Here is a 57671-nt window from a genome sequence, read left to right as displayed (position 1 = left end):
CACCCTGCCGATTATACCCCGGTTTGTACCACAGAGCTAGGAACCGTGGCCAAGTACAAGGCTGAGTTCGATAAGCGCAACGTGAAGGTGATTGCCCTGAGTGTCGATGGCATCGCGTCACACAAAGATTGGGTAAAAGACATCAACGAGACGCAAAACACAACCGTCAACTTCCCGATTATTGCAGATGAAGACCGAAAGGTTTCCATGCTCTATGACATGATCCACCCGAATGCAAACGACCAACTGACCGTGCGGTCGGTGTTTGTGATAGGGCCAGATAAGAAGGTCAAATTGATCATAGTATACCCTGCTTCTACGGGTCGCAATTTTGACGAGCTGCTGCGCGTTATTGACTCGCTTCAGTTGACGGCGTACCATAAAGTGGCGACGCCAGCCAACTGGAAAAACGGTGATGACTGCGTGATTTCGCCGTCCGTTACCAATGAGGAAATACCCGCTTTGTTCCCGAAAGGGCATACCGAGATAAAGCCATACCTCCGGATGACGCCTCAGCCAAATTAAGAAAACACTTTCCATTTTATTAAAAAAGGGGCCTGAAAAGCCCCTTTTTTAGACTGGTTATATACTGGCCAGCCTCCAGCCAACATGCTGCGGCAACCCGACAGCGGAAATCCTGCGTTTCGGGGCGTAACCGGCTGAACGGAGAGGGGTATGCTTAGCCAGGTCTTGCCATCCATCAGGAAGTAGCTCGCCCGAGCTGAAAAAAACAGATAGCGCAACAACTAGGCTAACCCCAACAATACCAGCGCTTAAGGCAAAGCGGATCATAGTCAGACCAAAAAAATATCCCGTGGAGTTTGACAAAGCTACTTTTCTGCGTATGTTTGCACTCCCAATCACACGGTAACGTGGCCGAGTGGCTAGGCTCAGCTCTGCAAAAGCTGCTACAGCGGTTCGAATCCGCTCGTTACCTCAAATCCCCGCTAAGTTCGCTTGGCGGGGATTTTTGTTTTAAAAATCATACCTCTCAGCCGGATCTCTTGCACAAGGCAGCCAACGGAATCTTCGCTCAGCCGTTGCATTTTCGAATTTGCCTGTAATCCTTTAGCACCTGAATCCGTACTCAAATCTACAATCAGGGTATGGAAACCGCTTGCCCAACTCTTACACTGTGAGACTTCGAATAGCCGCCATATGTTGCTTAAACAGATTAAAGAAAGCTTACCGAGCTGAAAACTCATGAAGATTATAGATTTGCGTGTGATGCGCGGACCCAATTACTGGTCTGTGAAGCATCCCAAGATTATCGTCATCAAGCTGGCGCTGGAAGACCTCAATTCAAAACTCACCTCTGATTTCCCGCAGTTCCTGCCCAGGCTAAAGAAAAAAATGCCCGGCCTTGTGCTACATCGCTCCACAGAGGGTATAGAGGGCGGCTTCTTCAACACCATAGAGCAGGGCACCACTTTCGCGCATGTGGTGCAGCATGTGGCCCTCGAGCTGCAAACGATGGCGGGTATGGAAAGCGGCTACGGACGCTGTTACCCTGCGCACGAGGAAGGGCACATGATCGTGGTTTTCTCATACCAGGAGGAGCGGGCCGGGGAATACGCCGCATACGCCGCCGTCCGAATCACAGAGGCGCTGGCCCGCGGGGAGTCCTATAAGCTTAGCGACGACATCAGTCGCCTACACGATATCCGGGAGGACGAGTACTTTGGCCCAAGCACCTATGCCATCATCTCGGAGGCTGTCAGTCGTGGCATACCCTATATCCGCCTTAACCGCCACTCGCTTATTCAGCTGGGGTATGGCAAATACCAGAAACGCATACAGGCCACCATGACGTGCCGCACCGCATGCTTCGCCGTGGAGATTGCCTGCGACAAAAACGCCACGAAGGACATGCTGCAGGATGCCGGTATACCGGTACCCAAAGGCACCACCGTGTATACCACTGAGGAGCTCCGGAAAGCGGCAGACTGGCTGGGTTTCCCGCTGGTGACCAAGCCACTGGACGGGAACCACGGCAAAGGGGCGACCATCAACATCAAATCCCTGAAAGACGCGCAAAAGGGTATGGCCGACGCGCAGAAATACTCTTCCGGCGTTATTGTGGAGCAGTTTATTGAGGGATTTGACTTCCGGATACTGGTGATCCACGGCAAGTTTGTGGCTGCCGCCAAGCGCACGCCCGCCATGGTAACAGGAGACGGCATATCCACTATTGGCCAGCTGATAGAGCGCGAAAACAGTGACCCAAGACGCGGTATCGGGCACGAGAAGGCCCTCACCAGGATCAAGATAGACAAACACACGGCCCGTATCCTCAAAAGTCTGGACCTGACCACCAGTTCTGTGCTGGAAGAAGGGAGGGAGCTATACCTGAAAAGCACGGCTAACATCAGCACCGGGGGCACAGCCACAGATGTGACGGATCTCGTGGACCCCTACAACATCCTGATGGCGGAGCGCATCGCGGGTTTGATCGGTCTGGATATCTGCGGCATCGACGTGATGACCACCGACATTGCCATCCCCCTGAACGAAACCCGAGGCGCTGTGCTGGAGGTAAACGCGGCACCGGGCTTCAGGATGCACATCTCGCCCACATTTGGCCTGCCGCGCAACGTGGCCGAGCCTGTGCTGGACATGCTGTTTCCGCGCAACCTGCCTGCCCGTATCCCTATTATTGCCGTGACTGGCACCAACGGAAAAACCACCACCACGCGCCTGCTGGCCCATATGGTGAAAGCCCAGGGCTATCAGGTAGGCTATACCACCACCGATGGCATTTACATACAAGACAAGATGCTGGAGAAGGGAGATACCACTGGCTCCTATAGCGCAGAGTTCGTGCTGAAAGACCCTACCGTGAATTTCGCGGTGCTGGAGTGCGCACGCGGCGGCTTATTGCGGTCTGGCCTGGGCTTTCAGCAATGCGATATCGGTATCGTGACCAATGTCAGCTCGGATCACCTGGGACTGCGCGACATCCATACCCTGGAGGAGTTGGCGAAGGTGAAGGCGGTGATTCCGAAAAGCGTGAGCAAAGAAGGGTATGCCGTGCTCAACGCTGACGATGACCTGGTGTATGCCATGGCCGAAGACCTGACCTGCAAGGTTGCGTTTTTCAGTATGGATGAGAACAACGCCCGCATCGTGAAGCACATTGCGGCGGGAGGGCTGGCCGCCGTGTTCGAGAACGGCTATATTTCCATTTTCAAGAACAGTTACAAGATCAGGATCGACCGCGTGGCCGACGTGCCGCTCACGTTTGGCGGGAAGGCAAAATTCAACATCGAGAATATTCTGGCGGCGGCGCTTGCGGGCTATATCTCACATTTCGATATCGATGCCATCAAAACCGCACTGCGTACCTTTATCCCGTCGCCGGTGAAAACACCGGGTCGCATGAACCTGTTCAAGTTCCCTGATTTTGAGGTGCTGGTAGACTACGCCCATAATGTGGGTGGCCTGAAGGCCGTTGGCGACTACATTAATAGCCTTGATGCGACCAGAAAAGTTGGTATTGTAGCGGGAGTGGGAGACCGGCGCGAGCAGGATTTTTACGAGCTTGGCCAGGTGGCGGGGCAGGTGTTTGACGAAGTGATCGTGCGCCTCGATGCTGACCTGCGGGGCAAAACCGCAGCAGAGATCACGGGTCCGCTTATAAAGGGTATAGAAGAGGCTGCCCCGGGCAAACCGGTCAAACTGATCCCTGAGGAGATGCGCGCCATTGCCTATGCCCTCGAAAACGCCGGACCCGGAACCATCGTGGCTATCTTCACGGAAGATGTGCAGGAATCTGTAAAAATGGTAGAAAGTTTCAAGGTGATCCAGGATCGGCGGATGCTGCTGGACGAAGCGGCGGCAGGTATATAAATCTCTCGGCAGCAATTGATGCGCGCATACAGCCTTGCCTTTCAAATATCAGAATTCCCCTCGTGGGGGTAGAAGCCCTCTTGGGAGCTAATCTTGTAGGGAAAAATTTAGAAGCTTTCGAACACCTAAAATCATCCATGCTACTTCCTTTTTTGTCATCCTGAAAGGATCTTGTGGGCAAGCCGCAATTGCTTAACCACCCGGGGGTAGGGGCCCTCTATTTCCAACAAGATTCTTTACAGAATGACAATGGATTTTGATGCTTTAAATGCGTCCTGTTTTTCCCCACAAGATTAGCTTGGGAGGGGTAGGGGTGGGTTATTCTGTACGAAAATACATTAATACGCTAAATCCATTCGTTAATGGTATAAGCACTCAACACACAGCTTATAAAAGCAAAAAGGCCCTACGTACGCGCAGGGCCTTTTTGTTAAGGTATGGGGGTATGAATTACTTCAGTACAAAAGTGGTTTTACCAATCATAAACCCATCTGTGTACAATTCTACAACATGCTGGCCTTTTTTATACTCCGCGTTTTTGTTGTATGTAAAGCTTAGTTGCTGCTGCGAGTTGTCGAAAACAAAGTCGCGCTTGGCGGTATAGTACATGTCATCGCCGTCTATCTTAAAGGAACCGGAGCCAGTGGCCAGGTTATACAGCGCAGCACCGTCAGGCTCGATCAGGCGCATGTACACCGTTTTCGGCTCTTTTGCAGCCACGTCGTTTTTCGCCAGCTTAAACTCTACGCGAATTTTCTCCACGCGCTTGGCACGGAACTCATTGTCAGAGTCCTCTTTCTCCTTGCCGCGCTGGTTGATGATGTTCACGTTCAGGCCTTGCGCCTCAAGTCGGGAGGCAAGCTTCACCTTCTCGGTCAGGTTCTGATTGCTGGATTTAACGGTGGTCAGGCTATCGGCCAGTTGCGTCTGGGTGTTTTTGAGAGTGGTGTTCTCCGTAAAAAGCACTTCGTTGTCGGCTTTCAGCTTCACGATTTCCTCATCCTTTTGCTTCAGTTGCTGCTCAAACACAGAGGCCCTGTCGCGGAAGCGGCGCTGGTCTGTCAGGCTGTAGCTGCTTTTCCGGAAACCGCGCAACTCATTCAGGTCAGAGGCAATGGCGGCTATCTTGCTTTCCAGCGAATCATTCTCCAGGCCCATGGCCTGCAGTTCCTGGCTTTGCCGCTCGAAGTCCGACTTCAGCGCTTCGTATACCTTGATTTGATTTTCAAGTTCGGTGTTCTTTTCGAGGATAATCGCGGCTTGCTCTTCCGTTTTCTCCTTTTTCTGATAGTTCATGTAAATCAGAATGCCGTTTATGCTGATCAAAACGATTAGCAGGCCACCAATTAAAAGCTTTTTGTTGCTTCGGTTTTCAGGCGTGTTAGCTGACATAGGTATGGTTTAGTTGTTTAATCCGTTAATTTTAGGGTATAGCCGCACCAATCCGGCAATACGGCCGTGCGCGCAAGTATCAAATATAAAGCTTTTGCAGAAGGAAACTAAAAGGATGGGAGAACAATTTGATGCCGCTTACTGGGAGGCGCGCTACCTGAGCGGCCAGACGGGATGGGATGCCGGAGACGTTACACCGCCTCTCAAACACTATTTTGACCAGCTCCGGGAAAAGCAGCTGCGCATCCTCATCCCGGGGTGCGGCAACGCTTATGAGGCCGAATACCTTTACAGACAAGGCTTTGGGCAGGTATACGTGGCCGATGTAGCAGAGGCCCCGCTGCGGCAATTTTCCGCGCGCGTACCTGATTTCCCGAAGGAGCAGTTGCTGCAACAGGATTTTTTTTCGCTGGAGGGAGGGTATGACCTGCTCGTGGAGCAAACTTTCTTCTGCGCCCTCGACCCGACGTTGCGGCCACGATATGCCCGGCAGTGCGCCAACCTGCTGCAGCCGGGCGGTAAGTTAGTTGGTCTGCTGTTCAACACGACGTTTGCCCAGGCCGGTCCGCCCTTTGGCGGCACTCGCGAGGAGTATATAGGCTATTTCGAACCTTTTTTTGATTTTATCCATTTCGAAACTGCTACCAATTCATTGCCCGCCCGGCAGGGAAGGGAGCTCTTCATGCTTCTCCAGAAAAAGTAGTGCTGCGTTTATACCTAATGAACCGGCATCGGGAGCGCGTTCTTTTTGAAACGTTATACCCTTTCTTTCTGAATTCTTAATTCGTGATTGAAGTCGTACCTTTACGCTACCTTATAGAAACTGATAACAAAAAAGCTCATGTTTGATATTCCGAAACTGAAACATACCGATAGCGGCAATTTCTTTCTGATGGCCGGTCCGTGCGCCATAGAGGGGGAGGAGATGGCCATGCAAATTGCGGCCCGCCTGAAAGAACTGACTGACAAACTGCAGGTGCCTTTGATTTTCAAGGGATCATACCGCAAGGCGAACCGCTCGCGCCTCGACTCCTTCACCGGCATCGGCGACGAAAAGGCGCTAAAAATCCTGCAGAAGGTAGGCCAGGAATTTGACGTGCCCACCGTCACGGATATCCACGAGACGGCTGAGGCTGCCATGGCGGCCGCGTATGTGGACGTGCTGCAGATACCAGCCTTTCTGTGCCGCCAAACCGACCTTCTGATTGCGGCGGCGGAGACAGGCAAGGTAGTGAACATCAAGAAAGGGCAGTTTCTGTCGGGGGCGGCCATGCGCTTTGCCGTGGAGAAGATCCACGATTCCGGAAATCAGAAAGTGATCCTCACCGACCGGGGCAATTCCTTCGGCTATTCCGATCTGGTGGTTGACTTCCGGAACCTGCCGGAAATGCAAAGCATCGGCGCTCCGGTGGTAATGGACGTGACGCACTCGTTGCAGCAGCCCAACCAAAGCTCTGGCGTAACAGGAGGCAAACCGGCGCTGATCGAAACGATCGCCAAAGCAGCCATCGCTGTGGGCGCAGACGGCCTGTTCATCGAAACGCACCCGAAGCCCAGTGTTGCCAAGTCAGACGGCGCCAACATGCTGCCCTTAGATCAGCTGGAGGAACTGCTCACCAAACTGATCCGCATCCGGCAGGCCATTCGCTAAACGGATCGTTAAAAAACTAACAGCTCGGGCGAGGTATGATTTTCATGCCTCACCCGAGCTGTTCTGATTAAAAACTCAGTGTAAAATGTTCCTTGGGCTGCGAGGATCGGAAGAAAACCAGCCCGACAAAAAACAGGTCTACTGTCTGCATCACCTGCGGGTGCTGTTTAATCTCTTTCCAGGCCCGCTTCATCTCTGCCGACCAGTAAATATCGTCCAATACGAACACACTGTGCTCGTGGTGCCTGGTCAGGCAGCTTTTGAAGTAACGCATGGTAGGCGCGTAGCGATGATTGCCATCGAAGAAAACAAAATCCAATCTGGCTGTTTGCTGCAGTTGCTTTTCCAGGGTATCGTCCAGGTTGCCTTCTATTAAGGTGATGTGCTTCAGGCCAAGGGCCTTAAAGTTTTGCCGGGCCACTCCCGCAATGTTGGGGCAGCCCTCGAAGGTATACGTTGCGGCCTGCCGCCGCGCCTCTCCCAGGTATGCAGTTGTAATGCCCAGCGAAGTGCCCAGTTCAAAGATCGTTTCCGGCTGAAAGTGGTTAACCAGCCGGAAGAGCAACTGTCCGTATTTCATGGGTTTGGCCGAGGTCCGGGCAATGTCCTTAATTCGGCGCTTCCGAAAGTTAATGTTTTTAGAGCCAGCCCCTAAATCGGTCACCTGCAACGTGCGCTTCTCTTTCAGGAGTCTGTTTCGCAGCGTCTCTACCCGGCTGTACGCAGGAAAATAGCCGGTGTGCCGCAGCACATGGTGGTATAGGCTAAAGATAAAAGGAGAATGAACGCCGTGCAGTTTAAACGCCCGCGCCCGGTAAAGCAGGTAGTCAGCGGCTAGTCGGAAAGGGGACACAGGTATGCGGTTAGGCTTATGAGCGCAGGACGAGGCATAAGTCCCCGGTTGGGGCAAGTCCTGCAGGGTTTAGTTGAGTTTGTAAGGCACCACCAGGGTAAACTCAGGGATCGTCACGTAAAATTGGCGGCCATCGATAATGCGCTCCATCAGGTAGGTGCCACGCATCTTGCCGATGCCTGTTTTGAGGTTGCACCCCGACACATACTCGTGCATTTCGCCGGGCTCCAGCACGGGTTGCTGGCCCACCACGCCTTCGCCCTCCACTTCGCGCACAACGCCTGTCGCATCGTGTATATGCCAGTGGCGGCGCAGCAGCTTCACGGTAAACTCGCTGTGGTTGTCGATCCTGATCTTATAAGCAAAAACGAAATGCTGCTGCACTGGGCTGGAATAGTCGGGAAGGTAATTGGCCGTAACTGTTACTTTTACACCTTCAGTTGTTTTTGTATCCATGTTCCAGAGTTTTTTGTATACTTAGCAACCAAAGAAGCGGCTGCTTGTTCCTTCAATGGCACTGTATGCTTATCTAAACCCGCAAGCTCAAATCAGCATGAATGTAAAGATAGAAGAAAGCTGGCAAAATGTACTGCAAGATGAATTTGAAAAACCTTATTTCAAAAATCTTGTGTCTTTTGTTAAAGACGAATACACCTCTCAAAAAGTTTATCCCCCGGGGAGCCAAATCTTCAGCGCTTTCGAGAAATGCCCTTTCGAGGAGGTGAAAGTGGTGATTCTTGGCCAGGACCCATACCATGGGCCAAACCAGGCGAACGGCCTGGCTTTCTCGGTGAGCGAAAAAGTGCGTATCCCTCCCTCGCTGCTCAATATCTTCAAGGAGATCAAAAACGACCTTGACAAAGACATGCCTGCCACCGGCAACCTGGAGCGCTGGGCAGAGCAAGGGGTGCTGCTCCTGAACGCCACGCTCACCGTACGGGCCGCGACGGCTGGCTCGCACCAAAAGAAGGGCTGGGAGGAGTTTACCGATGTGGTGGTGCAGAAAGTAAACGACCTGAAAGAGCATGTGGTGTTTATGCTGTGGGGAGCATATGCCCAGAAGAAAGGCGCATTTATAGACGAAAGCAAGCACCTGGTGCTGCGTGCGGCTCATCCATCACCTTTCGCCGCAGACCGAGGCTTCTTCGGCAACCACCATTTTAGCAAGGCGAATAAATACCTGCAGGAGCACGGCATGCAGCCCATAGACTGGTAGCCTTTTTTCTAAAATGTAAGTCCGACGTGAATTCAAGGACAATTGGATGTATACTTTCCGGTAGTTCATAAATTACCCAACTGACCATGTTAAAAATATACCATAATCCGCGCTGCAGCAAAAGCCGCCAGACACTGGACCTGATCAAAGAGGCCGCGCAAGAGGTGGAGGTGATCGAGTATCTGAAAAACCCGCCCACCGCTGCCGATCTGAAGGATGTTTTGAATAAGCTGGGTATACCGGCTGAGCAACTGCTCCGGAAAGGCGAGCCACTGTACAAGGATAACCACAAGGGCAAAAGCCGCTCCGATGACGAGTGGGTTCAGATTATGGTCGAAAATCCAGTGCTTATCGAGCGGCCCATCGTCATGACGGAAACGAAAGCCATACTGGGCCGTCCACCAGAAAATGTCATGAGCCTTCTCAAGCCACGGACCTAACTCCGACTATTCACTTTATAGAACAAGAAACAGCGTGATGATCAAAATTATGGCTGGGTATATATAGCGCTGGTAGATTTTGGCAATCTTGCTCTCGGTATCGTATTTTTTCCGTTTAACAAACTGTAGGATGGAAGTCCCGATCAGTGAGGTAATCATGATGTAGGTGAAGATGAAGATTTTATCGGAGATTGTGGCGTGCTCCATCTCTGGTTTGTAGGCGGAAAAGTACAGGGCGATTGATGCGAGTAGCGAAGTGACCTGTATGGCCTCCAGCGTTTCGACCCTGCTTAAGGGGATGAACACCGAAAAATAGGTTACCACCAGAATAACCAGAAGCGGGGTAAGCACTTTCAGGAAAAAGTCGACCCTGGCCCTGGACATGACATAGGTATAACTGAACTTGTAAAAGGGCTGGTTTCGTTGCTGGTCATTAAAAGAGTTATAGTAACTGATGATGTCGTGGGCATACCCCACATACTGATTGCGGTAGTGCCAGCCATCTGTCTCAAATAAGGAGTCGTTTAGGGCGGTGGTGGACGGCTGGATAAAAAAAGGATTTGTGGCATTGGCCGGCTGAAGCTGGATGGGGAACTTTTGCTTGTCGAACGGATAGTTTTTCAGGTCCGGCTCAAACAGGAACTTACCCGATACCCGAAACATATAGTTGTAGAGCGGTTTTTTGCCCGGTATTTTTCTAAAGCTAATCGGTTTGATATCCAGCAGGTATTCGTGGCTTGTCTCGCTTCTGGCAGCGTTCGTAAAGTCTATCCGCGCAATGTCAACAGGAATTATGGAGGTGATTTCCAGATAAAACGTAGCGTAGAAGCTGCCTTCAGGGTCATTTACCTGGTTTAACTGCACCATATCCATATGCGTGAAAAAAACGGGCACCTGTCGCAGCGTATCGTTTATCCAGATGAACTGATCGGGTGCCAGTATATGCCGGGTGAGCAAAGCGGGCTTCCAGGCCAGGAGTACGTCTCCGGCAATGGCCCTGTCTGCGTTAAAAAACCAGTCGTCGAACCAGCCCCGGTAAATCAGGCCTCCCCCCACGTATTTCTGCAGGCCGCTGATGATTAATTCTTTGGTAGCGTTCTCCGAAGTGTCAGCAGTTTCGCCGATAGCCGCGGCGGCGGCCAGCAACCCAATGCTGTCTGCGATGCGGGCACTGAAGCTCAACTGGAACTCCAGGGTTTCTCCGGGGGTCACGTCCTGTATAAAAGATGGGATTTGCTCCTGCAGCCGCAGGTTATACGTGCCAGGTATACCGATCACGTTCAGGTCGTAAAGCTCCCCGAGATTGTTCCCCTCTGATTGTCCGATCACCTGGCCGAGGTCGCCGAGCGCGGTGAAAATGGGAATCTGAACGCCGGCTTGTCTGAGCAACGGGATAAAGGTCGAGGTAATTCCGCTCCGGAACGACAGCAGCAAAAAGTCTGCCTTGGTGGCTATGAGTGTTGCCGCCAGCGAGTCAACTCCCCCTTGGTCAAAGAGGTGCCCTTCCGGGAGCCATTTTTCCATCACCACATGTGCCGTAGTGTCTTTGAGTTGCTGGTCACAAAGCTTCTGCAAAAGCGCCGCGGAGTATAAATCGCCTGTCATACCTATAAAGGCGGTGCGTCTGAACCTGTCTTCCAGGAATTTCTCAAAGCGCGCTGCAACGTCGTTAATCCCCTTTTCGGCCGTGAACATGTTCGGGTACTCCTCGAAAAGGGGTGTCAGGGCATACCCCCCGATAAACGGAATGCGGGCTGGCCCCACCAACTCTGCCACCGCTTTCGACCTGGTTGAGCTCCAACTCCCCACATAGCCGATCAGGGTAGGGTCCTCGATGGTTTCGGCCACTACCTTCTTCGCAATTTCAGGGTCGCCTCCGTCGTCGAGGTACTTCACACGCACTTCCTTCCCCAGAATTCCACCCTGTTGGTTTAGAATGGTAACTCTTTTCTGAATGATGTTTTGCATCACCTCCAGGTCATTCCCCTTGAGCTCGTTGTAATTGATGAGCACGCCCACAGTATAGTAGCCTTCCAGAAAGCCCCTTTGGTATAGATGCCTGTAAAGGATGGCACCCACTATCAGGAGCCCTATCAGCACTACAAAAACCTGTTTATATACCGTCTTTCGAAGCATTAGGGTAGGCTTAGTACTTTCGTGTCAATCGTTCTGGAATGCAGGTGAACATGCATTGGCCAGCAGTACACACGCTGTTAATGTACTATTACGCAATCAAAATGCTAATCGATATATAGATTGTTTACTTTAAACACTGGTTGTCAAAGGGATATGCTGTGGGGTATGGCATTGAGGCAGACTACTCAGTGTCTTTGGCGGGTTGCCACGGGAACTTGCCTTCCAACTCAACCTGCAGCGAGATGCTCAGGAATGTTCTGATCAGCACGATCAGGGCCAGTGTCAGTACCCGATCAAGCGTGGGCTCTGTCACGACGGTGGCGATGATATCGGCTGCCACCAAAATCTCCAGCCCCAGCAAAATGGCCTTCCCTAGATCCAGCCGCAACTGTTTGTATGACCTTTCCTTTGATTGAATTCCAGGGAAAACGAACTTGAAAAGCGCTATGGCGGCCCCGATAGAGATGATGAGCACCCCGACTGCCTCTATACCCCGGGCAGTGTATTCTATGTATAACCTGATGTGCTCCATAAGACTTTCGGGTAGGGGTATGCTTTAGAGGCGGCGTGGAAGCCGCGAAGTTACCTTAGCCTAACGCACTTGTGCTAAAGTGGTTGTTTTGGGATGCAAGTGCACCTGGGAAGGGGCATAAAAAAAGCAGCCAGTCGTGGAGGCTGGCTGCTTGTGCTAGATGGAGGTCCGATCTATTCGATTGACTTGAAGATTCGGCTCCAGCGTATTCTGTCGAGGAAGGTGCCTTCCGGGTTCGTAGACATCCAGATCATCACGGCCTTGCCCACGATATGGTCTTCCGGCACAAAGCCCCAAAACCGGGAATCCAGCGAGTTATGGCGGTTGTCGCCCATCATAAAGTAGTAGTTCTGCTTGAAGGTATACTGGTTCACCTCCTTGCCATCAATAAAGAGTTTTCCGTCGCGCACGGCTGCATCGTCGTTGTGCTCATATCCCAGAATCACCTTTTCGTAAAGAGGCAGCGTTTTGGGCGTGATGGCCACCGTGGCGCCTTCTTTCGGGATGTATAGCGCGCCGAAGTTGTCCTTGTTCCAGTCATACATGCTGGGCACATGCGGGAAAACCTGTGGGTCGCCTTTGCCGGGGAGATCTTTCATCAGGATCACATCCTTCATAAAGTCCAGCTTAGCCATCTCAGCCGCCAGTTCCGGGGAGGCATCCACGGCATACCCGTTGTCATAGGTATAAAGATCGTTCAGGTTGATGTTGCGGTCCTGGAAAAATTTCTGAGACAGTTGCGTTTTAGGCACTAGCAGGTACTTATACTGCATGCCCGCAGGGTTTTCGATGGCCTTCCCGTTGATGTATACCTGCATGTCTTTCACCGCAAGCGAGTCACCGGGCAGGCCGATGGCCCGCTTGATGTAGTTGGTGCGCAGGTCAGCGGGGTGCTGCGACTCAGGCGGGTAGTTAAACACGACCACGTCGAAGCGCTTCACCTCAGAGAAGCCCGGCAGGCGGTGCGGCATCAACTGTATGGCGTCTGAGTAGGAGGGGATGTTGGTACCCCAGATGGTTTGGTGCGTGAGCGGAACCTGCAAGGGCGTCATGGGGGTGCGGGGGCCGTAGTGCAGCTTGCTCACAAACAGGAAGTCGCCCACCAGCAGTGATTTTTCCATGGACGGGGTGGGGATGGTGTAGGCCTCAAAGGTAGCCCAACGGATCAGGCTGGCCGCCACCACGGCAAACAGGATGGCATCACCCCACTCCCGGGCAAAGCTTTTCTTTTTCTTTGGGGATTTTTCCTGAGGGGCTTTCTCCCAAAATTTTACGTTCATCAGCAAGAGCTATGGGTTTACAGGTTCAGCATGTCTTTCATGCCATACACGCCTTTGCGGTCTACGAGCCAGGCGGCGGCCATCACGGCACCTTCGGCAAAACCAGCACGGCTGTGGGCCACGTGGCCAAGTTCAATCTGGTCGATCTCAGAGCTGTACGTCACGATATGGGTGCCCACCACATCCGGCGCACGCTCCGAGACGATGTTTAATTTAGTTTTTTCTTCCGGATTGTCAGACACCCAGCCCTCCAAATTCGGGTAGCTGGCCAATATCCCCTCTGCCGCCGTAATACCGGTTCCGCTGGGCTTGTCCACTTTCTGCAGGTGATGCACTTCCTTTACATGAACGGAATATTCCGGGTAGGCTTGCATTTTGGTGGCGATATACTCGTTGAAATGGAAGAACAGGTTGACGCCCACGCTGTAGTTGGATGCGTAGAAAAACGCGCCGTTCTGCTTCAGGCACAGCGAAACCGCCTCCTCAAACCGGTCCAGCCAGCCCGTGGACCCCGATACAACGGGTATGCCATGCACCAGGCAATAGCTCACGTTGCCAAAAGCCGACTCAGGGTGCGTAAATTCAATCGCCACATCCGTGTTTTCGGCAGTGAAGTTGCGCAACTCCTCGGCGTTTTCGTGGTCTACTCGGCCAACAATTTCGTGGCCTTTCGCCAGGGCGGTCTGCTCAATGGTTTTACCCATTTTACCGTAGCCAATCAATAAAATTCTCATTTAGATCGGGTATAAAGTGTTAAGGTCAGGGCTGGCGTGATGCCAGTGGGAGTGCCTGCAACCGGTATAAGGTTCGGCTGCATCCGCAAGGCCAGGTCGTCGCTCACGTCAAACTCCTTCAGGTGCGCGTGCACGTAGGCTTCTGCAATCTGCAGGCCATATGCCCCAATCGAAAGCAGGATGGTCAAGTCGCGGTTGCGGCGGTAACCATCTCGGCGGTATTCAAGATTGCGGACAGCAAAAGAGCCCGGCTCCGTGCCGTTCTGTACACCCAGGGTGGAGTGATTGGCATATTCATCCACGGTGGTCGAGTCACCGTCTATGCGCTTAATAAGGGCCACACGGTAACTCTGGTATTGGTTGTTGTTGTAGATAAGATAATATCCCAGCACCGCACCCATGGCGTAGACAAGTGGCATCTTCCAATAGGATTTGTTGTAAAACTGGCCGGCACCAGGTATGGCTGCGGCCCAAAGCGCGGCTTTGGTGGGGCGGTCCAGGTCTTTTAAGCTGCTCACCTTAAAGTTGGCCAGGAAGAAGCCCTCTTTTTTTGTCAGCGTGTCAGGCACTTCTACAAGCACAGAGTCGGGCCCTTCGGTAATCACCTGCCCATATCCGGTGGCAGGTGCGAGGTACAACAGTATACCCAGCAGCAAAAACAAAAAGCCAGCCTGTAGCCTCATCGTGCAGTGTTAGTAATTTAAAATCTCCAGAATCCGGTTAAGCTCTTCCACTGTCAGGAACGGGATCTTGATTTCCCCTTTTCCCTCGTTATTGGCCTTAACCAGTATTTTAGTGCCGAACTGGGAGGAAAGCTTCGTTTCCACGCCTTTCAGCTCTTCGTCGTATTTGTTGAAGCTCAGCTTCTGCTGGGCATCCGGTTTCTTGTTAGCATTTTGGAGGTTGCGGACCAGTTCCTCCACTTTGCGCACGGATAACTCTTTGGCCACCACCTCTTTGTATACGTCCAGCTGCTGCTCTACTGTGTTGATGTTGATGAGGGCGCGGGCATGGCCCATGCTGATGAGGTTGTCGCGGAGGCCGATCTGAATATCCGGTGGCAGCTTGAGTAGGCGCAGGTAGTTGGTAACCGTGGTGCGCTTCTTGCCGACGCGCTCGCCGAGTTCTTCCTGCTTCAGGCTGCACTCCGAGAGGAGGCGCTGGTAGGAGAGGGCGATCTCGATGGCATTCAGGTTTTCCCGCTGGATGTTCTCGATCAGGGCCATCTCCAGCATCTGCTGGTCGTCGGCCTTGCGGATGTAGGCCGGTATTTCTTTGAGCCCCGCGATTTTAGAGGCCTGGTACCGTCGCTCTCCCGAAATCAGCTGGTAAGTGTTCTGGTCGAGCTGCCGCACCGTGATCGGTTGGATGATACCCTGTACTTTGATGGACTCGGCCAGTTCCTCCAGTGCCCCCTGGTCAAAATGTGTCCGGGGCTGGTATGGGTTGGTCTGGATCTGGTCTATGGCGATGTCTGCGATGGTATTAACTTCGTTTAGCGTGGAAGATTCGGTTTTGCCGGTATACTTATTTCCCTCCAATAGGGAGCCGAGGCCCCTGCCGAGGCCTCCTTTGCGTTTGGCTGCTGAATTCTTGTTGTCAGACATGTACTCGTAAGGTGTTATTTTTCCAGCGCGACGCTGTTTTTCTCTGCAATTTCACGGGCCAAGTTCAGGTAACTCAGGGCTCCCTTGCTCTCTGCGTCGTGCAGGAGGGCAGGTATGCCAAAGCTCGGCGATTCGCTCAGCTTGACGTTGCGCGGGATGATCGTTTCGAACACCATCTGCTGAAAGTGCGTTTTCACCTCTTCCACCACCTGGTTGCTCAGGCGCAGGCGCACGTCATACATCGTCAGGAGTATGCCCTCAATCGCCAGGTCCATGTTCAGGCGCGACTGTATGATCTTGATCGTGTTCAGCAACTTGCCAAGCCCCTCCAGCGCAAAGTACTCGCACTGCACCGGGATCACCACCGAGTCGGCGGCGGTCAGGGAGTTCACCGTGATCAAACCCAGTGAGGGTGAGCAGTCTATGATGATGAAGTCATAGCGCTCCTTGAGGGGGCGAAGCGCCTCACGCATCTTTTCCTCCCTGTTCGGCACGGTGATCATCTCCACCTCAGCCCCGACCAGGTCGATGTGGGAGGGGATGAGATCCAGGTACGCGATGTTGGGCGACTGCAGGATAATGTCCTCCACCTTCACGTCATCCACCATGCACTCATATATGCTGCTGGTGATGGTGTCGGGGTCAAACCCAAGGCCCGAGGTGGCGTTTGCCTGCGGGTCCGCGTCAACAAGTAACGTTTTATATTCAAATGCTGCCAAACTCGCTGCCAGGTTAATGGCCGTGGTGGTTTTGCCAACGCCACCCTTTTGGTTTGCAACCGCAATTATTTTTCCCATTCAAGCCTTATAGGTCAATCGTCTGACCTATCTCCATTAGTATAAGTTCTTTATCGGCCAGTTTGGCCACTTCCTTCGCCTCCTCCAGGTCTATCTCGATGTAGGGGAAGGTGTCATAGTGCATCCCGATGAACGTGTCTGTCTGCACAAAATCGGCAGCCAGCACGGCATCGTGTATGTCCATGGTAAAGTTATCACCAATCGGCAGCAACGCAAAATCCAGGTCATACTGCTCCGGAATCAGCTTCATGTCGTAGGTGAGGGCCGTGTCGCCGGCAAAGTAAAACGTTTTGTGCTCGGTTTCCACTACAAAGCCCGCCGCCACCCCGCCGCTCGTTCCGTCGGGCAGGGTGCTGGAGTGGATGGCGGTCACCATCTTCACGGTGCCGAAGGGTAGGGTTACTTTGCCGCCGATGTTCATCGGGTGCGTCTTCTCGATTCCCTTGCTGCCATACCAGCTGGCAATTTCATGGATGGCCACTATCGTGGCGTTGTTGGCGCGCGCTATCTGCTCGGCATCAAGCACGTGGTCCTGGTGGCCGTGCGAGAGCAGGATGAAGTCTGCCTTTATGGCCGAAACGTCTATCTGGGAGGCAAGCTCATTTCCCGAAATGAAGGGATCGAACAACACGCGATGCCCGTCAATTTCAAATAAGAAGCAAGACTGTCCGTAGTACGTTATATTCATAATGTTGCTATTTTAGTGTTTTGGCGGCCCGCGCAAGATGCCCGGTCCTTGCACAAAGATACATTTTTTTGCCCACAAAGACGGATGCAAGTTAGTACACACAGCATATTTTTATACATACTCGTGGGCCTTTTTGCCTCCTGCACTGAGGCTGGCGAAAGTAAAACGGATAAAAAAGTGTTTCGGTATAATCAGGCGGAGGCGCTCACGTCGCTGGATCCGGCCTTTGCCCGCAACCAGGCCAACATCTGGGCCACTACCCAGCTTTACAACGGCCTGGTGGAGCTGGATCAGGAGCTGAAAACAGGCCCTGCCATCGCCAAAAGCTGGGAAGTGTCGCCCGACGGTATGGCCTATACCTTTCATCTGCGCGACGATGTGTATTTCCATGACAGTGAGGCCTTTCCGGGGGGCAAGGGCCGGAGGGTCAGGGCGCAGGATTTTGCCTACAGCTTCCACCGCATCGTGGACCCCGCCACGGCCAGCACCGGCGCCTGGGTGTTCAACGACAAAGTGCTGGCGGATGCCACGGGCGCCATCTCCGACACGGCCTTTCTGGCTTTGAACGACAGTACCTTCCGGGTATACCTGCAAGCCCCGTTTATCGCCTTCCTTGAGATCCTGACCATGCCCTATGCCTACGTGGTGCCCCGCGAGGCTGTCATGCGGTATGGCAAGGACTTCAGGGCGAACCCGGTGGGCACCGGCCCTTTCCGGTTCAATCTCTGGGACGAGGGAAACGCCATCGTGATGCTCCGAAACCCTAGCTACTGGAAAGTGGACGCGGCGGGCAAGCGGCTCCCATACCTGGATGCAGTGCAGGTTTCATTCATCACCGATAAGAAGTCTGAGTTCCTGACCTTTATGCAAGGGAAGCTGGACTTTCTGTCGGGTATAAAAGAAGGCTCCCGCGACCTGATTCTCAACAACGACGGTACCGTGCAGGAGGATTTCAAAGACAAGTTCACGGTGCAAAAGGTACCCTACCTGAACACCGAGTACATTGGGTTTCAGCTGGATTCCGCGAAGCTGAAGGAGGCAAACCCCGCTCTGCGCGACAAACGTGTGCGGCAAGCCCTGAACTATGCCATCAACAAGAAAGAGATGATCGCCTATTTCCGCAACAACATCGGGATTGCCGGCCATTCAGGGATGGTGCCTCCCTCGCTGCCTTCTTACAACGACAGCCTCGTGCGAGGGTATGCCTATAACCCCGGCAAGGCCATCGCTCTGTTGCAAGCGGCTGGGTACAGTGCGCAACATCCCTTGCAGATGCGGCTGAGCACAGTTCAGGAGCACAAGGAACTGGCGGAGTACATGCAGAAGAAATGGGCGGAGGTAGGGGCGCAGGTGCAAATCGACATCAACCAGGCCCCGGCGCACCAGGAGACCGTGGACAACGGCCGCGCACCTTTCTTCATGAAATCGTGGCTGGGCGACTACCCGGATGCGGAGAACTACCTTGCGCTCTTTTACAGCAAGAATTTCTCTCCTGCCGGGCCTAACAAGACGCATTTCAGCAATGCGGCCTTCGACCAGCTGTATGAGCAGGCCAAGCTAGAGCGGGATGTGAAAAAACGCTGGAGCCTGTACCAGCAGATGGATCAGATCGTGGTGGAGGAGTGCCCGGTTATCGTGTTGTTTTATGATGAAGTGGTCCGGCTCACGCAACCGAACATCGTGGGTCTGGAGCCAAACCCTATGAACACCCTGAACCTGGAGCGGGTCCGCAAACTGTAGCCCGGTTATACATCAGGCTTTCTGTCATTTAATAGGTCGGGTTGCTTTTGTCTTTTGCGTGCCGCTGCAGCAGTTCGTCGAGCCACGCGATGAACTGAATAAGGCGCTCGGGCCCGCCTTCCTCATGCTTCACCCGTTTCGTCTGCTTGCCTTGCGCATAGAAAGTGAGGTATGTGGAAGAGATGTCGGACCAGTCGGATAAATAGCTTTTTTGGAGGGTTGTATACGCCAGGTCATTCAGTTTCTGCGTGAACTGTTGCACCTCCTGCGGCGTAAGCTGCAGCTGCAGGGTATCCTGAGCCAGCGCGTTCCGGAAAGGCACGTACGCCACCTGTCCGTTCTGATAGATGGTAGCGTTATAAGCCGGGCAGAGACCCAGGCAAGGTGTTTTCTGGAAGAGCAGCACTGGCTCGGCAGGCTTTTGCCCGGTTGTGGCCTGTTGCCGGGCGGCGCTTTTGGAGCATCCCGCCGCCATCAGGGCGAGCAGCAGCAATAAAAGCCAGCTGTGGCTGCGCCCTCGGTTTATACTGTGTCGGGTCTTGCTCATGGCGTTTCGGTTTGTAAGGGTATAAAGTGGCCTTCACGGAACGTGTATGCCTTCGGCTGGCAATCGGGACAGGTCGAGAAATTCACGGTAGAGTCGGGGGCATCCAGCACAAAAAGACGGCTATTGGGGCTGTAACTGGCACTGCCGTGCCCTTGCAGCTTGTCCAGCACTTTTCCGCTCTGGCGGTCGATCACATAATGCGTCTGGCAATTCGCTCCGCACTCTACCGAAACAATGGTATACTTTCCGGCAAAGTTCACGCCCTCCTGCAAGGCTTCTGTCAGGACAATGCGGTGCGTGCGCGCATCCGGGTGACTCTTCACGTCCAGAGGAGCCATGCGGCCGCTGTACATATCGTGCACGTCGTGCTCTCCGCTGGTATGGTATTGCTCCATCGTGATGCGGTAACGTTGGTATAGGTCCGCATTTCCCTCGCCCGTTACGGGCATTTTCACATCTTTCCGGGCCAGTTGCTTTTCCAGTTTTGGGTGGGTGCTGGCTTTGTTCTCCTCTTCTTCGGAGCGCGGCTGGCAGCTGAGCATGGCAGCGCTGAGCGCTGCAAGCGCCATAAAGTTTTGCAGTGTTCGTGGGTATGACATAGCCTTACATACGCATGGGCGGCGGCTGCAGCCAAAAAAAAGGCCTCTCCGGGTAGGGAGAGGCCTTTGGGTATGAGAAGCACTGTGTTATTTTTTAGCCTTGCGCTTCTGCTGCTCTTTGTCAGATGCCTGACGCATGGCCTCCTGCATCCGCTCTGTGAAAGAGGGGCCGCCTGATTTCTTTTTCTCCTTGATCTTGTGCTTGTTCTCTTCCAGTCTCGCCCGGATCTTGCCCTCATCCACAAACTTGCGGATGGCGGCCTGCTGGCCAAAGGTCACGATGTTCGACATGAAGTAGTAGAACGAAAGACCTGCAGGGTATGAGTTCAGCACGAACATGAAGATAAGCGGCATCAGGTAGCTGTAGAACTTCATCGGGCCCTGCATGGTGTTCACCTGGTTGTTCGACCAGGTATACAGGATCGTGGAGCCCGTCATCAGGAGCGTGAACATACTCACGTGGTCACCATAAAACGGTATGGTAAACGGCAGCTTCGCGAAGATATCGTAAGTGGAGAGGTCTGTAGCCCACAGGAAAGCTTCCTGGCGCAGCTCGATGGAGTTCGGAAAGAAGTTGAACATCGCAAACAGGATCGGGATCTGCAGCAGCATCGGGATACAGCCGCTGACGGGGTTCACGCCCATCTCCGAGTAAAGCTTCATCGTCTCCATCTGCGATTTCTGCATGTCGCCCTCGTTGCGCTCTTTAATCGCGTCGATCTCCGGCTTCAGCACCTTCATCTTTGCCATCGACACATACGACTTGTAAGTCAGCGGGAAGAGGATGGTTTTGATGTAGAGCACCAGCAGGATGATGATGATGCCGTAGCTGCTGAAGTAATTCTCCAAAAAGTCGAAGGCCGGGATGATGAGCCACTTGTTTACGTAGGAGAAAATGCCCCAGCCCAGGTCCAGGTTGTGGTCAAAATCATACCCGATGTGCTTGAGTATCTTGTAGTCGTTGGGGCCGAAGTAGAACATGAACTCGCCCTTGCCCGACAGCACGTCCTGCGTCGGGATCAGAATCTGAGAAGCCAGCGTCTTCACCACCGACGAGTCAGCCGGGTCAACAGTCGACTCCAATTTCGCGCCGGCGAACTGATTGGTGGCAATGATTCCGGCCGTAAAGAAGTTCTGCTTGTTAGCCACCCATTTGATGGGCTGCTCGATGGTTTCGGTCTCCGTCCCCTCCGAGATAGAAAGCTTTTCGAAAGACTCGTCTGACGTATAATAGTTGATGGTTGACTTCTGGCGGTTCTGATTGATGTCGCGCTCGAGCTGCTTGAGTTGGTCGCTCCAGGTAAAGGTCATGGTGTTGCCGCTGATCTGGCTGTCCAGTCCCTTAAAGTCCAGGTTATACCCCAACATAAAGCTCTCGTCGAAGAGGGTATAGGCCTGCTCGATGTATTGGCCGTTGCCCAACTGGGCCCTGAAGGTGATCGTCTTGCCGGTCACATCATCTTTGCCCTTTACGCTTTTCGCGTCAGAGGGCGTGAAGTACAGATCAGAGAGGTTTACCGTTTTCCCGTCGTTGGTGCGGAACGCCACATCCGTCTTGCTGCTTTCGCTGTCGAAGAGCACCAGCGGCTCGTCCAGGTAGGTTTTGTAGTTCTTGAGGAGCACTTCCTCCACCTGACCGCCTTTGGAGCTGAAGGTCACCCGGATGTTCTCGTTTTCCAGTATGGTGGTGGTTGCCTCTCCGTTTGCGGCAGCGCCAAAAGCGCCCAGAGCGTTGGCTCTGTTGGCCTGAGCCAGCGAGTCGTCGGCCACCACTGTGTCTGTTGCTTGCAGCGGTGCTACCTTGGCCGTTTCCTGCAGTGCCGTTTGCTTCACGGGCTCATCCTTCGCCGAAAAGAAGAAGGAGTAAGCCAGCAGCAGTATGGCAATCAATCCAAAGCCAATTGCTTGATTTCTATCCATTTACTCGTAGTTGAATTGTGATTGTGTGTATTGTGCTTAATTAGATTTAGCGTAGTTAATGGCCGCTTTCACAAACTTAACAAAAAGCGGGTGGGGGGCCAGGGCCGTGCTTTTTAGCTCCGGATGGTACTGTGCCGCCACAAACCACGGGTGGTTTTGCAGCTCGATCACCTCCACCAGGCCCGTGTCGGGGTTGATGCCAGAGGCAAGCATTCCGGCCTGCTCAAAGTCAGCTAAGAACTTGTTATTGAACTCGTAACGATGGCGATGGCGCTCCGAAATCTTGGGCTTGCCATATACAGAATAAGCCTTGGAGCCCTTTTTTAGTTCACAAGTATAGGAACCTAATCGCATAGTTCCACCCATTTGGGTCACTTGTTTCTGATCTTCCATCATGTCGATGATGGGGTATGGCGTGTTCGGGTCCATTTCGGTGGAGGCGGCTCCCTCCAGTTGCAGTACATTGCGCGCAAACTCCACGGCGGCGCACTGCATGCCCAGGCAGATGCCCAGGAACGGGATATTGTTTTCGCGCACGAACTTGATCGCTTCCAGCTTTCCTTTAAAGCCGCGCTCGCCAAAGCCGGGGGCCACCAGCACGCCGTCCATCTGCTGCAGCAGCGAGGCCACGTTCTCTGTGGCGATGTTCTCCGACTGGAAAGTTTTGATATTCACCTTGCACTCGTTGGCGGAGCCCGCGTGCACAAAAGACTCAATGATGGATTTGTAGGCATCCGGCAGCTCCACGTATTTTCCCACCAGGGCGATATTCACCTCGGCGGTCGGGTTCTTCAGGCGGCCCAGAAACTCTTTCCAGCTGTCCAGGTTTGGCTCCATCTTGTGCGGCAGCTTCAGCTTGCTGATCACGCGCTCGTCCAGCTTCTCCTTGCGCATCAGCAGCGGCACGTCATAGATGGTCTCCGCGTCTAGCGACTCGATCACCGAGTTGGTCTTCACGTTACAGAACAGGGCGATCTTTCGGCGCATCTCCGCCGGAATAGAGTGCTCAGAGCGGCATACCAGGATGTCGGGCTGCACGCCTGCCTCAGACAGGGCACGCACCGAGTGCTGGGTTGGCTTGGTTTTCAGCTCACCGGCGGCACGCAGGTAGGGTACCAGGGTCAGGTGGATCACGCAGGTCTCGTGCACGCCGAGTTCCCAGCGCAGCTGGCGCAGGGCCTCAATAAACGGCAACGACTCGATATCGCCCACGCAGCCACCCAGCTCCGTGATCACGATGTCAAACTCGCCCGTATCGCCCAGCAGCAGCATGCGGCGCTTGATCTCATCCGTGATATGCGGAATCACCTGCACCGTCTTGCCCAAATAGGCACCGGCACGCTCCTGAGTGATGACGTGGTTGTAGATGCGGCCCGTGGTGACGTTGTTTGCCTGTGATGTGGGTGTGTTGAGGAAACGCTCGTAATGGCCCAGGTCAAGGTCAGTCTCTGCGCCGTCCTCCGTCACGAAGCACTCTCCGTGCTCGTAGGGGTTCAGGGTACCCGGGTCGATATTGATGTAAGGGTCGAATTTCTGAATAGTTACAGAGAAGCCTCTTGCCTGTAGCAGTTTAGCAAGAGAGGCGGAAATGATGCCTTTACCAAGGGAGGAAGTTACGCCGCCTGTAACGAAAATGTATTTAGTAGCCATAAGTTTGGGTTAAGCCTTATGGGCCACAAAGGTACTTTAAATATTTGATTTTCCTGACAATACCGCAACATACTGCAGCATCTTTCTTCAGGTGTCTGCTAAAGCGGGGTATAAACGCACCCCATTCAGTCCTTTTTGGCCAGCCGGGCGCATCCGTTTTGCTGCAACTTATGGCGCCAGGCTCCTGGGTATAGCTTCCGCGCAAAGTTACCCGATATGGGTAGCAGAAATTGTGTACGCTGGGCTGCACTCAGAACTCAAGGGTGAACTGATAGCCCTCCTGCAGCCGGTCGTGCTGGTAAAGCAGGCTACTGACCGTGACCCCGAGCAACCGCACCGGGTAGGGGGGAAGCTGGGGCGCGCGCAGCAGATCACGGGCAATTACGTAGAGGGCATCGGCGCTGCTGAACTCGCTCAGAAAAGTCTTGCTGCGGGTGTTTTGGGCAAAGTCGAAGTACTTGATCTTGAGCGTGAGGGTTTTAGCAGTGGCCTTTAGCCGCTCCATGTCCTGGGCCACCTCCAGGCACAGCCTGTCCAGTTGCAGCAGCATGTCGTGCTCCTCGATCAGGTCCACGTCGAAGGTGCGCTCTGAGCCAATGGACTTCCGGATGCGGTGTGGCTGCACCTCCCTGAAGTCCTGGGCGCGGGAGATCCGGTAGTAATACAGACCCACTTTCCCGAAGTTGCGGACCAGCTCCTGCTCGGAGCGCGCGCGCAGGTCGGCCCCGGTCAGGATGCCCATTTGCTGCATTTTGGCGGCCGTCACTTTGCCGATGCCATGAAACTTCTCGATGGCCAGGCCCGCCACCAAAACCTCAGCTTTGTCGGGAGTGATGAGCGTGAAGCCGTCCGGCTTGTTGTAGTCAGAGGCTATTTTTGCCAGGAACTTGTTATAGGAAACGCCCGCCGAGGCCGTCAGGCCAGTCTCCTCGAAAATGCGCTTCCGGATCTCCTGCGCGATAATTGTGGCTGAGGGCATCCCGATCTTGTTTTCGGTCACATCCAGGTAGGCCTCATCCAGCGAGAGCGGCTCCACCAGGTCGGTATAGGATTGGAAAATCTCACGGATCTGGCGGGAAACAGCGCTGTATACCTCGAAGCGGGCTTTCACAAAGATCAGGTGTGGGCAGCGCTGTGCGGCGATTTTGGAGGAAAGAGCTGAGTGCACGCCATACCTGCGGGCCTCGTAGCTTGCCGCCGCCACCACGCCGCGCTGCCTGGAGCCGCCCACCGCCACGGGTTTGCCGCGCAGCTCCGGGTTGTCGCGCTGCTCCACCGACGCGAAGAAGGCGTCCATGTCGACGTGAATGATTTTTCGGATGGGCTGGCTCACGGAAAGGTGCATTACTGGGCAAAGGTACAAAACAGCGCCTGAAACTCAGTGATGCCCTGCCAGCGGAGCCGGTTTTGGTGGTCTATTGCAAAAGATGCATTTGTAGGGGGTATGGCCAGCGGAGTTCGCACATGCAACAGGACATTTTGCGCAAACCTCCCGTATACTAGCAACTCAAACAAGCAATAACACTATGATACAATTGAAACAAACACGACGCAGCGCTCCGCTACTGGCATTTTTGGCCGCCTCGGCCTTATGGGGCTGCAACAGTGCGCAGGAGTCTGCACAGCAGGAGGGACAAACCGCGTCCACCACCTTTAGCCCTGACGCCGACACCGTACGCACGGCCACCGACCCAAGCCTGGTCCTGCCAGCCCCGGACACTACCCATCGGGCTGCCAAACGCAGCCAAACCATCGGGTGGCCGGCAGACAAAGCCCCCGTGGCCCCAACAGGGTTTAAAGTGGAGCGCTTCGCCACCGACCTGAAGCACCCGCGCCGGATATACATCGCCCCGAACAAGGATGTTTTCGTCGCGGAAACGGACGACAAGGAGAAAAGCGCCAACCAGATCACGCTCCTCCGCGACTCGGACAACGACGGAAAGCCAGACACCCGCGAGGTGTTTTTATCGGGCCTGAACCAACCGTATGGCATCCTGGTGCTGGGCGATTACTTTTATGTGGCGGAGGTAGACAAGCTGGTGCGCTACCCCTACAAGGCCGGACAGACGAAGATGGATGCGAAAGCCGAGCAACTAATCAGCCTGCCCGCAGGCGGCTACAACCACCACTGGACGCGCAACATCATCGCCAACCCCGCGGGTACCAAAATCTACGTATCGGTGGGGTCAGCCAGCAACGTGGGTGAGTATGGCATGGACAAGGAAGTGCGCAGGGCAAACATCCTGGAGATCAACCCGGACGGAACAGGGGAGCGCGTATATGCCAGCGGGCTGCGCAACCCGGTGGGTATGGACTGGGCGCCCGGCTCTAACGTGCTCTGGACAGCGGTGAACGAGCGCGATGAGATAGGCGACGAACTGGTGCCCGACTATATGACAGGTGTGAAAGAGGGGGCCTTTTATGGCTGGCCTTATTCATACTACGGCCAGCACGTAGACCCGCGCCGCCAGGGCGAGCGTCCTGAGTTGGTGCAAAAAGCGATCGTGCCGGACGTGCCGCTTGGGGCGCACACGGCGTCTTTAGGACTGGCATTCTATCAGGGTAGTGCCTTTCCGGCTAAATACAAAAATGGCGCTTTTATTGGGCAGCACGGCTCCTGGAACCGCTCGAATTTTGCCGGGTATAAAGTGGTCTTCGTGCCCTTTCAGAACGGTCAGCCCAGCGGCAAGCCAGAGGATTTTCTGACGGGCTTTATTGCCGATGCCAGCAAGAATGAGGTATACGGCCGACCCGTAGGCATTGAAGTCATGCCCGATGGATCGATGCTGGTGGCTGATGACGAAGGAGGCATTATCTGGCGCGTAACTGCTAACTAGGGTAACGCGGAATTTTAAGAAATGCCCCTGTCAACATATGCTGTTGGCAGGGGCATTTTTTGTTCTTCAAAGGTATACCCTTTATACCTGAGGGTATAGAAGGCACACGGCACGCAGCGGGCTTGGGATGTGAGTATGGCGGAGAAAACTTGCGGAGATACAGCATGCTGCTACCAGGGTATCGCGATAAGTAGGAATAACATTTTCCGGTATGCGCTGTTAAAGCAGCATCCATGCAAAACCCTGACCGGGGCAAGCGCGTGTAACGAACAGGTGGCGAAGGCCACTAACAGAAGTAAATAACGAAAGTATATGAAAGTATTAATTGTATTAACATCACACGACAAACTGGGCGACACTGGGGAGAAGACAGGTTTTTGGGTTGAAGAATTTGCCGCGCCATACTATAAACTAGCGGATGCAGGCGTAGCGGTCACGTTGGCTTCCCCTAAAGGCGGACAGCCCCCGATCGACCCGAAAAGCACCCAGCCTGATTTTCAGACGGAGGCGACCAAGCGGTTTGACCAAGACAAGGAACTGCAAAGCAAGCTCAGCAAAACGCATAAGTTGAGCGAGGTGAAGGCCGCCGATTTTGACGCGGTGTTCTATCCGGGCGGCCATGGCCCGATGTGGGACCTCGCCGAGGATAAAGACTCTATCAACCTGCTGGAGACTTTCCATGCGCAGCACAAGCCGCTGGCTCTGGTGTGCCACGCTCCTGCAGCCCTGAAGCACGTGAAAGCCGCCAACGGCGATCCGCTCGTGAAGGGCAAGAAAGTAACCGGATTCACAAACACAGAGGAAGAGGCCGTGCAACTGACAGACGTGGTGCCCTTTCTGCTGGAAGACAAACTGAAGGAGCTGGGTGGTGTATACAGCAATGGAAGCGACTGGGGGAGCTATGTGCTGCAGGACGGCCTGCTGATCACTGGACAAAACCCTGCCTCGTCTGAGGCTGCCGCAGAGAAGCTGCTGGACGCTTTAAAATCCTAGGCACCTGGCCTATACCTGAACGAATCCCGCCAAAGCTGAAATGCCTGGCGGGATTTTATTTTTGCTTCCATGTTAAGCAACTCATACCTTCGTAACAGACTTATCAATTCGCAGCTATATGGCAACGTTACTTGATTTTATCGGCAACACCCCGCTGGTGGAGCTGACACATATAAATACCAAACCCGGCGTGAAGTTATACGCCAAGCTGGAGGGGAACAACCCCGGCGGCAGCGTGAAAGACCGTGCCGCCTACGGCATGATAAAGGGTGCCCTGGATCGGGGCGAGCTACAGCCGGGCACCAGGCTGATTGAGGCGACAAGCGGCAACACCGGTATCGCACTGGCCATGATCGCGCGCCTGTTTAACGCGGAGATTGAGCTGGTGATGCCCGACAATGCCACCCGGGAGCGGGTGCTGACCATGGAGGCCTATGGCGCCAAAGTCACGCTTACGCCGGCAGAGCACTCGATGGAGGGGGCCATAGACTACGTGAACGAGAAAGTGGCGCAGGGAGGGTACCTGCTGCTTAACCAGTTTGCCAACCCCGACAACTATTTGGCCCACTACCATACCACCGGCCCCGAAATCTGGCGCGACACCGACGGGAAAGTGACGCACTTTGTGTCTTCCATGGGCACCACGGGCACCATCATGGGCGTGTCACGGTATCTGAAGGAGCAGCGCCCGGAAGTGCAGATTGTGGGCACGCAACCAGTGGAGGGATCCCAGATACCGGGTATCAGGCGCTGGCCGCAAGAGTACCTGCCCAAAATTTTTGAAAAGGAGCGCGTGGACCGCACTCTGGACGTGTCGGCGGCCGATGCCACGGCCATGACGCGCAGGCTGGCCAAGGAAGAAGGCGTGTTTGCCGGTATGAGCAGCGGCGGGGCTGTGTTTGCCGCCACCCGCCTCATAGAGGAACTGGAGGAAGGCGTGGTGGTATGCATCATCTGCGACCGCGGCGACCGGTATCTTTCCTCCGATTTGTTTGCGTAAGCAGCGTCCCGTCCCCATCTTGTTATAAAAAGTTACGTTATAACAACGAATATAAGATCCCATACACCACTACCATGAAAACAAAGAAAATCAAACAAGTACATGAGGCCGTGAGCGCGCCCATCGATGATCTGGTGACGTACCGTGCCCTGCCCACCTCCGCGGTAGAGTATATTGACCCTTTCCTCTTCCTGAACCACCACGGGCCGCAAACCTATGACCCGAATAACAAAGGCCTGCCATTTGGCCCGCACCCACACCGGGGGTTTGAAACGCTCACCTTCATCCTGGAAGGCGATATCCTGCACCAGGACACGGGGGGAGGCAAAAGCGTGATCAATAAAGGCGGGGTGCAGTGGATGACGGCTGGCTCCGGACTGATCCATGCGGAGGTTTCCTCGGATACGTTTAAGCGCGAAGGCGGTCCGCTGGAAATTCTGCAGCTATGGCTCAACCTGCCCGCCAGGTATAAAATGGTGCCCCCAAGCTACGTGGGCCTCCAGCAGCACGAAATTCCATCGGCTACCGAAGACGAGGGCCGTGTGCAAATAAATGTGATTTCTGGGCGCTGGGGCGATACAGAAGGTCCCATCAAGTCGCTCGGCGGGATCATGATGAGCAGTGTAGACATGCAGGCCGCCAGCAGCTTTACCGTGCAGGTGCCAGCGGCACACAACGTCTTTTTCTATGTGGTACGGGGCAAGGTCACCGTAAACGGGCGGTCAGTAGACAAGCTGCATCTGGTTGAGTTTGAAAACGAGGGGGAGGACATCAACGTGGAGGCGACAGAAGCCGCTGTACTGCTTTTCGGCCATGCCCTGCCGTTCAACGAGCCCGTCGTGTCGCATGGCCCGTTTGTGATGAACACGGAGCAGGAGATTCGCGAAGCCTTCCGGGATTACCAGCTCGGGAAAATGGGAGACTGGAACGACTGATATTTTGAAACAGCATTTTGAAAGCCTTGTGGGTAGTGTATACCTGCGAGGCTTTTTTTATTGCTACTTTACCATTCAGCCAGCGCCACAAAAACAGGGCAAAATCCGGGTCTTGAGCAGGCTATATGTGTTATGTCTAAACAGCGAGGATAACATGGGCCGTGCTTCAGCAGCGGAGTGCAGCGCTGTTTTAGATAAGTATCGGCTCACTCTTGCGGCCCAGGGAAGGTATAAGTGGTTCATCGTTAGCTGGTATTTGCCTGATTGGGCAGATTTATACCCCTGTACATACTTCGCAATACATCAGCATTGGCCCGGTTTCTCATGTTTTAGACCATATCGGAAAAATGCAGCAAAGTGCTTTTTTACAAGGAGTGAGTACTCAACTATAATTTTCAGTATTTACAGTTATAACTTGCTTATATTAGAATTAAACTTTATACTTATTCGATCATTTCTAAACATATTGGTGGAGGAATGAATAATTGACAATAAGCTCCAAAAGATTGGGGCAAAAATGTGCTGAACCTTATAATAGCTAATCATCCTGAATCATGGCTGAAAATGTATATGATGCGATTGTTGTAGGCTCCGGAATTTCTGGCGGCTGGGCTGCAAAAGAACTCACCCAAAAAGGACTTAAAACTATACTACTGGAGCGTGGCCGGAACGTCGAGCATGTGAAGGACTATACCAACGCCAATAAAGATCCCTGGGAGTTTCCGCATGCGGGTGGTCGTACCCAGGAAATGATCAAAAACAACCCTGTTCTAAAGCGGGATTATGTGCTGAACGAGCGCAACCTCGATTTTTGGGCCAACGACAAAGACAATCCATATGTTGAGGTGAAGCGCTTCGACTGGTACCGTGGGTACCAGGTGGGCGGGCGCTCGCTGATGTGGGGCCGCCAGAGCTACCGCCTGAGCGACCTCGACTTTGAGGCCAACATGAAGGATGGCGTGGCCGTGGACTGGCCCATCCGCTACAACGAAATTGCGCCGTGGTACAGCTACGTGGAGAAATTTGCCGGTATAAGCGGCTCCAAAGAGAATATCCCGCACTTACCCGACGGCGATTTCATGCCTCCCATGGAGCTGAACTGCGTGGAAAAAGACGTGGCGGCCCGCCTCAAGAAACATTATAACAACAATCGCCACATGATTATCGGCCGCGTGGCCAACATCACGCAGCCACACCACGACCGCACCAACTGCCAGTACCGCAACAAATGCTGGCTCGGCTGCCCTTTTGGGGCCTATTTCAGCACACAATCGGCCACCATGCCCGCCGCCATGGCCACTGGCAACCTCACCCTTCGTCCTTTTTCTATCGTGACCAAGGTGATTTATGACAAAGACACCAAAAAGGCAAAAGGCGTGGAGGTGCTGGATGCCGAAACCAACCAGACGTATGAGTACTTCGCCAAGGTGATCTTCCTGAACGCCTCCTCTCTGAACTCGACCTGGATGCTGATGAACTCTGCCACCGATGTATGGGAAGGCGGACTGGGAAGCAGCAGCGGGGAACTGGGCCATAACCTGATGGACCACCACTTTAAGGTAGGTGCCTCCGGAACGGTAGAGGGGTATGAAGACAAATATTACTATGGTCGCCGCCCGAACGGCATCTACATCCCGCGTTTCCGCAACATCGGCGACGACAAGCGGGATTACATCCGTGGGTTTGGTTACCAGGGCAGTGCTGGCCGTGAGGGCTGGAGCCGCGAGATTGCCGAGATGAACATCGGCGGCGACTTTAAGGATGCCCTGACGGAGCCGGGTGCCTGGACGATGGGTATAAACGGCTTTGGCGAGACGCTGCCATACCATGAGAACAAAATAAGCCTGGACAAGAGCGTGAAAGACAAGTGGGGCCTGCCCGTGCTTGCCATCGATGCCGAGATAAAGGAAAATGAGCGCAAGATGCGCCAGGACATGAAGAACGACGCCAAGGAGATGCTGGAGATCGCCGGGTTGAAGAACGTGAACACTTACGATGCGGATTACGGCCTCGGCCAGGGAATCCATGAAATGGGAACCGCCCGCATGGGCCGCGACCCGAAAACATCGGTGCTGAACGGCAACAACCAGGTATGGGATGCGCAGAACGTGTACGTGACAGACGGCGCCTGCATGACTTCCGCCGGCTGCCAAAACCCGTCGCTCACGTACATGGCCCTTACGGCACGCGCCGTGGACCACGCCGTGGGAGAACTCAAGCGCCAAAACTTATAGCCATGCGCCTTGCCCGGCATCAGGTCGGGCAAGGCGTTGCTTTTACAGGGCAATGAAGGTGAAATAAATATCAGTGAGGCGTACCTAACCTAATGTAAGCTATGTCAGAGAAAAAAGCAGATAATTCAGCAGCAAGTAGCTCGCGCAGAAATTTTCTCAAAGCGGGCGCCGTTACAGCGGCCAGTTTCCTCATCGTACCCCGCCACGTGCTGGGAGGGGTGGGCTTTGTGGCTCCCAGTGATAAACTGGTGATTGCGGGCATTGGCGTGGGCGGCAAGGGGCAAAGCGACCTGGCCAGTTTCCACCAGAGCGGGAAGGCAGAAATTGCCTATCTCTGCGACGTGGATGACCGCAGGGCCGCCACGTCCATCAAAAATTTCCCAAAAGCCAAGTACTACAAAGATTACCGCGAAATGCTGGATAAGGAGGCGAAGCACATCGATGCTGTCTCCGTGTCCACCCCAGACCATAACCACGCCGTACAGGCTATGGCCGCCATGCAACTGGGCAAGCACGTGTACGTGCAAAAGCCGCTGACGCATGACCTTTACGAGGCCCGCGCCCTGACCAACGCAGCCAAGCGCTACAAAGTCGTGACGCAGATGGGAAACCAGGGTGCCTCCGGCGACGGTGTGCGGCAACTGCGCGAATGGTATGACGCCGGTATTATCGGCGAAGTGGACACTGTATACTGCTGGACAGACCGACCGGTTTGGCCGCAGGGAATTCCGTGGCCGGCAACACCGGCAGAAGTTCCGAAGGAGCTGAACTGGGACCTGTGGCTCGGCACCGCGCCGTACAAAGACTATGTGGAGAAGCTGGTGCCGTTTAACTGGCGCGGCTGGTGGGACTACGGTACCGGAGCCCTGGGGGATATGGGATGCCATCTGATCGAGGCGCCATTCAGTGTGTTGGGGCTTCAATATGCCGCTGACGTTCAGGCAAGTGTGGGCAGTGTGTACGTGGATGAGTTTAAGCGCGGCTACTTCCCGGACAGTTGCCCGCCCTCCAGCCATGTGGTGCTCAACTTCCCGAAATCAGCCCGCACGAAAGGGCCGGTGAAAATCCATTGGATGGACGGCGGCATACAGCCGGAGCGCCCTGAGGAGCTTGGCCCGAACGAGATCTTCGGCGATGGGGGCAATGGCATCCTGTTTGTCGGCACCAAAGGCAAAATGATGGCCAGCACTTATGCCGAGAACCCCAGGCTGTTGCCTACCTCCCGTACCACCGAAGTGACGGTGCCGCAAAAGTATGCACGCGTACCCGAAGGCGCCAAAGGGCATTACGCCCAGTGGGTGGAAGGCTGCCTGGCCGGTTACGGCAAAAAGCAACTTAGCGCACCATTTGAAATCTCTGGCCCTTTAACCGAGGCCTTGCTCATGGCGAACCTGGCCATCCGGGGGTATGATATCCGCAAACCGAAGGCCTCCGGTGAGGGGTATGATTATCCGGGCAGATCGGTAAAGCTGCTCTGGGATAACACCAACATGCGCATCACGAATTTTGATGAGGTAAACCAGTTCGTGAAGCGAGACTACCGAAATGGCTGGAGTCTTGGCGCTTAACAGTTTTAAATTACTGCAGCCATACCAGTTGCATACCAAGTATAACCTGAATTTTTTAAGCTGTCATTTTAAAGATATATGAACAGACGCGAAGCAGTAACGGCCGTTGCCTGGCTGATGGGAGGGACGCTTATCAGCGCCGATCTCCTGGTAGCCTGCACCACCAAGTCGAAAGACGTAAGCGACCTTTTTAAACCGGAGCAGCTGGCATTCCTCAACGAGGTGGCTGACACGATCCTGCCTACGACCAATACCCCGGGGGCCAAAGCGGCCAACGTGGGAGAGTTCATGGCGGTGATGGTGCGCGATTGCTATGCACCCGAAGACCAGAAGATCTTCCTGGAGGGTTTGTCGAAGCTGGACAAAGCCAGTGACGACAAGTTTAACAAGGACTTTATGAAACTGGATGCCAAGCAGCGCACCGAACTCCTCACTGCCCTAGACAAAGAGCAGAACGAGCACATGCGCACCAAGAAGCCCGCGGACCCGAACCATTATTTCCGGATGATGAAGGAACTGACGCTGTTGGGTTATTTCTCCTCGGAGATCGGGGCCACCCAGGCCTTGCGCTACGAGCCAGTGCCAGGCCGCTACGACGGCTGCATGCCCTACAAAAAAGGCGACAGAGCTTGGGCGACCTGAGGTATAACCCGCAGGTCTGCCATGCGACAGTTATGGTTGCTTCAGATTTGGGTTCAGGTTGCAAAAACCATTTAGCAAACACAAAATAAGACTAGATTTCTCATTCAATATTTTTTTGATGCATCAGAAATTAAGATTGGGCATGATTGGCGGTGGTCAGGGTGCCTTTATTGGCGGAGTACACCGGATAGCGGCCCAGCTAGACAATGCCTATGAGTTGGTATGCGGTGCCTTTAGCAGCAACGCGGAAAAATCGAAAGCCAGTGGCGAGATGTTGGGTATAGCCCCGGAGCGGGTGTATGCCTCTTATAAAGAGCTGTTCGAGAAAGAGCAGCAGTTGCCAGAAGCGCAGCGCGTGCAGGTCATCAGCATCGTCACGCCAAACCACGTGCATTTCGAGCCAGCCAAGATGGCGCTGGAAAGCGGCTTTCATGTGATTCTGGACAAACCCATGACCTTCTCGCTGGAAGAGGCCCTCCAATTGCGCGACGTGCAGGAGCGCAGCGGAATGCTTTTCTGCCTGACCCATACCTATACCGGGTACCCGATGGTGAAAGAGGCGCGCCAACTGGTGGCGTCCGGCAAACTGGGCCAGATCCGGAAAGTGTATGTGGAGTACCCGCAGGGCTGGCTGAGCACCTTCGAGGAGGGGGGCGAAAACAAGCAGGCTTCCTGGCGCACCGATCCTAAGCAAAGCGGCATCGCCGGTGCCATGGGCGATATCGGGACGCATGCCTTTAACCTTGCCGAGTACGTAAGTGGCCTGGCTGTAACCAAAATAAACGCCGACATTAATGTAGTGGTTGATGGCCGCCAGCTGGACGACGACGGTGCCGCGCTGCTCAAGTTCGACAACGGCGCCAGCGGCGTATTGGTGGCCACGCAGGTGGCCGCAGGAGAGGAGAATAACGTGCGTATCCGGGTATACGGCGAAAAAGGCGGCCTTGAATGGCAGCAGGAAGATGCCAACACCCTACAGGTGAAATGGCTTGACCGTCCGAATGAGATTTACCGCACAGGCGGTGGCAACTACCTCAGCTCTTACGCGCAGCACAACACGCGCACTCCCGGCGGACATCCGGAGGGCTATCTGGAAGCGTTCGCCAACCTATACCGCAACTTCGCCTTGTGCGTGCAGGCACGCCTGAAAGGTGAGGAGCCGCAGCCTGAGTGGCAGGACTACCCGGGTATAGAAGATGGCGTGCGCGGTATGGCTTTTATTGAAAATGTGATTGCCTCCGGCCAATCCAACCAAAAATGGACTGACTTTACAATCTAAGACTATGACAACGATACAAGGACCAGCGCTTTTTCTGGCGCAATTCCTGGGCGATCAGCCGCCCTTTGACACACTGGAGAACATATGCCGCTGGGCAAAGAGCCTCGGCTACGAAGGCGTGCAGATCCCGACCTGGGACAGCAAGTACTTTGATGTGCAGAAAGCCGCCGAAAGCAAGACGTATGCCGACGAGATCAAGGGCGTGGTAGAGGGCCAGGGGCTGAAGATCACCGAGCTTTCCAGCCACCTGCATGGGCAGCTGGTTGCCGTGAACCCGGCCTACGACACCCTTTTCGATGGCTTTGCGCCCGAGGCATACCACAACAACCCGAAAGCCCGCACCGATTGGGCGGTACAGCAGCTGAAGTACGCCGCCAAGGCTTCTCAAAATCTGGGCCTGCAGGCGCATGCCACTTTTAGCGGAGCTTTACTCTGGCATACCGTATACCCTTGGCCTCAGCGCCCTGCGGGACTGGTGGAAGCCGGTTTCAAAGAGCTCGGAAAACGCTGGACCCCGATACTGAATGCCTTTGACGAAGCAGGCGTGGACCTGTGCTATGAAATACATCCGGGCGAGGACCTGCATGACGGTGTCACGTACGAGATGTTCCTGGAGGAAGTGAAAAATCATCCGCGGGCCTGTCTTCTTTACGACCCGTCTCACTTCGTGCTGCAGTGCCTGGATTATCTCGAGTACATCGATATCTACCACGAGCGCATCAAGATGTTCCATGTCAAGGACGCGGAGTTTAACCCGACCGGGCGGCAGGGCGTGTATGGCGGCTACCAAAACTGGGTAAACAGGGCGGGTCGCTTCCGCTCGCTGGGCGATGGGCAGGTAGATTTCAGGTCAATCTTCAGTAAGCTGACCGCCCATGACTTTAAAGGTTGGGCCGTGCTGGAATGGGAGTGTGCTTTGAAGCACCCGGAAGACGGCGCGCGCGAGGGGGCAGTCTTCATCAAAGACCATATCATCAGGGTTACCGAAAAGGCTTTTGACGATTTTGCGGCCACAGGCATAGATGAAGCCAAAAATCGCACTATATTGGGTTTAAATTAAACCACACTCTTTACACGCTCTATTATGAAAAAGATTTTATTAGTTTTTGGCTGCTGTGCGCTCTTCGCCGCTTGCAACAATTCTGAAAACAAGTCCGAAGGCGAAGCATACTACGATAACTCGACTTCCGACGCAGAGATAAGCGCAGCCACGCGCCAGTCGGAGGTAGACACCAGCATCAACGACATCGGAACCGACAGAACCGCCAGCGTGCCTGCCGCCACCGCTGCTACTGACACCGAGAAAGGCAAAAATCTGATCGCCATGTCCGACTGCCTTTCCTGCCATCAAGTGGACAAGAAACTGGTTGGGCCAGGGTATGAGGAAGTAGCTGCCAAGTATGAGTACAACGACAAGAATGTTGACTACCTGGCTGGCAAGATCATCAAGGGCGGTTCCGGGGTATGGGGCCAGATCCCGATGACACCGCACCCGAACGTGTCGGAGGAGGATGCCAAAGAAATGGCTAAATATGTACTTTCACTAAGAAAATAGAACTATGATCCGAAATGCTTTTGCCTTTTGCGCGTTGGCCGCGCTGTTTTCGTGCCAATCGTCCACCACAGATACTGAAACAACCATGAGCGAGGAAAACACCGAAGCTACGCCTGCCGAAGCGGAGTGGACCACTCTGTTTGACGGGCAATCCATACAAGGCTGGCATACATACGGCCAGGACGCAGTAGGGAAGGCCTGGAAAATTGACGAAGGTGCCCTTTACCTGGACCCCTCCGCGAAATCTGACGGACAAGGGGGAGGTGATTTGGTTACGGACAATGCTTACGATGATTTCCACCTGAAATTGGACTGGAAAATAGCCAAGAACGGCAACAGCGGGATCATTTTCTATGTGCAGGAGGAACCAGCCAAATATCAGAACACCTATAACACAGGCCTGGAGATGCAGGTACTGGACAATGATGGCCACCCGGACGCGAAAATAAACAAGCACCGCGCCGGAGACCTGTACGACCTGGTGGCGAGCAGCCCGGAAACAGTGAAACCCGCCGGAGAGTGGAACCATGTTGAGATCATCAGCAAAGACGGCACGCTGGAGCTTTTCCAGAACGGCACCAAGGTGGTGACGACGACGCTCTGGGACGACAACTGGAAAACCATGGTTACCGGAAGCAAGTTTGCCGAAATGCCTGACTGGGGCACATTTAAATCCGGTAAAATCGCCCTTCAGGATCACGGAAACGCGGTATGGTATAAGAATATCATGATCCAGGAACTTTAAGCAGCCGACACGCTGATCATTCCGATTGTGCAGCGCTTCTCATTTGGTGGATTGTTCCCCTATGGGCGGAGTTGGGGGAAAGCGCTGAACGACAAAGGGAAGGCAGCATGACAAGCTGCCTTCCCTTTGATTAATGTCTCATTAAACTTATTCTATGCAGCTGATTACCCGAGTCAAGTTGTCATTTATGATGTTCCTGCAGTTTTTTATCTGGGGAGCTTGGTTTGTGACGCTCGGCACCTATCTGCTGTCTGAACTGGAAACCTCCGCCACACAGGTGGGGGTTGCCTTTCTTACCCAGTCTATCGGTGCGATTGTAGCACCGTTTATCATTGGCCTGATTGCAGACCGTTTTTTTCCGGCCCAACGCATTCTGGGCATACTGCACCTGATCGGGGCCGCCCTGCTTTGGTATGCTTCGTCGGTGGCGGATTTTGACAGTTTCTATCCGACCATCCTGGTATACATGATCCTGTACATGCCGACGCTCGCGCTGGTAAACTCTGTCTCTTTCCGGCAGATGCAAAACCCAAGCAAGGAGTTTCCGCAGATCAGGGTGTTGGGCACATTGGGCTGGATTGTGGCGGGACTGATCATCGGCTGGCTTAATTGGGAACAATCCGGAAGCCTGGTGTTAACCTTCAGGATGGCTTCCATTGCCGCTGGCATTCTGGGTGTTTTCAGTTTCACCCTGCCGGACACGCCGCCCATCAAAGGCGCAGAGAAAGCCACCCTTGGGGAGATGCTCGGACTGGAAGCCTTTGGCCTGTTAAAGAACCGCTCTTACCTTACCTTCTTTCTGGCTTCTGTGGCCATCTGTATCCCGCTGGCGTTTTATTACAACTTTACCAACCCATTTCTGAATGAGCTGGGTGTGGACGCCGCCGCCGGGAAGCAGTCGATGGGGCAGATGTCAGAATTACTGTTCATGCTGCTGATGCCGCTTTTCTTTGTCCGGCTGGGCGTGAAGAAGATGCTGGCCATCGGTATGTTTGCCTGGGTGCTGCGCTACGTGTTTTTCGCCTATGGCAACGCAGATTCGAATTACTGGATGCTGATCGGGGGCATCGTCCTGCACGGCATCTGTTATGATTTCTTTTTTGTGACCGGGCAGATTTATACCGATAAACTGGCGGGGGAGCGCTTTAAGAGTGCCGCGCAGGGTATGATCACGCTGGCAACGTATGGCGTGGGCATGCTGCTCGGCTCCCTGCTATCCGGTGTCATCGTGGATGCTTTCCAGACGACGGGTGGCGGCCACGATTGGCAGTCGATCTGGCTTATCCCTGCGGCAATCGCCGCTGGCGTGCTGCTGCTCTTCCTGCTGTTGTTTCGGGATAAAGTGACCCAACCACAGGAGGTGGCCCAACCCTTAACCACCGGGCCTGCAGGGCAACGACAAGTAAACCAACTTTCCTAAGTAAATCAGTTTAAACCCTTATACCGTCATGCCTCAGCATCCAAACCGAAGAAAAGTTTTGAAAAACGTTTTAGCAGGCACTGCAGCCATCACAACTTCAGGTATGTTATCACCGCTTACAGCATATGCCGAAAGCAAAGCCACCGCCAAGCTGGCTGGCAACATCAACCATGCGGTGTGCCGCTGGTGCTTTAACGACATGACAGTAGATGCCTTGTGCGCCGCCGCCAAAGAAATGGGGATCAAGGGGATTGACCTGGTAGGGCCAAAAGACTGGCCGACCCTGAAGAAATACGGACTGCAGTCGACGATGTGCAATGGCGCGGAGATCAGCCTGACAGAAGGCTGGAACCACCCGCAGTATCACGACCAATTGATCAAGAACTATTCTGAGATGATCCCTTTGGTGAGCAAGGCAGGGTATAAGAACCTGATTTGTTTCAGCGGGAACCGCAATGGCATGGACGATGAAACCGGGCTGCAGAATTGTGCGGAAGGGTTGAAAAAAGTCTTGCCTCTGGCCGAAAAGCACAATGTGGTGTTGGTGATGGAACTGCTCAACAGCAAAATCGACCATAAGGATTATATGTGCGACCATACCGCGTGGGGCGTAGAGCTGGCAAAGCGGACAGGCTCCGAAAACTTCAAGCTACTGTACGATATTTACCACATGCAGATTGATGAGGGAGACGTGATCCGCACGATTAAAGACAGTCACCCGTACATTGCGCATTATCATACCGCGGGTGTGCCCGGCCGCCACGAAATTGATGAGACGCAGGAGTTATTCTACCCCGCCATCATGCGTGCCATCAAAGAAACAGGATTTAAAGGCTTTGTGGCCCAAGAGTTTATACCAGTGCAGAATGACAAGATGGCCTCCTTGCGGCAGGCCGTTAAAGTATGTGATGTATAACCCATTGCGAACCTAAACCTAAACCAAAACTTATATACAAACGAATGAATAAAAGACGATCTTTCCTCCGACAAGCTGGTTTACTATCAGCAGGTGTTTTTATGGCTCCTGCCATTGTCTCGTGCAGTTCTAATTCCGAAAAAGCCGAGGACGCAACGGGAACAGAGAATGCCGAAAACCAGGCGATGGCCGCTTCCGGTGCTGCCATCGGTATTCAGTTGTACTCTCTGCGGGACATGATCCAGAAGGATGTGAAAGGCGTTATCGCGAAAGTGGCGGAAGCCGGGTATAAAAAGGTGGAAACATACGGCTACTCCAAAGAAAACGGTTACTTTGGCCTGGATGCCAACGCGTTCGGAGAGCTGCTGAAGTCGCATGACCTGGTGTCTCCGAGCGGGCATTACGGTATGGACCCCTACCTGTCTGGCGAAAACCCCGAGCTGCTGCAGTCTTATATTGAGGCAGGCAAAGCGATTGGCCAATCCTATATCGTGATTCCATACCTGGGCGACAAGCTTCGTACAAGTGCAGATGATTACAAAAAACTGGCGAAGCGCATGAACGAGGCCGCAACAGAGTGCCAGAAGGCCGGTATGAAACTGGCGTATCATAACCATGACTTTGAGTTTCAGCAATTCGGCGACATGACCGGGTATGATATTTTGCTGAAAGAGACAGACCCCGAGCTGGTGAAGATGGAACTGGACCTTTATTGGGTAGATAGAGGGGAGAAGGACCCCGTGGCCATGATGCAGGAGCACCCGGGCCGGTTTGTGATGTGGCATGTGAAGGACATGGACAAAAACGACCGGACACTGAACACTGAGATTGGAAGTGGCAGCATTGACTATAAATCCATCTTCTCGAAAGAAATGGCTCAGGTAGAGCACATTTATGTAGAGCAGGAAAACTTCGCCGAGGGTATGGATCCGTACAAGAGCATTCGCCAAAGCCACGATTATATCGTGAACACGCTGATGACCGCCTAACCGACTCGCTTTCAGTCTGTAAACAGAAGCGCCCTTATCCTGGAGTTATCATAAACTGTCAGGATAAGGGCGCTTTTTTGTGGTTTAGTAAAAGAATTTTATACGTTGGGATGTAGCAGTAGGCTTACTGAATAGAGTTTGCATTGGGGTATAAGCTGTTATTTGCCAACTTTGAATTTTGTCCAGTAGGTCGTGTCGCTTGTAACGACTTCAATTAGATAGGTGTCTGGTTTGAGTTTGCCCATATTATACCGCCAAACAGACTCATTCTTCGCGATACTCACTGGCTTTCGGAACACTAATTTCCCGGATTTGTTTTTCACCTCCAGCACAGCGTTTTCTTTCAGGTCCTGCTCGAACCGGAGCTCATAGGTGCCTTTTTGGGCGGGGTATAATTGAATGCCCGAAAGCGTTTCCAATTGTTGATCAAGAGATGAATTTGCGCTAACCAAAACCTGCTGCTTCTGTTGTGGCGCGAGTCTGGAAGGTTTATTTTGTGCAAAGGACGAGGTATAAAATCCAGCGGCGAGGGGCAGGGCTACTGCTAAAATCAGGGTATGCATTTGTTTTGTCATCATCAGCTTTTCTGTGAAAGTATGGGTACGGCAGCGTATATGCAGTTTTGGGGCCAGAAATTTACTATACATATGGATACATGAATTCTTGAATGTGTGTACAAGCGCTACAAGAGGGGTATGATTTGCTGTAGTGAAATTTCATCCCTGCCAATTTCTGTATGACTTCTAATGACAGATTTCATATAGAGCTACCGGGCTAAAACTCTGTAAGCAAGCACTCTATTGTCTTTGAAGGTAGGTATAAGCAAAATCCCTGAGTCATAGTCGAAGCTGATGTCGGCGGAGTTTATCTTCTCGCTTCGGGTATCGAGCACCTGCCATTTTCTTCCTTTCTTGTTCACATAAAAAATTTCCCCTTCCCAACTCGAGATCAGGAAATTCCCGTTGCTCAGCTCTGCGATGCCATCCGCTGAAGGAATCCCTTCCGTCCAATTCGTGAAATTCCGTGTGTCCAGATTGATGAAGCGGACATTGCCGCTACTGTTGAAGGCAACAACGAGTCGGTCATCCTTCACAAACAGTCCATTCGGTTGTTCCCGCCGGGTATTGTTTACCCAGGTGCTTACCCGACCGTTTTGGAGCTGATAAATGCGTTTTTGCTTCATGTCAGACACATAAACGGTTCCCTTGCTGTCTACGGCCACATCATTCAGATATTCTGCGCCATCGGCCTTGTACTTGCCCAAAATTGCCCCCGTTTGAGTGGATATGGCCACAATTTCATCAATGTCCGCTACATACAGCACACGATTATACAATGCGATGCCGTGCGGATCGTTCAGTCCAGCGGCCCAGTGCAACTGCTCCATCTTGCCGTCGGCATTCAGCCTGGAAATAAATCCGTCGCCGTCTTTTGCCTTCCCAGAATGCGCGTTGATGTTGCTGACATAGATGGCCCGTTCCGCTGGGGCATACAACGCAGACTCGGGGGTACGGAGGGTGTTGTCTGAGGCCCAGGCCTTCTGCAGCACAATTGGGGCCTTAGATGAAAATACTCTGCCCGTACAACTGTTAAACCCAAGCAGGAAGAGCAGCAAAAAAGCACTGTCGCGAAGAAGGCGCATATGGTATAGAATGTCTGGTGTGTATTTTACGTCTACAGGTTGCTGTAGCGTAGTGGCTAGTCTGCTTGCAGTCCCAGCTTGCGCAGGGTATTCGGTCGCGACAGTTTTCCTGTAGCCGTCTCAGAGAAAGAGGCGCTGTAGAAAATTTGTTTAGGCAACTCAAACTTTTTGAGTGCATGCTGGAGCTTGGCAAAAAGCGCCTCTTCGGCGGCCTCTGTGTGTTGTTTCCCCTCCATAATCAGCACAATTTTCTCGCCGAGCACTTCGTCGGGTTGCGCAGCAACAAAAAAACGGGGAGGCTGCTCGTTTTCGCTCAGGGCTTCCGCTACGGCCACCTCAACTTTCTCCACCTGCACTTTCACGCCTCCGGTGTTAATGGTGTTGTCTGCCCGGCCTATCCAGCGAAAGTGGGTAGGGGTAAGCAGCTCCACGATATCGTTGGTAAACAGCAATTCCTGATTGGTAATGTCCCCCTGTATGGTCAGGCAGCCGCGCTTGTCGATGCCGATTTTGATGTTGTCGAGCACCTCGTAATAATCCGTTGCCTTGGGCCCGTTGATGCGGCGCACGGCAATATGAGACGCTGTTTCCGTCATACCGTAGGTCAGGTATATCGGAGCCTCGACACGCTGAAGTTCCCGTTGCTGAGCAGGATTGACAGGTGCACCGCCCACCAATATTCCTTTCATACGGTTTAACTGCGGCAATGCTTCCGGCGTGTCGTGCAGTATGGTATGCAGCTGCAAAGGAACGAACGAGGCAAAATCAATCCTTTCCTCCCGGCTTACCAATGTCAGCGGGTTGCTTATCGGCGCGACGATAGTCATTTGCAAATCAGCCATAAAACCACGTACTAGCATCATCATACCCGCGATAAAATCGGTATTCAGGCAGATGAACGCACAATTGCCGGCTTTTAGCTGAAGCAGTTTAATGGTGCGTCGGGCGCTTGCCTCTAGCTGACTTCGTGTGAGGGAAATTGGCTTCGGCAAACCTGTAGACCCGGACGTATGCATCGGGAATTCCTGCACCCCGTTCAGCCATTGGTTGCAGAATTCCAGCGTTTTTGTCTCATACCCGTTTAGCGGGATGCTGTTCCGAAACGAATAGGCTGCAATCTCATCGTAATAAAATTTATTGCCGTTCAGGAGAAGATACTTTTCCGCCATGGTTCTAGATTGTTAATGTTCGTACCTGAAATATAAGTGATTCATCGCTATTTTAACATTTTAGGATACGATTTGAAGAAATTTTCTCTCTCAATCTGTCCAAAAAGCAAACAGGCAAGCAGTGTTGACTGCTTGCCTGTTTTTAAATTTATATGCTGCCTACCATTATATCCGGAACGCAACATCTTTGGTCAATCAAGAGCGCTTGTCTACGTTATAATTAAACGTATAACGTTATACTATTTTTTATTTGTGCCTAATGGTTAGCCGCATGTATGAAATGCGATTTACTTTCAAAAGGAGATAAGTGACTCTTTAAAATAAGGGGTCGTTTTTGTATTCCCGCATCTTATAATCGGCGGAGAAGCGGCCTGAACCGAATATCAGGAAAAATATCAGCAACAGCAGCACAATGATGGACGACCACAGCTCTGTGTTTTGGGAGTAGAAACCCCTGTCGGGATTAATGAAGAAAACAGCGCCGAGCAGGATAGGCAACTGAAACAACACAGCGATTCGGGTTTTGAGCCCCATTGCGATCATCAAGCCGCCCGCCAGATGGACCAGCGCGACATAATGGGCAAGCCCGGCAGACACCCACGGAAATTCACTATTCTGCATGATGGCCATCAGGGCACTTGTGTCCTGGATAAACAGGACCCCTTTCACGAATAGAAACAGCCCAAGCCCAATACGCACAATGTCGATCCAGAGCGGATGATGCTTATCGGCCCAATGCTCCATGTGATTCATGTTTTGAGTCAGGTTCATAACTGTAGGGGTTAAGTTAACTACTTGTTTTATACCTTTTTAAACGAGAATATATATATTTAGGACGAATTTGAGGTTGTTTTCTGAGAAATGACAAACTTGCTATTCCGTTGTAGACAAGGCATCGGGAAGCGCGTGAGAACTGAAACCTGCTGCGGCATCTTTATCAACGCGTCAGGAAATGCTAGTGCTTCTTTTGACGCAGCACCAGGTTGTCTACCGAGTATCGGCCTGGGCCCACCACCATGAAAAAAAGCAGCAATCCGGTTACAGCAATAGAGAGCCAGAGTTCGGTGTTGGACGCATTTATACCGCGCTGCGGGTTTACAATGAGCATGGCACCGATCAGGATCGGGATCTGGCACAACAGGGCAAGGCGCGTCAGGCATCCACAGGCAATCATCAGCCCGCCCACAATGTGCACGCTGCTAGTTAGAATTGTGGCTTTCTTCAAAGTCAAAATATCCTGGCTTGCGCTGAAAATCTGAAACACATCGCTGGTATGCTCCAGAAACATTATCCCCTTTATAAACAGAAAAAGGCCCAGCAAAATGCGTAGGCCATCCATCCAGACAGGGTTGTTGGCGCTGTTAACGCGCTCTTCGGAAACGATTTGGTGTGCTGCGTCCATGTGGAAAGTATAAAGTGAAACCAAGCTTCTATATATAAATATACGATTAACCAGGATAGGATGGTCAACTTAAAGCATAGGTTTACTCCCTGGCATCCTTGGGATGGCCGCTCACGTTCTCCATTCTTTTGAAACGTGGCGTGGGGGCAAGAAGAGCTGCCCTAAAAGAGGTATAACACAAAGCAGCGTATAGGCAACATTTATATCCCCGAAAACAGCTTGCCTGCCGCTTGTTTATACTCGCTGAAAGCCTTGGCATTCAGCGCACTGTCAGTAAACACTTCGAGGATCGCGGCCCCGGCTGTTGGGGAGAAGAAAGCAGGGAGGGCCTCGGAGAGTTCGGCAAGTGTCGTGACGGCGGTATAGCGCATCTTGAAATCGCGGGCTGTGTTTCGGGCATCCAGGGCCTGATGTGTTTCGAAGTAGGGGGCCAGTTCAGGTTGCTGTCTGGGGCCGTCAATCAACCTGAAAATCCCGCCGGCGTGGTTGTTCAGCAGCACGATGCGCAGGTTCTGAGGTAAGTAGTTGTGCCAAAGCGCATTCCGGTCATAGAAGAAAGCGAGGTCGCCGGTAATCAGAACCGTTGGTTGCGTACTCACCAGGGCGCAACCGACTGCCGTGCTCGTACTGCCATCAATGCCGCTAGTGCCCCGGTTAGCGTATACCTGTACCTGCTGCGCTGGCTTTAGGGCCAGGATGTTGGCATACCGCACCGCCATACTATTGGCCAAATGCAGGTTACTATGCGCTGGCAAGTGCCGCAAAATCTGGCGCACAAGGTGAAGCTCGTTATACCCTGACGCGGGAACATACTCCTCAAGGAAGTTTTCTGCGCGTCTCTCCATACCCTGCCAGGCATGTAAATAGGTCAGCGAGAATGCCTGACGTTCCGGAACAGTTGTAAAGAAATAGCGTGGACTGCAGCGGACGATTTTAGTCAGCGACTGAAAGGTGTCGGCCACTTGCCCGGCTGGCTGGAGGTGCCAATGTGCCTTGGGCGGGTGCTTTCGGAGGTATACCTTCAGGCTTTTGGACATGATAGACTTGCCAAACGTCACGAGTAAGTCTGGCCGAAGCAAGGCGAGCTGCTGGTCATCCTGGCAGGAGAGGAGAGTGTCCTGATGCCTGATAACCAGAGCGGATTGCTGCGTGTTGCTGATGATGTCGCCGACAATCACCGCGCCTGTTGTCTGTGCAAAGGTTTCCAGCACGGGGAGCAGCAAGGCATCGTAGTCGCCCTGACCCGCCACAACCAGGATGCGCTCATACTGGTGAAATTCCCGTCGGAGTTTGGCTAGTATATCCGGACCGAGTGTTTGGATACTCGCCTCTTCCTCAATTATTTTAACGCCTTCGCTGTAAACCAGAGCTTCACCCGGGGCTGGGTAAAAGGGCTCGCGCAAAGGAATGTTGATATGCACAGGTCCGGGCGGGAAAGCAATGGCCTTGTTCAGGGCTTCAGACACAAGGCGCTCGCTATGCCACACGGCGTCGGGGTGATCGAAATCTACCGGGAATGTGTAGCTCTCTTTGATGTGACGCCCATATACCTGTTCCTGCCGAATGGTTTGTCCATCCAACTGGTCAATCCACTCCGGGGGCCGGTCGGCAGTTAGAATGAGCAGCGGCACCTGCTGAAAATAAGCCTCGGCAACCGCAGGTGCGTAGTTAAGCGCAGCTGTGCCGGACGTGCAGACCAGTACGGTCGGGCTGCCCGTTTTCTGAGCCATACCCAGGCCAATGAAAGCCGCGGCGCGCTCGTCGCTGACAGTGCGGACCGAAAGCTTTGGATGGCGCGCAAAGGCCAATGTCAGGGGGGCACACCGCGAGCCAGGCGAAAGTACTACCTGCTGCACGCCTTTGCGCGCGCAAATCTCAGCAATATTCACAACTGGCTGTAAAATCATATGGTATGGTGTTCGGTTTGATCTTTGAGTTTAACTGAAAGTGCTTTCACTACACATTTTATACCCCGTACGGGGCGAAAGTTATATACCTTCAGGCAAGATAATAGCACAACAACGTGCCTGCAAAAAAGCGATCAATGGACATTGGTTAGGATGCGGCGCATGGTCTGCATCTTGTGCTGCGTTTCCTGCCACTCATGTGCTGGGTCTGATTCTGCCGTGATACCGGCTCCAGCATACAGTATGGCATGCCGAGCCAGAATCTCCATGCAGCGGAGATTCACATACAGATGCGTCCCGTTGGTGCTGTTTACGGGCCCCAAATAGCCACTGTAAAAGCTGCGATCATACCCCTCGTTGTCTTGTATAAACTGCAAAGAGGGTTCTTTGGGCAGGCCACAGACAGCGGAGGTGGGATGCAACAGCTGCAGCATGTCAGACCCCAGGGTAGGGAAGTCCACCTCCTTTAGGTTCACCTTAAAGTCGGTGCGGAGGTGCATCAGGTTGCCTGCCACCACTGTGCGGGGGCCTACTTCTGTATAGTCGCGGAGGCGCAGGGCCTTAAAGCATTTCAGGATATAACGCTCCACCATGGCCTGTTCCTCAATCTCTTTCTGTCGCCAGCTGGCGTTTGCCACCGAGGTGGTGCCTGCAGCTGGCTGCGTGCCAGCCAGCGCCACCGTGCGAAACACCTTTTCCTCGTCTACGCTGACCAGTATCTCCGGCGAGGCGCCCATCCAGGTGCCAACTCCAGGTATGGATACCAGCGAGACAAACGCTCTGGGGTATACCTGCAGCATGGCCTCCAGTGCCACGATCGGGTCGAAGGCGGGGGGGAGCGGCTCCAGGTAATTGCGCGACATCACCACCTTCTCCATTTCACCTGCCCGGATAGCTTCCACCGCCCTCGCTACCGCCGCCTTGAAAGAGGCCTCTTGCTGATACGAATGTTGGGAGGCGGGTGGCGCTGGGTGCCAGTTGTTGTCCGTTGTTTCAGATGCCACTTTCCGGAAAGCGCTTGCCACCGTTTCCGGTGTGCCCGGCGCGGCCGTTAGCTGGCACAAACCGGTGTTGTAGGAAAGGTCTCCTTTGATGAACAGGTTATCGTGCTGCGCATCCGCCACAAAGGGGCAGAGCAGGAACCCGAATGGGCTGTGCTCCAGGTTTGGCTGGGGCACCACCATGCCTGGCAGCAACGAAACACAGGCATGCGTTACCTCGGCATTGGGCAAGCGCCATACCGCTACAGCGTGGTGCTGCGCCATCGCTGCCCTGAAAATCTGCTGTAGGGAGAACCCGCCCGGGGTATCACCAGATAGGGCGTTGCCTGAGGTATAAAGCGCCTCTTGTGTCTGCATGTTAGTTTTTGTCTATGATGGCCACGGTCATGCGGCTGATGCAAACCAGGTCGCCAGCCTCATTCGTGATCCGGGTTTCCCATACCTGGGTAGTGCGCCCCACATGTGTCGCGGTGGCCCTGGCATATACCCAGCCCTCGCGCACGGCACGCATGTGATTTGCGTTAATTTCTAAACCAACGCAGGCCTTTTTTGTTAAATCCACCTGAAGGGCCGCACCCATGCTGGCCAAAGACTCCGCCAGCACCACCGATGCGCCTCCGTGCAACAGGCCCATCGGCTGGTGCGTCCGGTGATCTACGGGCATTCTGCCGCAAATGTATTTGTCGCCGATTTCTGTCACTTCGATGCCCAGATAGTCTATCATGGTGTTTTTGCACCACTCTTTTATCTGTTCTGACGGGGTAAAGTTTTTGAGTGCCGACATAGATGCGTACTTTAGGGAATTGTAGAAGTAAAAAAGCAAAAGTAGAAGAATTTTGAGTAGTAAGAAAGTATACCTCATCCGGCACGGACAAACCGACTATAATCTGCAGAGCATTGTGCAGGGCAGCGGCATCGACTCCTCTTTAAACGCGACCGGACAGCGCCAGGCCATTCAGTTTTTTGAGCGCTACAAAGATGTCCCGTTCGACAAAGTGTATACTTCCACCCTGCAGCGGAGCATCCAGTCGGTGCAGGGGTTTCTGGACCTTGGCCTGCCGCACGAGAAGCACGCCGGGCTGAACGAGATCCACTGGGGCGTGCGCGAGGGAACCCACATGACACCCGAGGAGGATCAGTACTACGCCGACATGCTGCAGACCTGGCGAGACGGAGACTGCGATGCCTCCATCGAAGGGGGAGAAAGCCCGGTGGTGGTGGCCGCCCGGCAGAAGCCATTCATAGAACTGATGCTGAGCCGCCCAGAAGAGGAAACCATCCTGATCTGCATGCATGGCCGCGCGATGCGCATCATGCTTTGCAACCTGCTCAATTATCCGCTCAGCTGCATGGATAACTTTGAGCACCTGAACCTGTGTCTTTACGAGCTGGAGCACACCGGCTCCATGTTCACAGTGAAGAAATATTGCGACGTATCCCATTTGCGGGATGCCTAGGCCCATTTTAAGGCTTTTAACAATTTAGAAGCATATAGTTTGAATAAAATATTTTTAAATCTAAATTTGGGCTGATAATACGAAGACCAATTGGGCGAATAAAATAAGACGAAATTTATGGCTGAAGTTATAAGAATGCCCAAGATGAGCGACACGATGACTGAGGGGGTGATTGCATCTTGGCTGAAGAAAGAAGGCGATAAGGTAAGCTCCGGCGATACCTTGGCTGAGGTAGAAACCGATAAGGCTACCATGGAGCTGGAATCTTACGAGGATGGCACACTCCTGTACATCGGGCCCAAAAAGGGCGATGCCGTGCCCGTGGATGCGGTAATCGCTATTCTTGGCAAGGAAGGCGAAGATATAACCGAACTGCTCGAGGAACTGAAAGGCGGAGGCCAACCTGCCGCAAAACCCGAAGCCAAGGAAGAGGAGAAGTCAACGGAAGAGAAGCCGGCTGAAACCAAGCCCGCCGCAGCGAAAGAAGAAGCCCCCGCAAAGCCATCCGTGGACGTGAGCAGCATCAAGGCAAATATTATACGCATGCCCAAGATGAGCGACACCATGACAGAAGGTGTGCTGGTAAGCTGGCAGAAAAAGCAGGGAGACAAAGTGAAGTCCGGTGATATACTGGCGGAAGTGGAAACCGACAAGGCGACCATGGAGTTGGAATCATACGAAGACGGCACCCTGTTATACCTCGGTGTGAATGAAGGCGACTCCGTGGCTGTGGATGCCATTATTGCCATCATTGGCGAGGAAGGTGCCAACTACAAAGCATTACTGGAAGCCGCCTCCTCAAACAAGCAGTCGCGCCAGGAAAACGCTAAGACAGACGAAGCCATAGAAACCAGTGCCGATGCAGTGACTTCCGCAGAAGTGGAAGAAACGCAGGTTCCGGGTAAGGATGAAGCCGAATCAAGTGCCGTTTCTGACAATGGCCGCGTGAAAGCCTCTCCGCTTGCCAAGAAAATGGCGCAGGACAAGGGGTATAACATCTCGCAAATTAAAGGCACAGGCGAGGGTGGCCGCATCGTGATGCGAGACATCGAAAGCTTCTCGCCAGCCGCAGCCGCTCCACAGCAGGCGGTTTCAAAAACTGCTGCGCCGCAGGCTGCCGCCATCCCGGGCGTTCCGTCTGAGGCATACGAAGAGGTGAACGTGTCGCAGATGCGCAAGGTGATTGCCCGCCGTCTTTCAGAGAGCCTGTTCACGGCCCCGCACTTCTACCTGACCATGGAGATTGACATGGACAAGGCCATCGAAGCGCGTGTCAGCATGAATGAGGTATCTCCGGTAAAGGTTTCGTTCAACGACCTGGTCATCAAAGCCGCCGCTGCCGCACTCCGGCTACACCCGGATGTGAATACCTCCTGGCTCGGCGACAGAATCCGGTACAACAAGCATATCAACATTGGTGTGGCAGTAGCCGTAGAAGATGGCCTGCTGGTGCCAGTGGTACGCAACGCAGACTTCAAATCGCTTTCTGCGATCTCTGCTGAAGTGAAAGACCTGGGCGGCAAGGCAAAGAGCAAAAAGCTGCAGCCTTCGGATTGGGAGGGAAGCACCTTCACCATCTCTAACCTGGGTATGTTCGGTATCGAAGAGTTCACTGCGATCATCAACCCACCTGATGCCTGTATCATGGCCGTGGGCGGTATCAAGCAAACGCCAGTGGTGAAGAACGGGGAGATCAGAATAGGCAACGTGATGAAAGTGACGCTATCCTGTGACCACCGCGTAGTGGATGGTGCAGTAGGTTCGGCATTCCTGCAAACGTTCAAGAATCTGCTGGAGAACCCGGTGAGAATTTTAGTATAAAACACCTGAGTTCGCAACTATGCAAATTTAAAAAGGCTCCCAAGAAATGGGAGCCTTTTTAAATTTGGGGTGAATTGAAGTTGTATAGTACGATGAACTGATATTTGAGCAACAACCTCTCTTACCAATTTAATGGTATAAGTAGGTGATTTTATACCCTTTCTAAACGAACGCTTGTTTATACCTAAGCAAAATCAGTTAGATAAGGGTATCACTTCGTGACTAATGCCGTGTTTTCAATATATTGTTTTTTCATGGCATGGTCAGATAACGGTGTTGGTTCTCTCATGGCGCATAAGAGGCTACCATAAAGGATCGTGCTAATGCCCGCCATTTCAAGAAACTCCTCTATCACAACTTCAATGCTGTAGAGTTGTGCGTTTTCGGCAGTTCGTAAATACCAATAACTCAGCACTTCCATACCCACTCCTCCAATCAGGAAGCAAGCCAGGCCAGCGGCCAGTATGACACTCTGAATAGGGTATACCTTGAAGAAAGAAAGGATGGTACGCACACCTACCAAGACGATGAGTGTGGCAAAAGAAAAATAGATCGAGATCCAGATGCCGTGGCCTCCTTTGAATCTGGGAGCCCACTCATTGTCCTTCAAGGCCTTCGTCACGCGCTCATGTATAACAGCGGACTCGTCTAAAGACAAGAACACGAAACCAAGCCCGACCAATAGTAAAAACCATGGGTTGGCAAGCTGACTTGCTTTGTGCCAGTTGGGAGAGAGGAGAAACAGGGCACCAACAACAAACAACTGTGTAGAAGAGAACCAGGCAGGAATGTTTGCCTCCCCGTCCAGGTCGAAAAGGCGGATAAGGTAATCAGGTAAGCCTAAAACAGGTCCAGCAAGAAATACCACAGCAAAAATAATTTCAAATAAGAGCAACGTAATCAATAATGTAACCGCGTGCTTTTTAGTTAAGTTGATGTATACCCCTGGCCCCATGTGTGCGTGTTTCGAAGAATAGCAAGTTAAAGATTAAATTATTGTTATAATATATACAATAATTACGATAAACGAAAGTAATTTAGTAATGTTATATAGTATTATAATATAATAGATTTTTCTATAACAGCGGAGCTTTTAAGCGTACCGAGTGCAACCAGGATTTTAGCCCGAAACTCATTTTGTATTCTATGCACTGTTACCAGGCACTTGTTCCGGCCAATTTGGCACAAAGCATGAGGTTGGCGTTTGTTTTGAGCACCAGAAAGCGAAGTAGCGCAGGTCCTATTTTTGGGCCTTTGCATTTGTATCACCTGTACAATTTCTAAATCCGATGACGAAAATAAGATCAACCACGGTATGTGGGATTTACCATAACGGCGAAGTGGCACTGGGTGCCGACGGACAGGCAACCATGGACAAGCACATTGCCAAGAGCAACGTGAAAAAGATCCGGAAGCTGCTTGACGGCAAGATAGTGACGGGCTTTGCCGGTTCCACAGCCGATGCCTTTACGCTCCTGGAACGATTCGAAGAAAAGCTGGGAGCTTACCAAAGCAACATGAAGCGCGCCGCCATCGAACTGGCAAAAGACTGGCGAAAAGACCAATACCTGCGCAAGCTGGAGGCCATGATGGTGGTGGCCAACAAAGACGAGCTGCTGATTATTTCGGGCACAGGCGATGTGCTGGAACCGGACAATCAGATTGCAGCTATCGGCTCTGGCAGTATGTATGCCCATGCCGCCGCACTTGCCCTGAAAAAGCACGCACCGCACCTTTCTGCCGAGGAGATGGTGCGAGAGGCCCTGAACATCGCGGCCGACATCTGTATTTATACCAATCACAACCTTATTATTGAGAAACCGGCGAGCTAAGGCTTCCGCTCTTCAACTAAGTATGGCCTCATCAGTTGCAGAAAACAATTGATGGGGCCATGGCGTGTTTTCGGAACAATCAGCACGCGAAAAACGAATAAGAAGCAACGCAAAACGAAATTGACTAACTTGCCGCCAAAACTGCTTTGCAGCGTAGGAGCCAGAACAAAACGAACAACTATGGAGGTATCAGATTTTCTAAAAAAACATTACAGGCATTTTAACGCAGCCGCACTGATCGACGCTGCCGAAGGATACAAGAAGCACTTGGCAGACGGTGGCAAAATGATGATCACGCTGGCAGGCGCTATGTCTACCGCGGAGATGGGCATTATTCTCGCCGAGATGATCCGTCAGGATAAAGTGCACGCTATTTCCTGCACGGGCGCAAACCTGGAGGAGGATATCTTTAACCTGGTGGCCCACGATTTTTACGAGCGCGTGCCGCATTACCGGGAGTTGTCTGCCGCCGATGAAGAGGCGCTGCTCGAGCGTCATATGAACCGCGTGACAGACACCTGCATCCCTGAGGAGGAGGCCATGCGCCGCCTGGAGCACACGGTATTGAAGTTCTGGGAGAAGGCTGACCAAGCGGGGGAGGCTTACTTCCCACACGAGTTTTTCTACCAGATCCTGCTGTCAGGAGAACTGGAGCAGTATTACCAGATCGATCCAAAGGACAGCTGGATGTTGGAAGCCGCTAAAAAGAACTTGCCCATCATTTGCCCTGGGTGGGAAGACTCCACGCTCGGGAATATCTATGCCAGCCACGTTATCAGCGGCGACGTTAAAAATGTGCATACGGTTAAAACCGGTATACAGTACATGATCGAACTGGCGGAATTCTATACCAACACAGCCACAGAAGCGTCTAAAATCGGGTTTTTCCAGATTGGCGGCGGTATAGCCGGCGACTTCCCGATTTGCGTGGTGCCGATGCTACATCAGGATCTGCAGCGTACGGGTGTTCCATTGTGGGGTTACTTTGCGCAAATCTCAGACTCCACCACGAGCTATGGCTCTTACTCCGGGGCTGTGCCGAACGAGAAAATCACCTGGGGCAAGCTGGGCAAAGACACGCCAAAGTTCGTAATCGAATCAGACGCGACGATTGTGGCACCGCTCATTTTTGCCCTTGTACTGGATATGTAATCCAACATTCCTTGATATATAAAGTGAGCCCGGCTGCAGTTAATTGCGGCCGGGCTCTTTATATATAGGCTTGGCTGGTTTGAGGTTGATTATTTTTATCTGCAGCCTTTCTTCATCTATCATAATGACGGGTAAAGTTTGGTACATGAGGTGAGCAAGCCGCAGCCGAAATTTAATTCTTATACCTTGTTACCAGTTGGCTACTTTAGATGAAGCAAATTTTATTTACCTACTCTATAATTATTTCCATTTCTCTTCGATTATTTGATGCGTAATTGCCTCTGCAACTTCGCTTCCTTCGGCAACAGATGATGCTACCCCGCTCCATCTGGTTCTTGCATCGCCTACGATATAAATACCCTTAATATCCGTTTCTTTATTTTCATCTACTTTGTAGTATGTCATACCAAAAAGACCAATTTCAGTAGGTACATTCATTCTCTTTGCAAAATCGGTGCTTTCAGTTGAATTTGTATCTGGTAAAAAGCCACCTTCTCTATCAATGATAGAACCATCTTCAAGTTCAATTCCTGTAAGTATGCCTCCTTTTGAAATGAGTTTGTGAATTTTCTTCTCAACGATAGAAACACCATTCTTTTGGAGATTTAATACCATCCCTTTGTCAGAAATGTGTTCTCCATTGGTAAAAACGATCACATCCTTCGACCAATGAGAGATAGTTTTGGAAAACATCGGAGCCATATTGGCATCACTAATCACGGCTAATTTTTTATCTGCCATTTCAAAACCATCACAAAATGGGCAAGGATAAACTGATTTACCATATACCTCCGTTAGTCCTTCAATTCCAATTGAGCTAATATTGTCTTTATGCCCTGTTGCAATGATCACCCTCTTTGCGCTGTATGTGTTATTTTCAGTGCTTACTGAGAAACTGCCATTTTCTGATTTTACATCTATTGCTTTTTCCTTTTTGTAGTTTACACTTGGATACTTAGTTAGTTGCTGTTTAGCTATTCTAAATATCTCACGCGGATGTTTCCCATCTTGTGTTAGAAATCCATGTGAATACGTTGTTACCATGTTTCTTGGGTTTTCCGTATTCAAAAGCAATGTTTTTATTCTGCTTCGCCCCAAAACTAGCGCGGCACTCATACCAGCTGGACCACCACCCACAATTATAATTTCATACTCCATATTTTCCTATTTAGTCAAATGAATTTTTCTTTTTAGGCGCCCTCAAATGTCAAATTTGGGATTATCAATAATTCAGTTCTTGCTAATGTCCCTTGTATGATAAATTATTACACTTCATGTTAATTTGATTGACCTATAACAGCATTGAAATAGGAGATCCAAGCCATTTCAGATACTTCTTGTTGTTTGGAGTAGTCTTCAATAATAAGGTTTATTGCAGCGTCGATGGTGGAAAAGTAGAGTCTTTCTATCCAATCTAATGTTAGTTGAGGATGGACAAGTTTATTGACTTGAAGCGTTTTTAATAACTCTCTAAAAATCTGCATCATTTCTTCAAACTCTTTAGATTCTTCTTCCATGCCTTGATAATTGTCTCTGTATTTATATAAAAACCGAAACTGATAGCCACTTTCAATATCACTCAAAAACATAGCTTTGAGCTGATTAATTGGGTAATCGGAAGATTGTATTGATTCTTTAGTTTTTAGTAAACAAATATTGCTTGCGTGTTTGACAATATCAGTTATAAGCTCAGATCTAGTACTAAAATACCGGTGGAGTGTTCTTCTGCTCAGATTTATTGATTCTGCAATTTCCTCCATAGGAGCAGAAGGGTTTCTACTAAAAGCTTTAATTGCAGCCGATATAATTTTTCCTTTGGTACTACTCATAATGTCTCAAATGTGAGACAAATATATAAATGTCACACAAGTGAGACAAGTTTGCGGTAGATTTTTTTTAGCTTGCAGGAAAAAAGAGGCGATAAGACCGTTCAGCTTACTTGACTCAATGTTTTATTGGTGTAGTTGACCAGGATTGTTTTTGCTTTTTTATCCCGGTATTTTGCGATTTATAAGGGAGATTTACCCAAATGGTTAGAAAGATTTATCCCTTTCAGAAAATCCTTTCTAGGTGGCTCTTTAGTCTTAAGCAATGCCGTTAACAGCAGGGTAATAGCAATGCTTCCAGAGTTGTCAGGCTAGAGGTTGGCCCGCAAGCGAAAGAAAAACTAACCTTTCATTTGCATCTTTAGACAGGGCTTAAAGCCCGATCCTGATTAAAGCGGTAACGGTGAATACAATGGTTAAAGAATTGCTAAATGCTAATCTCTAATGTACAAGGTTTGAGGGATGCATTGGCAGTCAATTGGCTGTCAGCTATCCACTCGGTTATGAGCTTTTTTTACTTCTCACTATTTTTACAATTCGGTTATATACGATTTCCGATAAATTCCAAGTGGTTCCACCACTTGTATTTACAAATTGAACAACGACTGTATCAATATCTTTGTGATACTTGGCAATACTAGAGTATCCTGGCAATAACCCTGTATGTTCATATTTATAAATAGATGAATAAATAGCTTGCTCATTATCATTTAGCAAAGAGCCATCGTTCAATGCCCTCAGGAATATTCCCACATCCTTTGCTGTAGCTACCATTGAGCCGCTAGAGTTTATAAAATCATTATACTTTAAATCGCCATCATAACCTACGGAATACCCACTCATAACATCGTCTAAATCCACTTCACTTAGTAAACTGTAAGTATTGTTCAGCTCAAGCGGTATCAAAATTTCCCTTTTGATATATTGGTGATGACTATATCCCAAAGTTTTATCAAGGATTTCGCCAATCAATAAATAATTCGTATTTGAATAACTATATTTTTTATCAGGTTCAAAATCAGCGGGCTTATCAAGTACCAATTCAAGGTTTTCGCTATTGGCTTTCGGTGGGGCTTCCCAATAGCCAGGGGTGTCGGTAAAATTGGGAATGCCACTTCGATGCTGCACCATCATTCTCAAAGTAATTTTATCGGCATTTTCAATCCTCCCCACAAGTTCTGGAAAGTAATCAGCGAGCGTTTTATCCAATGACAAATGTTTGTCATTTACTAATTTTGCGACAGCAACAGCAACATATAACTTGCTGATACTGCCGATCTTGAATAAGGCTTTCGGGTCGGAAGGAATTTTATTTTTTCGATCATGCCAGCCAGCGGCATAAAGCTCCGGTGGCTTCCCAGCCTGGTCCACGTATACAATCATTCCATCAAGTCCATCCCCAATTGCTTCATTTACTTGTTCTTGGACCGTATCAGGAAGTGGTAATATCCAAGCCCGTACTAAAATCCATGGTACAAACGCCAAAGAGCTTATGCTTGCAATAATAAATACTATTCTGAGTATTCGTTTTGTTTGTTTGCTTCTCATACTATTTCAGTACGATACGTTTTTTTAAAATTGCTCAACCGGTTAGTATAAACAACGTGCGAGGCCGCCGGCCGAAGTATGCTGTTTATACAGTGTGTGCGCCCAGTATGGGCACCTGATACTGAAGGTATCAAATTATTCCAGAGGGTGCAAGTCCCTTGCAGGCGAGT

At 52.2% G+C, this 57671-nt stretch carries 53 protein-coding genes and 1 tRNA gene (1 of these 54 running past the window's edge); 26 read left to right on the top strand and 28 right to left on the bottom strand.

Annotated elements, in window-relative coordinates:
* The 3 genes from MKJ04_RS19805 to cphA form a co-directional block, all read left to right on the top strand.
* Positions 1-525, top strand: partial view of a peroxiredoxin gene (locus tag MKJ04_RS19805; RefSeq protein ID WP_241643478.1) — the 3' portion only. 111 nt of this gene lie to the left of the window's left edge; the window shows 525 of its 636 coding nt (coding positions 112-636); its start codon lies off the left edge, out of view; its stop codon occupies positions 523-525.
* A gap of 341 nt (positions 526-866) precedes the next feature.
* Positions 867-937: transfer RNA gene (locus tag MKJ04_RS19800), tRNA-Cys, on the top strand.
* A 266-nt stretch (positions 938-1203) separates the two neighbouring features.
* On the top strand, positions 1204-3849 hold the full coding sequence (cphA, locus tag MKJ04_RS19795; RefSeq protein WP_241643476.1) for a cyanophycin synthetase: 2646 nt from the start codon (positions 1204-1206) through the stop codon (positions 3847-3849).
* A gap of 450 nt (positions 3850-4299) precedes the next feature.
* Here the strand turns inward: cphA and MKJ04_RS19790 are convergent, their stop codons facing one another.
* The gene (locus MKJ04_RS19790) at positions 4300-5241 is read right to left on the bottom strand and encodes a hypothetical protein (protein ID WP_241643474.1); all 942 of its coding nucleotides are present in this window, start codon (positions 5239-5241) and stop codon (positions 4300-4302) included.
* Positions 5242-5356: 115 nt separating this feature from the next.
* Here MKJ04_RS19790 and MKJ04_RS19785 point away from each other — a divergent pair, with 115 nt between their 5' ends.
* Together MKJ04_RS19785 and kdsA are read left to right on the top strand one after the other, a co-directional pair.
* Positions 5357-5944 carry a methyltransferase domain-containing protein gene (locus MKJ04_RS19785; RefSeq protein ID WP_241643472.1) on the top strand — a complete coding sequence of 196 codons (588 nt, stop codon included), beginning with the start codon at positions 5357-5359 and terminating at the stop codon, positions 5942-5944.
* Positions 5945-6082: 138 nt separating this feature from the next.
* A complete protein-coding gene (gene kdsA, locus MKJ04_RS19780) occupies positions 6083-6892 on the top strand; it encodes a 3-deoxy-8-phosphooctulonate synthase (RefSeq protein WP_241643470.1) in 810 nt (269 codons plus the stop codon).
* Positions 6893-6959: 67 nt separating this feature from the next.
* Here the strand turns inward: kdsA and MKJ04_RS19775 are convergent, their stop codons facing one another.
* A complete protein-coding gene (locus MKJ04_RS19775) occupies positions 6960-7745 on the bottom strand; it encodes an O-methyltransferase (RefSeq protein WP_241643467.1) in 786 nt (261 codons plus the stop codon).
* A gap of 69 nt (positions 7746-7814) precedes the next feature.
* Entirely contained in the window at positions 7815-8201 is a 387-nt protein-coding gene (gene apaG, locus MKJ04_RS19770; protein WP_241643465.1) for a Co2+/Mg2+ efflux protein ApaG, read from the bottom strand.
* 97 nt (positions 8202-8298) lie between these two features.
* Between apaG and ung the strand changes: the two genes are divergently transcribed.
* Together ung and arsC are read left to right on the top strand one after the other, a co-directional pair.
* Positions 8299-8961 carry a uracil-DNA glycosylase gene (gene ung, locus MKJ04_RS19765; RefSeq protein ID WP_241643463.1) on the top strand — a complete coding sequence of 221 codons (663 nt, stop codon included), beginning with the start codon at positions 8299-8301 and terminating at the stop codon, positions 8959-8961.
* Between the two features lie 86 nt (positions 8962-9047).
* On the top strand, positions 9048-9401 hold the full coding sequence (gene arsC, locus MKJ04_RS19760) for an arsenate reductase (glutaredoxin) (RefSeq protein WP_241643460.1): 354 nt from the start codon (positions 9048-9050) through the stop codon (positions 9399-9401).
* Positions 9402-9416: 15 nt separating this feature from the next.
* Here the strand turns inward: arsC and MKJ04_RS19755 are convergent, their stop codons facing one another.
* From MKJ04_RS19755 to MKJ04_RS19720, 8 genes are all read right to left on the bottom strand, one after another.
* The gene (locus MKJ04_RS19755) at positions 9417-11537 is read right to left on the bottom strand and encodes an ABC transporter substrate-binding protein (protein ID WP_241643458.1); all 2121 of its coding nucleotides are present in this window, start codon (positions 11535-11537) and stop codon (positions 9417-9419) included.
* 181 nt (positions 11538-11718) lie between these two features.
* Entirely contained in the window at positions 11719-12069 is a 351-nt protein-coding gene (locus tag MKJ04_RS19750; RefSeq protein ID WP_241643456.1) for a DUF1622 domain-containing protein, read from the bottom strand.
* Positions 12070-12242: 173 nt separating this feature from the next.
* Entirely contained in the window at positions 12243-13349 is a 1107-nt protein-coding gene (lepB, locus tag MKJ04_RS19745) for a signal peptidase I (RefSeq protein ID WP_241643454.1), read from the bottom strand.
* A gap of 17 nt (positions 13350-13366) precedes the next feature.
* Entirely contained in the window at positions 13367-14083 is a 717-nt protein-coding gene (dapB, locus tag MKJ04_RS19740; protein ID WP_241643453.1) for a 4-hydroxy-tetrahydrodipicolinate reductase, read from the bottom strand.
* Positions 14080-14766 carry a DUF5683 domain-containing protein gene (locus tag MKJ04_RS19735; protein WP_241643451.1) on the bottom strand — a complete coding sequence of 229 codons (687 nt, stop codon included), beginning with the start codon at positions 14764-14766 and terminating at the stop codon, positions 14080-14082. The genes dapB and MKJ04_RS19735 overlap by 4 nt, the downstream gene beginning before the upstream one ends.
* Positions 14767-14775: 9 nt before the next feature.
* Positions 14776-15690 (bottom strand): ParB/RepB/Spo0J family partition protein, encoded by a 915-nt coding sequence (locus MKJ04_RS19730; RefSeq protein WP_241643449.1) that lies wholly within the window; start codon positions 15688-15690, stop codon positions 14776-14778.
* A gap of 14 nt (positions 15691-15704) precedes the next feature.
* Entirely contained in the window at positions 15705-16487 is a 783-nt protein-coding gene (locus tag MKJ04_RS19725) for a ParA family protein (protein WP_241643448.1), read from the bottom strand.
* A gap of 7 nt (positions 16488-16494) precedes the next feature.
* Positions 16495-17175, bottom strand: coding sequence for a metal-dependent hydrolase (locus MKJ04_RS19720; RefSeq protein WP_241643446.1), 681 nt, complete (start codon positions 17173-17175; stop codon positions 16495-16497).
* 84 nt (positions 17176-17259) lie between these two features.
* Here MKJ04_RS19720 and MKJ04_RS19715 point away from each other — a divergent pair, with 84 nt between their 5' ends.
* A complete protein-coding gene (locus MKJ04_RS19715; RefSeq protein ID WP_241643444.1) occupies positions 17260-18915 on the top strand; it encodes an ABC transporter substrate-binding protein in 1656 nt (551 codons plus the stop codon).
* A 28-nt stretch (positions 18916-18943) separates the two neighbouring features.
* On the opposite strand, the gene MKJ04_RS19710 is transcribed toward MKJ04_RS19715, so the two are convergent.
* The 5 genes from MKJ04_RS19710 to dinB form a co-directional block, all read right to left on the bottom strand.
* On the bottom strand, positions 18944-19462 hold the full coding sequence (locus MKJ04_RS19710) for a DUF6438 domain-containing protein (RefSeq protein ID WP_241643442.1): 519 nt from the start codon (positions 19460-19462) through the stop codon (positions 18944-18946).
* Positions 19459-20061 carry a hypothetical protein gene (locus tag MKJ04_RS19705; protein ID WP_241643440.1) on the bottom strand — a complete coding sequence of 201 codons (603 nt, stop codon included), beginning with the start codon at positions 20059-20061 and terminating at the stop codon, positions 19459-19461. The genes MKJ04_RS19710 and MKJ04_RS19705 overlap by 4 nt, the downstream gene beginning before the upstream one ends.
* A gap of 87 nt (positions 20062-20148) precedes the next feature.
* Entirely contained in the window at positions 20149-21981 is a 1833-nt protein-coding gene (yidC, locus tag MKJ04_RS19700) for a membrane protein insertase YidC (RefSeq protein ID WP_241643438.1), read from the bottom strand.
* 36 nt (positions 21982-22017) lie between these two features.
* Entirely contained in the window at positions 22018-23631 is a 1614-nt protein-coding gene (locus MKJ04_RS19695; RefSeq protein ID WP_241643436.1) for a CTP synthase, read from the bottom strand.
* A gap of 250 nt (positions 23632-23881) precedes the next feature.
* Positions 23882-24976 carry a DNA polymerase IV gene (gene dinB, locus MKJ04_RS19690; RefSeq protein WP_410896838.1) on the bottom strand — a complete coding sequence of 365 codons (1095 nt, stop codon included), beginning with the start codon at positions 24974-24976 and terminating at the stop codon, positions 23882-23884.
* Positions 24977-25157: 181 nt separating this feature from the next.
* On the opposite strand from dinB, the gene MKJ04_RS19685 reads away from it, so the two are divergent.
* The 14 genes from MKJ04_RS19685 (at position 25158) to MKJ04_RS19620 (ending at position 40744) form a co-directional block, all read left to right on the top strand.
* Positions 25158-26468 carry a PQQ-dependent sugar dehydrogenase gene (locus MKJ04_RS19685; protein ID WP_241643434.1) on the top strand — a complete coding sequence of 437 codons (1311 nt, stop codon included), beginning with the start codon at positions 25158-25160 and terminating at the stop codon, positions 26466-26468.
* A 312-nt stretch (positions 26469-26780) separates the two neighbouring features.
* Positions 26781-27461, top strand: coding sequence for a type 1 glutamine amidotransferase domain-containing protein (locus MKJ04_RS19680; RefSeq protein ID WP_241643432.1), 681 nt, complete (start codon positions 26781-26783; stop codon positions 27459-27461).
* 118 nt (positions 27462-27579) lie between these two features.
* Complete coding sequence (cysM, locus tag MKJ04_RS19675; protein WP_241643430.1) at positions 27580-28461, top strand: cysteine synthase CysM; 882 nt, start codon at positions 27580-27582, stop codon at positions 28459-28461.
* Between the two features lie 74 nt (positions 28462-28535).
* A complete protein-coding gene (locus MKJ04_RS19670; protein ID WP_241643428.1) occupies positions 28536-29396 on the top strand; it encodes a pirin family protein in 861 nt (286 codons plus the stop codon).
* Positions 29397-29950: 554 nt separating this feature from the next.
* A complete protein-coding gene (locus MKJ04_RS19665) occupies positions 29951-31630 on the top strand; it encodes a GMC oxidoreductase (RefSeq protein ID WP_241643426.1) in 1680 nt (559 codons plus the stop codon).
* Positions 31631-31731: 101 nt separating this feature from the next.
* The gene (locus MKJ04_RS19660) at positions 31732-33198 is read left to right on the top strand and encodes a Gfo/Idh/MocA family protein (RefSeq protein WP_241643424.1); all 1467 of its coding nucleotides are present in this window, start codon (positions 31732-31734) and stop codon (positions 33196-33198) included.
* A 78-nt stretch (positions 33199-33276) separates the two neighbouring features.
* Complete coding sequence (locus tag MKJ04_RS19655) at positions 33277-33840, top strand: gluconate 2-dehydrogenase subunit 3 family protein (RefSeq protein ID WP_241643422.1); 564 nt, start codon at positions 33277-33279, stop codon at positions 33838-33840.
* Positions 33841-33958: 118 nt separating this feature from the next.
* On the top strand, positions 33959-35119 hold the full coding sequence (locus MKJ04_RS19650; protein WP_241643420.1) for a Gfo/Idh/MocA family protein: 1161 nt from the start codon (positions 33959-33961) through the stop codon (positions 35117-35119).
* A 4-nt stretch (positions 35120-35123) separates the two neighbouring features.
* On the top strand, positions 35124-36179 hold the full coding sequence (locus MKJ04_RS19645) for a sugar phosphate isomerase/epimerase family protein (protein WP_241643418.1): 1056 nt from the start codon (positions 35124-35126) through the stop codon (positions 36177-36179).
* Positions 36180-36203: 24 nt separating this feature from the next.
* On the top strand, positions 36204-36674 hold the full coding sequence (locus MKJ04_RS19640; protein ID WP_241643416.1) for a c-type cytochrome: 471 nt from the start codon (positions 36204-36206) through the stop codon (positions 36672-36674).
* A 4-nt stretch (positions 36675-36678) separates the two neighbouring features.
* The gene (locus MKJ04_RS19635) at positions 36679-37419 is read left to right on the top strand and encodes a DUF1080 domain-containing protein (protein ID WP_241643414.1); all 741 of its coding nucleotides are present in this window, start codon (positions 36679-36681) and stop codon (positions 37417-37419) included.
* Positions 37420-37573: 154 nt separating this feature from the next.
* Entirely contained in the window at positions 37574-38839 is a 1266-nt protein-coding gene (locus MKJ04_RS19630) for a nucleoside permease (protein ID WP_241643412.1), read from the top strand.
* 28 nt (positions 38840-38867) lie between these two features.
* Positions 38868-39755 (top strand): hydroxypyruvate isomerase family protein, encoded by an 888-nt coding sequence (locus MKJ04_RS19625; protein ID WP_410896837.1) that lies wholly within the window; start codon positions 38868-38870, stop codon positions 39753-39755.
* A gap of 44 nt (positions 39756-39799) precedes the next feature.
* Positions 39800-40744: a sugar phosphate isomerase/epimerase family protein gene (locus tag MKJ04_RS19620; RefSeq protein ID WP_241643410.1), complete on the top strand. Its 945-nt coding sequence runs from the start codon at positions 39800-39802 to the stop codon at positions 40742-40744.
* A gap of 158 nt (positions 40745-40902) precedes the next feature.
* Here the strand turns inward: MKJ04_RS19620 and MKJ04_RS19615 are convergent, their stop codons facing one another.
* From MKJ04_RS19615 to MKJ04_RS19580, 8 genes are all read right to left on the bottom strand, one after another.
* Positions 40903-41322: a hypothetical protein gene (locus tag MKJ04_RS19615; protein WP_241643408.1), complete on the bottom strand. Its 420-nt coding sequence runs from the start codon at positions 41320-41322 to the stop codon at positions 40903-40905.
* A gap of 188 nt (positions 41323-41510) precedes the next feature.
* A complete protein-coding gene (locus tag MKJ04_RS19610; protein WP_241643407.1) occupies positions 41511-42386 on the bottom strand; it encodes an SMP-30/gluconolactonase/LRE family protein in 876 nt (291 codons plus the stop codon).
* 56 nt (positions 42387-42442) lie between these two features.
* Positions 42443-43555 carry an AMP-binding protein gene (locus tag MKJ04_RS19605; RefSeq protein WP_241643405.1) on the bottom strand — a complete coding sequence of 371 codons (1113 nt, stop codon included), beginning with the start codon at positions 43553-43555 and terminating at the stop codon, positions 42443-42445.
* 315 nt (positions 43556-43870) lie between these two features.
* A complete protein-coding gene (locus tag MKJ04_RS19600; protein WP_241643403.1) occupies positions 43871-44326 on the bottom strand; it encodes a DoxX family protein in 456 nt (151 codons plus the stop codon).
* A gap of 184 nt (positions 44327-44510) precedes the next feature.
* Entirely contained in the window at positions 44511-44957 is a 447-nt protein-coding gene (locus MKJ04_RS19595) for a DoxX family protein (protein ID WP_241643401.1), read from the bottom strand.
* 200 nt (positions 44958-45157) lie between these two features.
* The gene (menD, locus tag MKJ04_RS19590; protein ID WP_241643399.1) at positions 45158-46864 is read right to left on the bottom strand and encodes a 2-succinyl-5-enolpyruvyl-6-hydroxy-3-cyclohexene-1-carboxylic-acid synthase; all 1707 of its coding nucleotides are present in this window, start codon (positions 46862-46864) and stop codon (positions 45158-45160) included.
* Positions 46865-46998: 134 nt separating this feature from the next.
* Entirely contained in the window at positions 46999-48222 is a 1224-nt protein-coding gene (locus MKJ04_RS19585) for a chorismate-binding protein (protein WP_241643398.1), read from the bottom strand.
* Position 48223: 1 nt separating this feature from the next.
* Positions 48224-48649 (bottom strand): hotdog fold thioesterase, encoded by a 426-nt coding sequence (locus MKJ04_RS19580; protein WP_241643397.1) that lies wholly within the window; start codon positions 48647-48649, stop codon positions 48224-48226.
* A gap of 52 nt (positions 48650-48701) precedes the next feature.
* Between MKJ04_RS19580 and MKJ04_RS19575 the strand changes: the two genes are divergently transcribed.
* Positions 48702-49322, top strand: a complete 621-nt coding sequence (locus MKJ04_RS19575; protein ID WP_241643396.1) for a histidine phosphatase family protein — start codon at positions 48702-48704, stop codon at positions 49320-49322.
* Between the two features lie 117 nt (positions 49323-49439).
* Complete coding sequence (locus MKJ04_RS19570; RefSeq protein WP_241643395.1) at positions 49440-51143, top strand: pyruvate dehydrogenase complex dihydrolipoamide acetyltransferase; 1704 nt, start codon at positions 49440-49442, stop codon at positions 51141-51143.
* A 211-nt stretch (positions 51144-51354) separates the two neighbouring features.
* Here the strand turns inward: MKJ04_RS19570 and MKJ04_RS19565 are convergent, their stop codons facing one another.
* Positions 51355-52098, bottom strand: coding sequence for a hypothetical protein (locus MKJ04_RS19565; protein ID WP_241643394.1), 744 nt, complete (start codon positions 52096-52098; stop codon positions 51355-51357).
* A 334-nt stretch (positions 52099-52432) separates the two neighbouring features.
* On the opposite strand from MKJ04_RS19565, the gene hslV reads away from it, so the two are divergent.
* Together hslV and MKJ04_RS19555 are read left to right on the top strand one after the other, a co-directional pair.
* A complete protein-coding gene (gene hslV, locus MKJ04_RS19560) occupies positions 52433-52975 on the top strand; it encodes an ATP-dependent protease subunit HslV (protein ID WP_241643393.1) in 543 nt (180 codons plus the stop codon).
* Between the two features lie 180 nt (positions 52976-53155).
* Complete coding sequence (locus MKJ04_RS19555) at positions 53156-54127, top strand: deoxyhypusine synthase family protein (protein WP_241643392.1); 972 nt, start codon at positions 53156-53158, stop codon at positions 54125-54127.
* Positions 54128-54367: 240 nt separating this feature from the next.
* Here MKJ04_RS19555 and MKJ04_RS19550 read toward each other — a convergent pair whose 3' ends face one another.
* The 3 genes from MKJ04_RS19550 to MKJ04_RS19540 form a co-directional block, all read right to left on the bottom strand.
* Complete coding sequence (locus tag MKJ04_RS19550; protein ID WP_241643390.1) at positions 54368-55285, bottom strand: NAD(P)/FAD-dependent oxidoreductase; 918 nt, start codon at positions 55283-55285, stop codon at positions 54368-54370.
* A gap of 119 nt (positions 55286-55404) precedes the next feature.
* Positions 55405-55956: a TetR/AcrR family transcriptional regulator gene (locus MKJ04_RS19545; RefSeq protein WP_241643388.1), complete on the bottom strand. Its 552-nt coding sequence runs from the start codon at positions 55954-55956 to the stop codon at positions 55405-55407.
* 498 nt (positions 55957-56454) lie between these two features.
* The gene (locus MKJ04_RS19540) at positions 56455-57501 is read right to left on the bottom strand and encodes a serine hydrolase domain-containing protein (protein ID WP_241643386.1); all 1047 of its coding nucleotides are present in this window, start codon (positions 57499-57501) and stop codon (positions 56455-56457) included.
* Positions 57502-57671 lie beyond the last annotated feature (170 nt).

This window comes from Pontibacter sp. E15-1 (assembly GCF_022601975.1).
Lineage (GTDB): Bacteria > Bacteroidota > Bacteroidia > Cytophagales > Hymenobacteraceae > Pontibacter.
The sequence above is the reverse complement of the archived record's forward strand: the minus strand, read 5'-3'. Positions and strand labels throughout refer to the sequence as shown.

Coding starts and splice junctions, on each gene's coding strand:
- cphA (WP_241643476.1), top strand. CDS start 1,204: ATGAAGATTATAGATTTGCGTGTGATGCGCGGACCCAATTACTGGTCT.
- MKJ04_RS19790 (WP_241643474.1), bottom strand. CDS start 5,241: ATGTCAGCTAACACGCCTGAAAACCGAAGCAACAAAAAGCTTTTAATT.
- MKJ04_RS19785 (WP_241643472.1), top strand. CDS start 5,357: ATGGGAGAACAATTTGATGCCGCTTACTGGGAGGCGCGCTACCTGAGC.
- kdsA (WP_241643470.1), top strand. CDS start 6,083: ATGTTTGATATTCCGAAACTGAAACATACCGATAGCGGCAATTTCTTT.
- apaG (WP_241643465.1), bottom strand. CDS start 8,201: ATGGATACAAAAACAACTGAAGGTGTAAAAGTAACAGTTACGGCCAAT.
- ung (WP_241643463.1), top strand. CDS start 8,299: ATGAATGTAAAGATAGAAGAAAGCTGGCAAAATGTACTGCAAGATGAA.
- arsC (WP_241643460.1), top strand. CDS start 9,048: ATGTTAAAAATATACCATAATCCGCGCTGCAGCAAAAGCCGCCAGACA.
- MKJ04_RS19755 (WP_241643458.1), bottom strand. CDS start 11,537: ATGCTTCGAAAGACGGTATATAAACAGGTTTTTGTAGTGCTGATAGGG.
- MKJ04_RS19750 (WP_241643456.1), bottom strand. CDS start 12,069: ATGGAGCACATCAGGTTATACATAGAATACACTGCCCGGGGTATAGAG.
- lepB (WP_241643454.1), bottom strand. CDS start 13,349: ATGAACGTAAAATTTTGGGAGAAAGCCCCTCAGGAAAAATCCCCAAAG.
- dapB (WP_241643453.1), bottom strand. CDS start 14,083: ATGAGAATTTTATTGATTGGCTACGGTAAAATGGGTAAAACCATTGAG.
- MKJ04_RS19735 (WP_241643451.1), bottom strand. CDS start 14,766: ATGAGGCTACAGGCTGGCTTTTTGTTTTTGCTGCTGGGTATACTGTTG.
- MKJ04_RS19730 (WP_241643449.1), bottom strand. CDS start 15,690: ATGTCTGACAACAAGAATTCAGCAGCCAAACGCAAAGGAGGCCTCGGC.
- MKJ04_RS19725 (WP_241643448.1), bottom strand. CDS start 16,487: ATGGGAAAAATAATTGCGGTTGCAAACCAAAAGGGTGGCGTTGGCAAA.
- MKJ04_RS19720 (WP_241643446.1), bottom strand. CDS start 17,175: ATGAATATAACGTACTACGGACAGTCTTGCTTCTTATTTGAAATTGAC.
- MKJ04_RS19715 (WP_241643444.1), top strand. CDS start 17,260: ATGCAAGTTAGTACACACAGCATATTTTTATACATACTCGTGGGCCTT.
- MKJ04_RS19710 (WP_241643442.1), bottom strand. CDS start 19,462: ATGAGCAAGACCCGACACAGTATAAACCGAGGGCGCAGCCACAGCTGG.
- MKJ04_RS19705 (WP_241643440.1), bottom strand. CDS start 20,061: ATGTCATACCCACGAACACTGCAAAACTTTATGGCGCTTGCAGCGCTC.
- yidC (WP_241643438.1), bottom strand. CDS start 21,981: ATGGATAGAAATCAAGCAATTGGCTTTGGATTGATTGCCATACTGCTG.
- MKJ04_RS19695 (WP_241643436.1), bottom strand. CDS start 23,631: ATGGCTACTAAATACATTTTCGTTACAGGCGGCGTAACTTCCTCCCTT.
- dinB (WP_410896838.1), bottom strand. CDS start 24,976: ATGCACCTTTCCGTGAGCCAGCCCATCCGAAAAATCATTCACGTCGAC.
- MKJ04_RS19685 (WP_241643434.1), top strand. CDS start 25,158: ATGATACAATTGAAACAAACACGACGCAGCGCTCCGCTACTGGCATTT.
- MKJ04_RS19680 (WP_241643432.1), top strand. CDS start 26,781: ATGAAAGTATTAATTGTATTAACATCACACGACAAACTGGGCGACACT.
- cysM (WP_241643430.1), top strand. CDS start 27,580: ATGGCAACGTTACTTGATTTTATCGGCAACACCCCGCTGGTGGAGCTG.
- MKJ04_RS19670 (WP_241643428.1), top strand. CDS start 28,536: ATGAAAACAAAGAAAATCAAACAAGTACATGAGGCCGTGAGCGCGCCC.
- MKJ04_RS19665 (WP_241643426.1), top strand. CDS start 29,951: ATGGCTGAAAATGTATATGATGCGATTGTTGTAGGCTCCGGAATTTCT.
- MKJ04_RS19660 (WP_241643424.1), top strand. CDS start 31,732: ATGTCAGAGAAAAAAGCAGATAATTCAGCAGCAAGTAGCTCGCGCAGA.
- MKJ04_RS19655 (WP_241643422.1), top strand. CDS start 33,277: ATGAACAGACGCGAAGCAGTAACGGCCGTTGCCTGGCTGATGGGAGGG.
- MKJ04_RS19650 (WP_241643420.1), top strand. CDS start 33,959: ATGCATCAGAAATTAAGATTGGGCATGATTGGCGGTGGTCAGGGTGCC.
- MKJ04_RS19645 (WP_241643418.1), top strand. CDS start 35,124: ATGACAACGATACAAGGACCAGCGCTTTTTCTGGCGCAATTCCTGGGC.
- MKJ04_RS19640 (WP_241643416.1), top strand. CDS start 36,204: ATGAAAAAGATTTTATTAGTTTTTGGCTGCTGTGCGCTCTTCGCCGCT.
- MKJ04_RS19635 (WP_241643414.1), top strand. CDS start 36,679: ATGATCCGAAATGCTTTTGCCTTTTGCGCGTTGGCCGCGCTGTTTTCG.
- MKJ04_RS19630 (WP_241643412.1), top strand. CDS start 37,574: ATGCAGCTGATTACCCGAGTCAAGTTGTCATTTATGATGTTCCTGCAG.
- MKJ04_RS19625 (WP_410896837.1), top strand. CDS start 38,868: ATGCCTCAGCATCCAAACCGAAGAAAAGTTTTGAAAAACGTTTTAGCA.
- MKJ04_RS19620 (WP_241643410.1), top strand. CDS start 39,800: ATGAATAAAAGACGATCTTTCCTCCGACAAGCTGGTTTACTATCAGCA.
- MKJ04_RS19615 (WP_241643408.1), bottom strand. CDS start 41,322: ATGATGACAAAACAAATGCATACCCTGATTTTAGCAGTAGCCCTGCCC.
- MKJ04_RS19610 (WP_241643407.1), bottom strand. CDS start 42,386: ATGCGCCTTCTTCGCGACAGTGCTTTTTTGCTGCTCTTCCTGCTTGGG.
- MKJ04_RS19605 (WP_241643405.1), bottom strand. CDS start 43,555: ATGGCGGAAAAGTATCTTCTCCTGAACGGCAATAAATTTTATTACGAT.
- MKJ04_RS19600 (WP_241643403.1), bottom strand. CDS start 44,326: ATGAACCTGACTCAAAACATGAATCACATGGAGCATTGGGCCGATAAG.
- MKJ04_RS19595 (WP_241643401.1), bottom strand. CDS start 44,957: ATGGACGCAGCACACCAAATCGTTTCCGAAGAGCGCGTTAACAGCGCC.
- menD (WP_241643399.1), bottom strand. CDS start 46,864: ATGATTTTACAGCCAGTTGTGAATATTGCTGAGATTTGCGCGCGCAAA.
- MKJ04_RS19585 (WP_241643398.1), bottom strand. CDS start 48,222: ATGCAGACACAAGAGGCGCTTTATACCTCAGGCAACGCCCTATCTGGT.
- MKJ04_RS19580 (WP_241643397.1), bottom strand. CDS start 48,649: ATGTCGGCACTCAAAAACTTTACCCCGTCAGAACAGATAAAAGAGTGG.
- MKJ04_RS19570 (WP_241643395.1), top strand. CDS start 49,440: ATGGCTGAAGTTATAAGAATGCCCAAGATGAGCGACACGATGACTGAG.
- MKJ04_RS19565 (WP_241643394.1), bottom strand. CDS start 52,098: ATGGGGCCAGGGGTATACATCAACTTAACTAAAAAGCACGCGGTTACA.
- hslV (WP_241643393.1), top strand. CDS start 52,433: ATGACGAAAATAAGATCAACCACGGTATGTGGGATTTACCATAACGGC.
- MKJ04_RS19555 (WP_241643392.1), top strand. CDS start 53,156: ATGGAGGTATCAGATTTTCTAAAAAAACATTACAGGCATTTTAACGCA.
- MKJ04_RS19550 (WP_241643390.1), bottom strand. CDS start 55,285: ATGGAGTATGAAATTATAATTGTGGGTGGTGGTCCAGCTGGTATGAGT.
- MKJ04_RS19545 (WP_241643388.1), bottom strand. CDS start 55,956: ATGAGTAGTACCAAAGGAAAAATTATATCGGCTGCAATTAAAGCTTTT.
- MKJ04_RS19540 (WP_241643386.1), bottom strand. CDS start 57,501: ATGAGAAGCAAACAAACAAAACGAATACTCAGAATAGTATTTATTATT.